The sequence below is a fragment of the Arthrobacter sp. Hb9-2 genome, from assembly GCF_059091165.1.
Map to the genome: position 1 here is coordinate 1 of NZ_JBNHGJ010000030.1, position 56,035 is coordinate 56,035.

At 65.6% G+C, this 56,035-nt stretch carries 50 protein-coding genes and 1 pseudogene (1 of these 51 cut by a window edge); 20 read left to right on the forward strand and 31 right to left on the reverse strand.

Annotated elements, in window-relative coordinates; genetic code table 11:
• The first annotated feature begins 440 nt into the window (after window positions 1–440).
• Window positions 441–926 (forward strand): glutathione peroxidase, encoded by a 486-nt coding sequence (locus AC5RV1_RS15920; protein ID WP_493946253.1) that lies wholly within the window; start codon window positions 441–443, stop codon window positions 924–926.
• A gap of 164 nt (window positions 927–1,090) precedes the next feature.
• Window positions 1,091–2,020, forward strand: a complete 930-nt coding sequence (locus AC5RV1_RS15925; RefSeq protein ID WP_493995230.1) for a phosphodiesterase — start codon at window positions 1,091–1,093, stop codon at window positions 2,018–2,020.
• Window positions 2,021–2,080: 60 nt separating this feature from the next.
• Here the strand turns inward: AC5RV1_RS15925 and AC5RV1_RS15930 are convergent, their stop codons facing one another.
• The gene (locus AC5RV1_RS15930) at window positions 2,081–3,718 is read right to left on the reverse strand and encodes a stealth family protein (protein ID WP_493946255.1); all 1,638 of its coding nucleotides are present in this window, start codon (window positions 3,716–3,718) and stop codon (window positions 2,081–2,083) included.
• A 60-nt stretch (window positions 3,719–3,778) separates the two neighbouring features.
• Entirely contained in the window at window positions 3,779–4,708 is a 930-nt protein-coding gene (locus tag AC5RV1_RS15935) for a hypothetical protein (protein ID WP_493995231.1), read from the reverse strand.
• 161 nt (window positions 4,709–4,869) lie between these two features.
• Here AC5RV1_RS15935 and AC5RV1_RS15940 point away from each other — a divergent pair, with 161 nt between their 5' ends.
• Together AC5RV1_RS15940 and AC5RV1_RS15945 are read left to right on the forward strand one after the other, a co-directional pair.
• The gene (locus AC5RV1_RS15940) at window positions 4,870–5,169 is read left to right on the forward strand and encodes a type II toxin-antitoxin system VapB family antitoxin (protein WP_170850843.1); all 300 of its coding nucleotides are present in this window, start codon (window positions 4,870–4,872) and stop codon (window positions 5,167–5,169) included.
• Complete coding sequence (locus AC5RV1_RS15945; RefSeq protein ID WP_493995232.1) at window positions 5,162–5,836, forward strand: LytR C-terminal domain-containing protein; 675 nt, start codon at window positions 5,162–5,164, stop codon at window positions 5,834–5,836. Before AC5RV1_RS15940 ends, AC5RV1_RS15945 begins: the two co-directional genes overlap by 8 nt.
• 71 nt (window positions 5,837–5,907) lie before the next feature.
• On the opposite strand, the gene AC5RV1_RS15950 is transcribed toward AC5RV1_RS15945, so the two are convergent.
• Both AC5RV1_RS15950 and AC5RV1_RS15955 read right to left on the reverse strand, forming a co-directional pair.
• On the reverse strand, window positions 5,908–6,558 hold the full coding sequence (locus AC5RV1_RS15950) for a TetR/AcrR family transcriptional regulator (RefSeq protein WP_493995233.1): 651 nt from the start codon (window positions 6,556–6,558) through the stop codon (window positions 5,908–5,910).
• A 36-nt stretch (window positions 6,559–6,594) separates the two neighbouring features.
• Complete coding sequence (locus tag AC5RV1_RS15955; protein ID WP_493995234.1) at window positions 6,595–7,296, reverse strand: DsbA family oxidoreductase; 702 nt, start codon at window positions 7,294–7,296, stop codon at window positions 6,595–6,597.
• Between the two features lie 225 nt (window positions 7,297–7,521).
• Between AC5RV1_RS15955 and AC5RV1_RS15960 the strand changes: the two genes are divergently transcribed.
• On the forward strand, window positions 7,522–8,583 hold the full coding sequence (locus tag AC5RV1_RS15960) for a glycosyltransferase family 4 protein (protein ID WP_493995235.1): 1,062 nt from the start codon (window positions 7,522–7,524) through the stop codon (window positions 8,581–8,583).
• 54 nt (window positions 8,584–8,637) lie between these two features.
• Window positions 8,638–10,785, forward strand: coding sequence for an amylo-alpha-1,6-glucosidase (locus AC5RV1_RS15965; RefSeq protein WP_493946261.1), 2,148 nt, complete (start codon window positions 8,638–8,640; stop codon window positions 10,783–10,785).
• A 37-nt stretch (window positions 10,786–10,822) separates the two neighbouring features.
• On the opposite strand, the gene AC5RV1_RS15970 is transcribed toward AC5RV1_RS15965, so the two are convergent.
• The 5 genes from AC5RV1_RS15970 to AC5RV1_RS15990 all read right to left on the reverse strand — a co-directional run bounded on the left by AC5RV1_RS15970 (window position 10,823) and on the right by AC5RV1_RS15990 (window position 15,525).
• Window positions 10,823–11,356: a GNAT family N-acetyltransferase gene (locus tag AC5RV1_RS15970; protein ID WP_493995236.1), complete on the reverse strand. Its 534-nt coding sequence runs from the start codon at window positions 11,354–11,356 to the stop codon at window positions 10,823–10,825.
• A 90-nt stretch (window positions 11,357–11,446) separates the two neighbouring features.
• Window positions 11,447–12,442, reverse strand: a complete 996-nt coding sequence (locus tag AC5RV1_RS15975) for a sugar phosphate isomerase/epimerase family protein (RefSeq protein ID WP_493995237.1) — start codon at window positions 12,440–12,442, stop codon at window positions 11,447–11,449.
• Between the two features lies 1 nt (window position 12,443).
• The gene (locus AC5RV1_RS15980; protein ID WP_493995238.1) at window positions 12,444–13,631 is read right to left on the reverse strand and encodes a Gfo/Idh/MocA family protein; all 1,188 of its coding nucleotides are present in this window, start codon (window positions 13,629–13,631) and stop codon (window positions 12,444–12,446) included.
• On the reverse strand, window positions 13,628–14,773 hold the full coding sequence (locus AC5RV1_RS15985; protein WP_493995239.1) for a Gfo/Idh/MocA family protein: 1,146 nt from the start codon (window positions 14,771–14,773) through the stop codon (window positions 13,628–13,630). Before AC5RV1_RS15985 ends, AC5RV1_RS15980 begins: the two co-directional genes overlap by 4 nt.
• A complete protein-coding gene (locus AC5RV1_RS15990; RefSeq protein ID WP_493995240.1) occupies window positions 14,770–15,525 on the reverse strand; it encodes a sugar phosphate isomerase/epimerase family protein in 756 nt (251 codons plus the stop codon). Before AC5RV1_RS15990 ends, AC5RV1_RS15985 begins: the two co-directional genes overlap by 4 nt.
• 153 nt (window positions 15,526–15,678) lie before the next feature.
• Here AC5RV1_RS15990 and AC5RV1_RS15995 point away from each other — a divergent pair, with 153 nt between their 5' ends.
• Window positions 15,679–16,887, forward strand: coding sequence for an ROK family transcriptional regulator (locus AC5RV1_RS15995; protein WP_493995241.1), 1,209 nt, complete (start codon window positions 15,679–15,681; stop codon window positions 16,885–16,887).
• Between the two features lie 48 nt (window positions 16,888–16,935).
• Here AC5RV1_RS15995 and AC5RV1_RS16000 read toward each other — a convergent pair whose 3' ends face one another.
• The gene (locus AC5RV1_RS16000; protein ID WP_493995242.1) at window positions 16,936–17,895 is read right to left on the reverse strand and encodes a D-2-hydroxyacid dehydrogenase family protein; all 960 of its coding nucleotides are present in this window, start codon (window positions 17,893–17,895) and stop codon (window positions 16,936–16,938) included.
• A gap of 141 nt (window positions 17,896–18,036) precedes the next feature.
• Between AC5RV1_RS16000 and AC5RV1_RS16005 the strand changes: the two genes are divergently transcribed.
• Window positions 18,037–19,233, forward strand: a complete 1,197-nt coding sequence (locus AC5RV1_RS16005) for an MFS transporter (RefSeq protein WP_493946269.1) — start codon at window positions 18,037–18,039, stop codon at window positions 19,231–19,233.
• A 313-nt stretch (window positions 19,234–19,546) separates the two neighbouring features.
• Here AC5RV1_RS16005 and aceB read toward each other — a convergent pair whose 3' ends face one another.
• Together aceB and aceA are read right to left on the reverse strand one after the other, a co-directional pair.
• The gene (gene aceB, locus AC5RV1_RS16010; protein ID WP_493995243.1) at window positions 19,547–21,199 is read right to left on the reverse strand and encodes a malate synthase A; all 1,653 of its coding nucleotides are present in this window, start codon (window positions 21,197–21,199) and stop codon (window positions 19,547–19,549) included.
• 254 nt (window positions 21,200–21,453) lie between these two features.
• Window positions 21,454–22,782: an isocitrate lyase gene (aceA, locus tag AC5RV1_RS16015; RefSeq protein ID WP_493995244.1), complete on the reverse strand. Its 1,329-nt coding sequence runs from the start codon at window positions 22,780–22,782 to the stop codon at window positions 21,454–21,456.
• 148 nt (window positions 22,783–22,930) lie between these two features.
• On the opposite strand from aceA, the gene AC5RV1_RS16020 reads away from it, so the two are divergent.
• A complete protein-coding gene (locus AC5RV1_RS16020) occupies window positions 22,931–24,442 on the forward strand; it encodes a helix-turn-helix domain-containing protein (protein WP_493995245.1) in 1,512 nt (503 codons plus the stop codon).
• 572 nt (window positions 24,443–25,014) lie between these two features.
• Entirely contained in the window at window positions 25,015–26,259 is a 1,245-nt protein-coding gene (locus AC5RV1_RS16025) for a serpin family protein (RefSeq protein WP_493995246.1), read from the forward strand.
• A gap of 6 nt (window positions 26,260–26,265) precedes the next feature.
• On the opposite strand, the gene AC5RV1_RS16030 is transcribed toward AC5RV1_RS16025, so the two are convergent.
• Window positions 26,266–26,550 carry a hypothetical protein gene (locus AC5RV1_RS16030; RefSeq protein ID WP_493995247.1) on the reverse strand — a complete coding sequence of 95 codons (285 nt, stop codon included), beginning with the start codon at window positions 26,548–26,550 and terminating at the stop codon, window positions 26,266–26,268.
• A 99-nt stretch (window positions 26,551–26,649) separates the two neighbouring features.
• Here AC5RV1_RS16030 and AC5RV1_RS16035 point away from each other — a divergent pair, with 99 nt between their 5' ends.
• A complete protein-coding gene (locus tag AC5RV1_RS16035; RefSeq protein ID WP_493995248.1) occupies window positions 26,650–27,252 on the forward strand; it encodes a TetR/AcrR family transcriptional regulator in 603 nt (200 codons plus the stop codon).
• A gap of 17 nt (window positions 27,253–27,269) precedes the next feature.
• Here the strand turns inward: AC5RV1_RS16035 and AC5RV1_RS16040 are convergent, their stop codons facing one another.
• From AC5RV1_RS16040 to AC5RV1_RS16050, 3 genes are all read right to left on the reverse strand, one after another.
• Entirely contained in the window at window positions 27,270–28,127 is an 858-nt protein-coding gene (locus AC5RV1_RS16040) for a hydroxymethylpyrimidine/phosphomethylpyrimidine kinase (protein ID WP_493995249.1), read from the reverse strand.
• A gap of 133 nt (window positions 28,128–28,260) precedes the next feature.
• Window positions 28,261–29,178, reverse strand: coding sequence for a TIGR01777 family oxidoreductase (locus AC5RV1_RS16045; RefSeq protein WP_493995250.1), 918 nt, complete (start codon window positions 29,176–29,178; stop codon window positions 28,261–28,263).
• Between the two features lie 25 nt (window positions 29,179–29,203).
• The gene (locus AC5RV1_RS16050; protein WP_493995251.1) at window positions 29,204–29,857 is read right to left on the reverse strand and encodes a TetR/AcrR family transcriptional regulator; all 654 of its coding nucleotides are present in this window, start codon (window positions 29,855–29,857) and stop codon (window positions 29,204–29,206) included.
• Window positions 29,858–30,032: 175 nt separating this feature from the next.
• Between AC5RV1_RS16050 and AC5RV1_RS16055 the strand changes: the two genes are divergently transcribed.
• Window positions 30,033–30,776: a queuosine precursor transporter gene (locus tag AC5RV1_RS16055; RefSeq protein ID WP_493995252.1), complete on the forward strand. Its 744-nt coding sequence runs from the start codon at window positions 30,033–30,035 to the stop codon at window positions 30,774–30,776.
• Between the two features lie 125 nt (window positions 30,777–30,901).
• Here the strand turns inward: AC5RV1_RS16055 and AC5RV1_RS16060 are convergent, their stop codons facing one another.
• From AC5RV1_RS16060 to AC5RV1_RS16090, 7 genes and pseudogenes are all read right to left on the reverse strand, one after another.
• Window positions 30,902–31,387, reverse strand: coding sequence for a putative endonuclease domain-containing protein (locus tag AC5RV1_RS16060; protein ID WP_493995276.1), 486 nt, complete (start codon window positions 31,385–31,387; stop codon window positions 30,902–30,904).
• A 357-nt stretch (window positions 31,388–31,744) separates the two neighbouring features.
• Window positions 31,745–31,840: pseudogene (locus AC5RV1_RS16065) on the reverse strand (type IV toxin-antitoxin system AbiEi family antitoxin domain-containing protein); the annotation flags it as partial.
• A gap of 148 nt (window positions 31,841–31,988) precedes the next feature.
• On the reverse strand, window positions 31,989–33,326 hold the full coding sequence (gene tgt, locus AC5RV1_RS16070; RefSeq protein ID WP_493995253.1) for a tRNA guanosine(34) transglycosylase Tgt: 1,338 nt from the start codon (window positions 33,324–33,326) through the stop codon (window positions 31,989–31,991).
• A 32-nt stretch (window positions 33,327–33,358) separates the two neighbouring features.
• Complete coding sequence (locus AC5RV1_RS16075) at window positions 33,359–34,084, reverse strand: SRPBCC family protein (protein ID WP_493995254.1); 726 nt, start codon at window positions 34,082–34,084, stop codon at window positions 33,359–33,361.
• Between the two features lie 92 nt (window positions 34,085–34,176).
• Entirely contained in the window at window positions 34,177–35,175 is a 999-nt protein-coding gene (locus AC5RV1_RS16080) for a DUF6707 family protein (RefSeq protein WP_493946282.1), read from the reverse strand.
• 87 nt (window positions 35,176–35,262) lie between these two features.
• Entirely contained in the window at window positions 35,263–35,802 is a 540-nt protein-coding gene (locus AC5RV1_RS16085) for an NUDIX hydrolase family protein (protein ID WP_104043177.1), read from the reverse strand.
• A 9-nt stretch (window positions 35,803–35,811) separates the two neighbouring features.
• A complete protein-coding gene (locus AC5RV1_RS16090) occupies window positions 35,812–36,549 on the reverse strand; it encodes a VOC family protein (protein WP_493946283.1) in 738 nt (245 codons plus the stop codon).
• 105 nt (window positions 36,550–36,654) lie between these two features.
• Between AC5RV1_RS16090 and AC5RV1_RS16095 the strand changes: the two genes are divergently transcribed.
• On the forward strand, window positions 36,655–37,260 hold the full coding sequence (locus AC5RV1_RS16095) for a YdeI/OmpD-associated family protein (protein WP_493995255.1): 606 nt from the start codon (window positions 36,655–36,657) through the stop codon (window positions 37,258–37,260).
• Here AC5RV1_RS16095 and AC5RV1_RS16100 read toward each other — a convergent pair whose 3' ends face one another.
• Entirely contained in the window at window positions 37,261–38,487 is a 1,227-nt protein-coding gene (locus AC5RV1_RS16100) for a glycoside hydrolase family 76 protein (RefSeq protein ID WP_493995256.1), read from the reverse strand. It abuts the gene before it with no gap.
• Between the two features lie 135 nt (window positions 38,488–38,622).
• Between AC5RV1_RS16100 and AC5RV1_RS16105 the strand changes: the two genes are divergently transcribed.
• Together AC5RV1_RS16105 and AC5RV1_RS16110 are read left to right on the forward strand one after the other, a co-directional pair.
• On the forward strand, window positions 38,623–39,456 hold the full coding sequence (locus AC5RV1_RS16105; RefSeq protein ID WP_493995257.1) for an SDR family NAD(P)-dependent oxidoreductase: 834 nt from the start codon (window positions 38,623–38,625) through the stop codon (window positions 39,454–39,456).
• Window positions 39,453–40,676: an acyl-CoA dehydrogenase family protein gene (locus AC5RV1_RS16110; protein WP_493995258.1), complete on the forward strand. Its 1,224-nt coding sequence runs from the start codon at window positions 39,453–39,455 to the stop codon at window positions 40,674–40,676. The genes AC5RV1_RS16105 and AC5RV1_RS16110 overlap by 4 nt, the downstream gene beginning before the upstream one ends.
• Here AC5RV1_RS16110 and AC5RV1_RS16115 read toward each other — a convergent pair.
• Entirely contained in the window at window positions 40,673–41,524 is an 852-nt protein-coding gene (locus tag AC5RV1_RS16115) for a DUF1684 domain-containing protein (protein ID WP_493995259.1), read from the reverse strand. The two genes, AC5RV1_RS16110 and AC5RV1_RS16115, sit on opposite strands and share 4 nt — an antisense overlap.
• A gap of 93 nt (window positions 41,525–41,617) precedes the next feature.
• On the opposite strand from AC5RV1_RS16115, the gene AC5RV1_RS16120 reads away from it, so the two are divergent.
• From AC5RV1_RS16120 to AC5RV1_RS16130, 3 genes are all read left to right on the forward strand, one after another.
• Complete coding sequence (locus AC5RV1_RS16120; RefSeq protein WP_493995260.1) at window positions 41,618–42,166, forward strand: hypothetical protein; 549 nt, start codon at window positions 41,618–41,620, stop codon at window positions 42,164–42,166.
• Between the two features lie 113 nt (window positions 42,167–42,279).
• A complete protein-coding gene (gene ppc / locus AC5RV1_RS16125) occupies window positions 42,280–45,111 on the forward strand; it encodes a phosphoenolpyruvate carboxylase (RefSeq protein WP_493995261.1) in 2,832 nt (943 codons plus the stop codon).
• Window positions 45,112–45,307: 196 nt separating this feature from the next.
• Window positions 45,308–45,613, forward strand: a complete 306-nt coding sequence (locus AC5RV1_RS16130) for a hypothetical protein (protein WP_256246369.1) — start codon at window positions 45,308–45,310, stop codon at window positions 45,611–45,613.
• A 6-nt stretch (window positions 45,614–45,619) separates the two neighbouring features.
• Here the strand turns inward: AC5RV1_RS16130 and AC5RV1_RS16135 are convergent, their stop codons facing one another.
• The 3 genes from AC5RV1_RS16135 to AC5RV1_RS16145 form a co-directional block, all read right to left on the reverse strand.
• On the reverse strand, window positions 45,620–46,240 hold the full coding sequence (locus AC5RV1_RS16135; RefSeq protein ID WP_493946291.1) for a DedA family protein: 621 nt from the start codon (window positions 46,238–46,240) through the stop codon (window positions 45,620–45,622).
• Between the two features lie 74 nt (window positions 46,241–46,314).
• Window positions 46,315–47,283, reverse strand: a complete 969-nt coding sequence (locus AC5RV1_RS16140; protein ID WP_493995274.1) for an RluA family pseudouridine synthase — start codon at window positions 47,281–47,283, stop codon at window positions 46,315–46,317.
• A 95-nt stretch (window positions 47,284–47,378) separates the two neighbouring features.
• Window positions 47,379–47,954, reverse strand: coding sequence for a TetR/AcrR family transcriptional regulator (locus tag AC5RV1_RS16145; protein WP_493995262.1), 576 nt, complete (start codon window positions 47,952–47,954; stop codon window positions 47,379–47,381).
• Window positions 47,955–48,033: 79 nt separating this feature from the next.
• Here AC5RV1_RS16145 and AC5RV1_RS16150 point away from each other — a divergent pair, with 79 nt between their 5' ends.
• The gene (locus AC5RV1_RS16150) at window positions 48,034–48,549 is read left to right on the forward strand and encodes a DUF4188 domain-containing protein (RefSeq protein ID WP_493946293.1); all 516 of its coding nucleotides are present in this window, start codon (window positions 48,034–48,036) and stop codon (window positions 48,547–48,549) included.
• A gap of 31 nt (window positions 48,550–48,580) precedes the next feature.
• On the opposite strand, the gene yczR is transcribed toward AC5RV1_RS16150, so the two are convergent.
• A complete protein-coding gene (yczR, locus tag AC5RV1_RS16155; protein ID WP_493995263.1) occupies window positions 48,581–50,125 on the reverse strand; it encodes a MocR-like transcription factor YczR in 1,545 nt (514 codons plus the stop codon).
• A 61-nt stretch (window positions 50,126–50,186) separates the two neighbouring features.
• Between yczR and yczE the strand changes: the two genes are divergently transcribed.
• Window positions 50,187–50,843, forward strand: a complete 657-nt coding sequence (gene yczE / locus AC5RV1_RS16160) for a membrane protein YczE (RefSeq protein WP_493946295.1) — start codon at window positions 50,187–50,189, stop codon at window positions 50,841–50,843.
• On the opposite strand, the gene AC5RV1_RS16165 is transcribed toward yczE, so the two are convergent.
• The gene (locus AC5RV1_RS16165) at window positions 50,840–51,706 is read right to left on the reverse strand and encodes an Fpg/Nei family DNA glycosylase (RefSeq protein ID WP_493995264.1); all 867 of its coding nucleotides are present in this window, start codon (window positions 51,704–51,706) and stop codon (window positions 50,840–50,842) included. The two genes, yczE and AC5RV1_RS16165, sit on opposite strands and share 4 nt — an antisense overlap.
• Window positions 51,699–56,035: the 3' portion of an Lhr family helicase gene (locus AC5RV1_RS16170; protein WP_493995265.1), read on the reverse strand. The gene runs 802 nt beyond the window's last position; the window shows 4,337 of its 5,139 coding nt (coding positions 803–5,139); its start codon lies off the right edge, out of view — the gene reads right to left on this strand; its stop codon occupies window positions 51,699–51,701. Before AC5RV1_RS16170 ends, AC5RV1_RS16165 begins: the two co-directional genes overlap by 8 nt.

Sequence of the window (56,035 nt, forward strand, 5' to 3'; positions counted from 1 at the left end):
GCCTGCGCCGGCACCTGCACCTGCGCCACCGCCTCCACCGCCATCGCCTGCGCCGGCACCTGCACCTGCGCCACCGCCGGCACCGCCTGCCCCGGCACCTCCGGCACCTGCACCTGCCCCGGCACCTCCGCCACCGGCTGCGCCGGCACCACCGCCGCCACCACCACCTGCGCCACCACCTGTGCCCGCTCCGCCTCCTACTGCGCCGATCACGCAGCCCCCGATCCAGCCTGCCCCGGCACCAAGCCAGGCGCCGGCACCGATCCAACCTGCACCGATTCAGCCTGCGCCGACCGAACCTGCGCCGCCGACCAGCCCGTCCGCGACACCGGAACCGTAAACCCCAACGGGAGTTGCACCAGGAAGTCCCGGCCCGGACCAGTACAGTGGTCTGCTGGCAACGAATTCCACGCATGGACAACTTTCCGAGGACGCAGCCTGTGACCCCCTTGTACCCGATTCCACTGACCCTCAACGACGGTACCGCCACTGATTTCGGCAGATTCAAGGGCAAAGTGGTGATGGTGGTGAACGTTGCCTCCAACTGCGGGTTCACGTCCCAGTACGCGGGCCTGGAAGCACTTTATGAAAAGTTCCGGGACCGCGGGTTTGAGATCCTCGGCGTCCCATGCAACCAGTTCGCCGGGCAGGAGCCCGGCAGTGACAGCGAAATTGCCGAGTTTTGCCAGCGGAACTTCGGAGTGACGTTCCCGCTGACCGCCAAGGCGGACGTCCGCGGCAGGGACCGGCACCCGCTTTACGGGGAGCTCACCAAGTTCAAGAGCGGACTGCTGCCCGGATTGGTGAAGTGGAACTTTGAGAAGTTCCTCGTCAGCCGGGAGGGCGAAGTGGTGAACCGCTTTGCGCCGACAGTGGAGCCCGATTCGGCGGAGGTTATTGACGCCGTCGAGGAAGCCCTCGGCTGAAAAAGGCCGCTTTGACCGAACGTGGCAGCGCAAAAGCGCAGTTCTTCTACCTTTTTCCACATCAGCTACGGCGATTTACCCAAAGTTAGCCAAATGTCTGATTGGATAAACCTTACTGAAGGGTACAAGGGAAACGCCGTTTCCCACCGACCACAGAGGCAGCAATGGAGCACATCGAGGCCGAACACCCCCGGCCACGCCACTTCCTACTCCACCTGAGCGATCCCCACTTGATGGGAGGGCCGGATCCCCTTTACGGCGTCGTTGACAGCGAAGCGCGGCTCATCCAACTCTTTGAAGAGGTAAAGGCGTCGGGGGCGCGGCCGGAGGCTGTGATTTTCACCGGTGACCTTGCAGACAAGGGCGATCCGGAAGCCTACGTGAAGCTCCGGGCCATCGTGGAGCCGGCGTGCCAGGAGCTGGATGCAGAAGTCATCTGGGCGATGGGAAACCACGACAACCGGGCGAACTTCCGGAAGGGCCTGCTGGACCAGCCCGGGAGTGACGCTCCCGTGGACCACAGCTATTTCATTAATGGGCTGCGCGTCATCACCCTGGACACGTCGGTGCCGGGTTTCCACCACGGCGAACTTAGCGACTCCCAGCTGGACTGGCTGGCGCTCGAGCTGGAGACACCGGCTCCGGACGGCACCATCCTTGCGCTGCACCACCCGCCCGTCCCATCCGTCCTCGACCTCTCGGTCCTGGTTGAGCTGCGGGACCAGGCGTCCCTCGCCGCGGTGGTCCGCAACTCGGACGTCCGGACCATCCTGGCAGGCCACCTGCACTATTCCACGACGGCGAGCTTTGCGGGGGTTCCCGTCTCCGTCGCCTCCGCCAGCTGTTACACCCAGGACCTCAATGTTCCTGTTGGCGGCACCAGGGGACAGGACAACGGACAGTCATTCAACCTCGTCCATGTGTACGAGCACACGATCGTACATTCGGTGGTTCCCTTGGGCAGGTCCACGACGGTGGGGGAGTACGTTCCGCCCGACGAGACAGCCCGCCGGCTGGAGGCCGCCGGAGTCCGTATTCCTGAAACCAGCAAGCAGCGGAGCAGCGCCAGGGCGGGCCTGCCCACAGGCCGTTAGGGCGCGCCCCCAAAGCGCTGCAAGGTCCGTGCCGCCGGCACGGACCTTGGTTCCGGCGTCCTACTTTTCCCAGGGCGCCTTGATGGGGAAGTACTTCTCCAGGAAATCGGTCACCAGTTCGGCGCGCTCGTCCGCCTCCACCTCAGGGAAGCTGCCGTCATTCAGGCAGAAGAAGTCCATGTTGCGCTTGGACAACAGCTTGGGCAGGTAGTTGAGCCCGGCCCGCATGGTGGTGTCCACGTACCGGACCTTCGCCGCTGTCTGGGTTACCGCGCGGCCCGTGAGCAGGGCGTAGTAGTGGTAAAAGGAGTTGGTGACGGAAATGTTGTCCGCCGCCCGGAACCGGCTCGCCGCCGTCTTCCGGAATTCCTCCGGGAACTCGCGTTCCATCCTGGCCACAACGCTGCGCCGCAGCGGCGCGGCACTGTGCTCCAAGTGCCGCGTGGTGATCCGCCCGAACCGGTTCCACAGCAATTTGCGGTTGACGCGGGCCGCGTTCTCGAAGCCGCTGCGCTCTGCAGCGTTCTCGCCCAATCCAATCCGGGTTTCCGCCTCGATGAATTTGGTGATGCCGCCCGGCGTGAAAAACAGGTCTGGACTGACCGGCCGGCCGAAGAACATGTCGTCATTGGAGTACAGGAAGTGCTCCGAGAGACCCTCAATGTTGTGGAGCTGGCACTCCACCGCCTGTGAGTTGTGCGTGGGAAGCACTGAGGGGTCCGAGAAGAACTCCTCACTGCGCACGATGGTCACCGACGGATGTTCAGCCAGCCATTCAGGTGCCGCTGAATCTGTGGCAATGAAGATACGGCGGATCCAGGGAGCGAACATGTACACGGACCTGAGCGCGTACTTGAGTTCGTTGACCTGCCGGAAGCGGGCCTCGTGGTCGTCGCCTTCGCCGAGGACAACATCTTTCTGCTGCGCCCGCCGCGCCGCAATGTACTCCGGGGAGCTGCCGTCCACCCAGGAGAACACCAGATCGATATCGAAGCTGATGTCGCTGGCGTGGTCAGCGAACATGTTCTCGATGGTCGGCCAAGTGTGGCCGTAACGCTCGACGGTGCCGCGGACGGCGTCCTGCCGGAGCAGGGTCCTGCGCGTGAGGGAATTCTCGATCGGCAGTGTGATCTCATCAGCCTTGAAGGACCAAAGCTCGATCTGTACACCTGCGGAAGCACCGAACTCGAAGCCGCCGGCCGGTTCCACCCGCGGGCGGTACAGGCGGAAGATGCGCGCCTGCCGATTGTAGGAGAGCTCGCCGTCCGCCACCAGCAGTGAGGTTTTTTTCTTGGCATCCACGGTCATGGAATAGAAAGGCTCGTCCCGGCAGGCCTCCACCAGAGCGGCCCGTAGTTTCTTCCTGTCTTTCCAGTCCAGGGCGATGACGGGCCGGTCATTGTTGCCCCTGACCAGCAGGTACGCCAGGTCCGCGTTAGCCAGCACATTGCGTACGAACAACAGGTCCTCCACCATTGCCTGGTAGGGAGTCCTGTTGTGGTTGATCAGCGCAATGCGTCCCTTGTGCCTGATGACGTCAGGTCGGGGGTTAAGCCGCTGTTCAGCCTCGGCTGAAGTGATCTCCGCGTGAAATTGTTCCTCTACGGATGCCTGGCCGCCGTAGTAGACCTCGTCCTGTACCGGTGCTTCTGTAATGGTCGTCTCCGTGCTCGTCATAGTATGCGTTTCTACCTGCATGATAGCCGCGCGGGGGAAACAGCAGGTTTCAGGCGGGGCTGCCCGGGGTATGGAACCGGGTTAGGCGCCCAGTTCTTCCAGCCAGCTGCGCAGGAAAGCACCGCCGGCGTCGTCGTGGATGACGGTGGCCTCGAGTCCCAGGTCCGCGGCGGTCAGGACAGGGTAAGGCTTGTCCGGAACGCCATCGGCAGGCCGGACATCCACATGCTTTACCGGGTGGTCGTTGTGGTGAAGCCAGTCAGCCATGGCGTAGTCCGTGCGGGAATCTCCCACTGTCCGCCAGGCCTGCGGCGTGATGCCTTGGGCGGCGAGCAGTTCCACTGCCCGGCTGGCGCCGAGATCCTTGCCGAGCCGCACCGACTCAATGTCTGTAGAAATGATGGTGGGGTCCACCCGGTAGTCCACTTCGTCGTCGGAATTGGGGGCATGGTGGTCCAGCCGGACCACCCCCAGCCCGTGGCGGCCCATCAGGTCCACGGCGTCAGCGTCGAAAAGTTTCTGTTCGGCCAGGTAATCCGTATCGACCACGCCAATGTGCTGTTCCACGGACACCATGGCCCGCTTGGTCTCATCGAAGAACATATGCGCCGCGTAGTCCTCCGCCACCAGCCGCCTGACGTCGTCACCATAGGCAGCGGGCACCGCCAGGTCGCGGTCCACGTGGATGGGACCGGGACCTGCTGACGTATAGCTGAACCACACGGCGCCTTTTTCACAGATGGCGTGGATGACGGTACCGGCCGGAATGCCGGCAGCGATCATCGGTTCCATGACCTGCTCACGGATGAAGGCATCGGAGCGGCCGGTGTTGAAAATGACGGGAATGCCGGCAGAGGCCAGGGCAACGAGATCCCGGATGATGTCCTGTTTCACATCGCGCGTAACCGGACTTGCAATTGGCCCATCCACATCCAGCAGCAGCGCGAGGGAAGGCGTGGCCGGGTGGTGTACGCCTGACGTGGAGGCGGCAAGGAACTCGGATGCTGTCATGCCTCCATTCTGTCAGCAGCACCGTTATGTCAGCACCGTGAACTCCCGGTGCCGTCCCGCGTAGACGACCGCGTGTAACACTTGGTCACTGTTTGGCTACAACCTGCCCGACGGCGTGCTGGCTACTTTCGCTGGGACCATCGGGTGCCTAGGGTGGCATGGTGATATTCAAAGCTGTGGGCGAGGGCCGCCCTTACCCTGACCATGGTTACAACACCCCCAAGGAATGGGCGGCGCTGCCCCCGCGTCCGGTCAGGCTGGACGAATTGGTGACCACCAAGCGCACCCTGGACCTGGAGGCGCTCCTGGCCGAGGATTCCACTTTCTTCGGAGACCTTTTTCCGCACGTGGTGCAGTACCAGGGAACCCTTTACCTGGAGGACGGTCTGCACCGCGCCGTCCGGACCGCCCTGCACCAACGCACGGCGATCCATGCCCGTGTACTGGTCATAGATGGCTAGGAAGAAGCAGCAGGACGCCAGCGTCCTCCACGGCCACCACGTTGTTACCGGCCCTGAGTTGCGGGCCGCGTTCGAAGCCGACAGCGGCGCCGATGACACGGTGCGGGTGCGCCGCCGCGTGCTGCATGCGGTGGTGCTTGTGGTCCTCATCGGACTCATCGTGGCCGCGATTATCACCGCGCTGGCCATCATCAACGGGCGCCTGAAGATTCCTGCCGCCGAGCCTGCGCAGGAGACTGTCTCCACCTGCCCCGCGGCGACCTTCGACTACACCCCCAACGACAAGATCAACCTCAACGTCTACAACTCCACGAGCAGGCCGGGCCTGGCGCGGTCAGTGGCGGACGAGTTCCTGGCCCGGAAGTTCGTTGTAGGGGCGGTGTCCAATGTCGAGGCCAGCTACCGCGGCGTCGCCGCCGTGGTGTCCGGGGCTGCCGGCCAGTCAGCTGCGTTCAGCGTCCAGCGCAACCTGCCGGGCTCGGATTACTTCCAGGACGGCAGGACAGATGGCAGCGTGGACGTGATCCTTGCCCAGGACTACGCTGCGCTGGCCCCGCCGGAGCTCGTTGACCAGACGCCAGGCACCCTTAGCTGCCCCCGCGAAAGCCGCCGGATCGCGGACGACGACAAGTCGCCCGTCATCCCCTCGGCGGCACCCGCGCCCTGAGTCGAACCCGCAGATTCGCTATCGGGCCTGGTTTCTAGGCTGGCCTGGCGGGGACTAAAGGTGGCAGGCGCTCAGCTGGCAACGGCGGGAAGCGAGGCAAGGCGGACGGGGCGGCCGGCGCCGTCGAACCTCGCTCCCGCGCCCAGCTGGATGAAGCGCACGGTCCTGGCCACCCTGGCTTCCAGCTCCGCGGGCTCGTCACTGCCCCTGGCCGCGCTGGAGGACAGCGTGCCAAGGATCAGCTGCGCCTGCTGGCCGATGTCCGCCGTCGGCAGGTACCCCTGCTCCATTCCATCGCGCAGGATGCCCTGCAGCAGGACGCTCAGCTCGCCCACATGGTCCGCGAGTTTGGCAAAGGACGACGGCGACAGCACGGCTCCCATCGCCGGCCCGGGCGGCAGGTGGCGGCGGCTGAGGTCCACCACCTGGGCGCGCACGTACAGTGCCAGCCGTTCCACCGGGTTGTCCAGGCGGCCAAGGGCTTCGCGGAGCTCGGACAGGAACTTCTCCGTCTCCTCAAGGGCATAGGAGATGAGGAGCTCTTCGATGTCCGCGTAATAGTTGTAGACGGCGGTCCGGCCCACCCCTGCGTGCCGGGCCACATCCGTCATGGTCAGCCCGGGAAGGCCGTGGGAAAAGAGGAGCTCGCCAAAGGCGGTGAGGATGCGGCGCTGTGTTTCCGCGCGCTGCTCGGCGTTGCTGGCCGCTGAAATCCTGGGCATGTAGACACTTTACCGCGAAGTGTCACCAAACCGCGGTTACGGCTGGACGCAGCCGTCCGGGCCACAGGCTTCGCCGTCGGTGGAGTTCACCAGCACCAGCGGGTTGGCATCCTGCCAGGCCTGCGTCAGCGCTGCAGTGAACGTTTCGACTGGCTGGGCGCCGGAGAGCCCGAACTTGCGGTCTATGACGAAGAAAGGGACTCCGCTGATGCCCAGGGCGCGGCCTTCCTCGAAATCGAGGCGGACGTCGTCGGCGTACTTGTCCGTGGTGAACAGCTCATCCGCTTCATCGGTGCTGATGCCCAGATCGAGGGCGAGCGACGTCAGGTATCCGCGGTTGCCGATGTCCTTGCCGTGCTCGAAATGGTCGCTGAGCAGGCGTTCCTTGGCTTCGTCCTGCTTGCCGTGGGCGGCGGCAAGATGGATCAGGCGGTGTGCGGTGAAGCTGTTCGCCACCACCACCGAATCGAACCGGTAGTGGAGGCCCTCGCCCTTGGCCTGCTGCGTGACGTGGTCAAACATCTGCGAAACCTGCTGCCGGGGCATGCCCTTGCGGCTGCTGAGGTAGTCCAGCTCCGTCCCGTCGTAGTGCTCGGGGAGGGTGGGATCCAGCTGGTAGCTGCGCCACGTCACGTCCACCGCTTCCTTGTGCTGGAAGGCCGCCAGGGCTGCCTCAAAGCGGCGTTTTCCGATGTAGCACCACGGGCACGCGACGTCCGACCAGATCTCAATCTTCATATTGGGGCCAACAGCGGGTTTCCGGCCACCATTCCTGGAATCGGTGTTAGATACCGCACACAAGGTCTTGTCCACGGGGTGATCCTGGGCAATAGTCAGAGTGTGGGTTCCACGGACATCCCCGGGTGTTCGCTGGTTCCCACAACGCCGCGGACCGGAGCAGGTCCTGCGGACAAAATTGCCTGGCCAACTGGGGAGCCCGGCCTGTTCTAGGCGAGGCCAGGAATGCGGATAGGACTGGTTGCTGGACCATGGATTCCGGTTCCACCGTTAACGTACGGTGGCACCGAAAGGGTAGTGGACAGCCTGGCACGGGGGTTCCATGAGGCTGGACATGAGGTACTGCTGGCAGCGTCCCCGGAAAGCAGCTGCCCCGTGCCGAGGGTTCCCGGAATGCGGCCTGCCGAACAGGGTGGTTTGAACTGCACCCTCTCGGAGCTGAGCCATGTGGTCAGGGCCTACGAGGGGCTGCAGGACGCCGACATTATTCATGACCACACGATGGCCGGACCGCTGTACCTGCACCGCCCTGACCGGGTTCCTTTGGTAACAACCATGCATGGACCGCTCACTGCTGAGTCTGCCGACATCTACCGGGCCATTGCACGCAGGGGAGCGGTCATTGCCATCTCAAGGGACCAGACCTCCCATGTCGCGGGCGTTCCAGTGACCAGGGTGATCCATCACGGCATGGACGTCTCCTCCGTGCCGGTAGGATCCGGTGCCGGCGGCTACCTGTGCTTCGTCGGGCGGGCCTGCCCGGACAAGGGCCTGCTGGAAGCCATCATGGTTGCCCGCGAGGCGGGCATGCCTTTGCGGATCGCGGTCAAGATGCGCGAGTCAGAGGAGTTGCGCTACTTCCATGAGGTCATTGAACCCCTGCTGGGACCCAACGAAGACTTTGTGGGGGAAGTCAACGACGAAGCCAAATACAAGCTGATGGGTGAAGCGCTGGCCTTCCTGAACCCCATCCAATGGTCGGAGCCCTTTGGGCTGGTCATGATCGAGGCGCTTGCCACCGGTACCCCGGTGATAGGCACGGCCGTGGGGTCCGCGCCCGAAATCATCGATCATGGCCAGACCGGCTTCTTGGGGCGCACGCAGCAACTGGCAGGCTTTGTACAGGAGGCGGAAGGGCTCAGCCGGGCAGCCTGCCGGAAGGTTGTGGAGGATCGGTTCAGCGAAGAACGCATGGTAAGCGAGCACCTTTGGCTTTTCGAGAGGCTGGTTGCAGGGGAGCCGCCGGCAGGGGTTCCGGATACCGTCAGGTTGCACCAGAATTTTTAAGGGATGGTCTTGGGAACCCGCGAAAAGTCCGCCGCCTAGCGAAGGAGTGCCTTCATGACCGCATGGAACGCCGATACTGAAGCGGGCGCATCCGAATCAGGGTCGGTCACGATCGTGGAAGGGTCCTCGTTCTGCATCTCGTCTGAAACGGGCGACATTAGTGCTGACGCCGGCGCAAATGGGGCATTTTTCCAGGACACCCGCATCATCTCCCGCTGGATCTTGCGGATCAACGGCGCGCTTCGTGAGCCCCTCGTCGCCCAGAAGCCGCAGCCCTTCGGAGCCACCTTTGTTGGCCGGGCAAAGTGGCCGGACGGCAGGTTCGACAGCCCCCTGGTGGTCCGCCAGGCCCGTCACGTCGGTCCAGGCCTGCAGGACGACATCACCCTGGAAAACTTCTCGGCCGAGCCCGTGGACTGCGAGATCGAGCTGCTCCTGGATGCCGACCAGGCCGATCTCTTCGACGTCAAGGGCGGCCGGACAACGCGGGGCGCTGAGGCGACGCGCGAAGTAGTTGACGGCAGCCTCGTGATCGAGGCCGGCCGCCACGGGCAGCGGCGGGGAACCTCAATCAGGGCGGCAGGTGCCGACGTCGGCACCGACGGACTCCGCTTCCACGCTACGGTGCCTGCCAGGGGCAAGTGGGCCACCAGCGTCATTGTGGTGCCACTCGTCAACGGACAGGCACCGGCCGATCCTTTCACCGAGGAGCGGCTTCCACGCCACCGCGAAGGGGTACGCCGGCACCGGGCCTGGGAGGAAAACGTCCCCCAGGTCACAGTGACGGACAGCAACCTGCAGCAGGTGCTTAACCGTAGCCAGAGCGACCTGGGCTCCTTGCGGATCTTCGACGAGCACCATCCCGGCCGGGTGGCGGTGGCAGCTGGGGCGCCGTGGTTTATGGCCCTGTTCGGCCGGGACTCGCTGCTCTCGTCCTACATGAGCCTGTTGGTGAGTCCGAAACTGGCGGCCGGAACGCTGCAGACCCTGGCCGGGCTGCAGGGAACCAAGGTGGATCCGGACTCGGAAGAAGAACCGGGACGAATTCCGCACGAGGTGAGGCTGGGTGTGACTGCCGGGCTGTCGCTGGGAGGCATAGCCTATTACGGCACAGCAGACGCCACCCCGTTGTTCGTGGGCCTCCTGGGCGAGTTGAGCCGCTGGGGCCTCTCTCGCGAGATCATCCACCCGCTGCTTCCGCATGCGGACCGTGCCCTGGACTGGATTGAGAAATACGGTGACCGCGACGGCGACGGATTCGTTGAGTACAAGAGGCCTAATGACCACGGGCTGGTCAACCAGGGCTGGAAGGACTCGTGGGACGGTATCAACTTTGCTGACGGCACCATGGCAGAAGCTCCTATCGCCCTGTGCGAAGTTCAGGCGTACGTCTACTCCGCCTATATCGGCAGGTCGCTGCTTGCGCGCTGGGACGGCGATGTGGCTCTGGAACAGCATTGGGCCGACAAGGCCGCTACCCTCAAGGCTGCCTTCAATGAAAAGTTCTGGCTGCCGGACAAGGGTTATTTCGCGGTGGCGCTGGACAAGGACAAACGGGCAGTGGATGCCTGTACCTCGAACATGGGCCATTGCCTCTGGACGGGCATCGTGGACGAGGACAAGGCACCCTCCGTGGTGGAGCATCTGATGTCGCCCCAAATGTTCTCAGGCTGGGGCATCCGCACCCTCGGGTCGGACATGGGCGCCTACAATCCCGTGAGTTACCACAACGGTTCGGTCTGGCCGCACGACTCTGCGCTGGTGGCCACAGGGCTGATGCGGTACGGATTCGTGGAGGAGGCGCGGCGGGTTGCCTCCGGCCTCATTGACGCCGCCGAACACTTCGACGGACGGCTGCCGGAACTGTTTTGCGGTTTTGACCGCGGCGAGTTCGCAGGACCTGTGCCCTACCCCACCGCGTGCTCACCCCAGGCCTGGGCTGCGGCGGCACCGGTGCAGCTGATGCGCGTGCTGCTCCGCTTCGACCCCGTCTACACCCACGGAGTGGTGCACTTGGCGCCGATCCTCCCCGAGGACATGGGCGATTTCGAGGCTGCGAACGTCCTTATCGACACCTCCCGAATCACTATCAGGGCCCACGGGACCGGCGGCAGCATTGATGGGCTCCCACCGGGCCTGAAGCTCTTATCGGAACCACGTCCGCCCCTGGCCTACCCGCCAAAGGCTCACCAGCACGCCTGAAGGCACAAGCATGCTGGCACCGAGGCTGGTGCAGCCGTCAGGGGACCGGGCGCTCCAGCACGAAGTCATGCTCCACGGTGCTGCCCAGTTGGAACGATTTGGTGCCCACCTTGCGGAATCCGGATTTTTCGTAGAAGCGGACGGCCCTGGCGTTCTGGCTGTTGACACCCAGCCAGACGCCCAGTCCTCCTGCTCGCGCAGCCGCATCCAAGCTGGCGTGCATCAGTTCTGCAGCGGCACCGAGCCCGTGGTGTTCCGGGTGCACATAGCACTTGCTGAGTTCCACCGATGGCAGGATTTCCAGCACTGAAACCACGTCCGGGTCTTCTGCCGGCCGGTTCACCAGCAGGCTGTAGCCGCGCAGGTCGCCGCCGGCATCGATCACCAGGATGGTGACGTCCGGGTCGGCGAGGTACGCCTGGAAGTGCCGTTCGCTGAGCGTGTTGGCAACGTGCGCCGCGATGTCCTGAGGCGACGATGACGGCGGGCACGCCAGCGGAAAGGTGACGGCCGCCAGCACAGCCAGCGCGCCGGCGTCGTCCGTTGTTGCCTTTCGGATGGAAGGTGTCATGCAGGGATTGTACGTGGCCTGCCTTCCGAGTTTCTGTCCAGGTATGCAGGGCTCGAAGCCGCCTGCATACCTGGACAGAAACTTTTCGGGTTACTGCTTGAAGGCGGCGTCGAAGGAGGTGTTCGACGGCGGGAAGTCGAACTTCTTGAGGGCGGCGAGGGCTTCGGGGGCGCCGTGGAGGCGGTCCATGCCGGCGTCCTCCCATTCCACCGAGATGGGTCCGTCGTAGCCGATGGCTGACAGGGCGCGGAAGGACGCTTCCCAGGGGACGTCGCCGCGGCCTGCGGAGACAAAGTCCCAGCCGCGGCGGGGGTCGCCCCAGGCGAGGTGGGAGCCCAGGACGGTGTTGCGGCCGGTTTGGCGGATCTTGGTGTCTTTGCAGTCCACGTGGTAGATCCGGTCTTTGAAGTCCCAGATGAAGGAGACGGGGTCGATGCCCTGCCACATCATGTGCGAGGGGTCCCAGTTCAGCCCGAACGCTTCGCGGTGGTTGATCGCCTCGAGGGTGCGGACGGTGGTCCAGTAGTCGTAGGCGATCTCGGAGGGGTGGACTTCGTGGGCGAAGCGGACGCCGTTTTCGTCGAAGACGTCCAGGATGGGGTTCCAGCGGTCGGCGAAGTCCTGGTAGCCGGCGTCGATGACTTTTTCGGGGACGGGCGGGAACATGGCGACATACTGCCAGATGGCCGAGCCGGTGAACCCGACCACGGTGTCCACGCCCAGTGCCTTGGCGAGCCGGGCGGTGTGTTTCATTTCCTCGGCGGCCCTTTGGCGGACGCCTTCGGGGTCGCCGTCGCCCCAGACCTTGGCGCCGACGATGGCTTCGTGGCGGAAGTCGATGGGGTCATCGCAGACGGCCTGGCCCTTGAGGTGGTTGGAGATGGCCCAGACCTTCAGGTTGTACTTCTCCAGCACGGCGAGCTTGGATTCGACGTAGCCGGGTTCGTCCCAGCGCCAGGCGTCCAGGTGGTCCCCGGAGACCGCGATTTCCAGGCCGTCGTAACCCCAGCCGGAGGCCAGGCGCGCGACTTCCTCGAAGGGGAGGTCGGCCCACTGGCCGGTGAACAGGGTATAGGGGCGGGGCATGTCAGGCTCCTTCGGTGGTGGTTGCGGCAGGCCGGGCGGCGGGAGTGAGCTGGATGGTCGAGCTCTTTGCAGCGGCCGACTCCTCGACGGCAGCAAGGATGCGCTGGACTTCCAGCCCGTCCTCGAATGACGGCGAAGGTTCAGTTCCGCCGTCGATGGCGAGCAGGAAGTCGCGGACTTCGTGGGTGAAGGTGTGCTCCCAGCCGATGATGTGGCCTTGCGGCCACCAGGCGTCCAGGTAGGGGTGCTCGGGTTCGCTCACCAGGATGCGGCGGAAGCCCTGCTCACGGGCAGGCGCAGTGGCGTCAAGGAACCGGAGTTCGTTAAGGTTCTCCAGGTCGAACATGACGGCACCCTTGTCGCCGTAGACCTCCAGCTGCAGGGAATTCTTCCGGCCGGTGGCCACCCGGGAGGCCTCCACTGAGGCGACCACCCCGGAGGCGAGGGTCAGCGTTGCCCAGGCGGCGTCGTCGACCGTTACGTCTTCAAGCCCCTGGGCGCCGGGCCGGCGGCGCACGAAGGTCTGCAGGCGTCCCGAAACCTCCGTGACCTGGTCATCGAGCAGGAAGAGGACCTGGTCGATGGCGTGGGAGGCGATGTCCCCCAGCGCACCGGAGCCTGCGGTGTCCTTCTTCAGCCGCCAGGTCATGGGCGCGGACTCATCGGCGAGCCAGTCCTGCAGGTAGGCCGCGCGGACCTGGCGGACGGTACCGAGCCTGCCTTCCGCGATCAGCTCCTTCGCAAGGGCCAGGGCGGGAACGCGGCGGTAATTGAACCCCACCATTGACTGCGCACCCTTGACCCTGGCTGCCTGGGCTGCGGCGGTGATGGCCTCAGCCTCGGCCAGGGTGTTGGCCAGCGGCTTTTCCAGCAGCACGTGCTTGCCGGCTTCGAGGGCTGCGATGGCAATCTCGGCGTGCATCCAGCCCGGGGCGCAGATGTCCACGATATGGATGTCGTCCCGGTCCAGCACCGAGCGCCAGTCGGTGGCCGTTTCGCTCCACCCGTACTTGGCGGCGGCTTCCGAGACTGCGGCGGCATCCCTGCCAACGAGGATTTTCTGTTCGAAGGCGGGGACGTCGAAGTAACTTGCCACGTTCCGCCACGCGTTCGAATGTGCCTTGCCCATGAAGGCGTAACCGATCATCGCTACGCCCAGCGGGCCCCTGTTGCTTGGTTCCTGCCTCATGCGGAAGCCGCAAGGGTCAGCGTTTCCGGGGCCCAGTCTTCGGGGAGCGCGGGCGACGCGGACGCCGAGCTGGCCACGTCCACGAACGTCCCGGATTCCATGGATTCGTTGATGGAGACCATGGCATCCAGCACGTGGTAGGCCAGTTCGCCTGTGGCCCGGTGCGGGACACCTGCGCGGATCGACCTCCCCATGTCCAGCACCCCCATGCCGCGGCCGTTCGCCGGGCCGGTGGCGGGGATGGTGGTCCAGTCCTCGTCGCCTGCGCGCCACAGCTTGATGTTGCCGTCGAAATAGTTGGGGTCCGGCAGTGAGATGGTGGCCTCGGTGCCGGTGATCTCCACGAAGCCCATCCGCACGCGCGGAGACTCGAACGAGAACACGCTGTGCGAGGAAGCGCCGCTTTCGAACTGTGCCATGGCGGACACGTGGGTGGGGACCTCCACGGTGAACTCTTCGCCGGCTTTGGGTCCCGAACCGATCACGCGGATTTCTTTGGCCTTGGACCCGACGGCGGCCACTTTGCGGATGGAGCCGAAGGCCTGGATCAGGGTGGTGAGGTAGTAGGGACCCATGTCGAACAGGGGGCCGGCGCCGTGCTGGAAAAGGAATGCCGGGTTTGGATGCCATGATTCCGGGCCCGGGGTCTGGAAGGTGGTCATCGCGGTAAGGGGGGTTCCGATATCGCCGCGCCCGATCAGTCGCAGTGCGGTCTGCAGGCCGGCACCGAGGAACGTGTCCGGAGCGCAGCCGAGGCGGATCCCTGCGGCGTCAGCGGTTTTGAGCAGGCCCACGCCGGATTCGCGGTCCAGCGAGAAGGGCTTCTCGGTCCAGACGTGCTTGCCCGCGTTTACGGCGGCCGTGGCAACTTCGACGTGGGCGGCCGGGATGGTCAGGTTGACGATGATTTCGACGTCCGGGTGGTTCAGCGCCTTTTCGACTCCGCCCCACTCGGGGATGCCGTATTCCTTGGCGCGGGCTTCCGCCGCTTCCTCGAACAGGTCCGCGATGACGTGCACCTTGAGGTCCGGGAAAACGGTGAGGTTGTCCAGGTACTGCTTGCTGATGTTCCCGGCGCCGATGACGGCAACGCCTACCGGACCGTGCCCGGTTGCGGCGTTCAGGGGCGATGCGGCGCTCATGCTTCTGCTCCTGCCGTGGCGGTGCCGGACTCCTGCAGGAACTTCAGGCTCTGGGCGATGCCGTCGAAGATGTCGCCGTCGTAGTCATCAAACTCCACCACTCCCGCTTCGAGCGACTTTGCTGCTGCGATGACGTCCAGGACCGCCACCTTGCCCTTGCCCGCCGGAAGCTGGGCCTTGGTGTCTGTGGTCAATGGCCCGTCTTTGATGTGGATGAACTTCACGCGGTTCCCGAGCTTGGTGAGGATGTCCACGGGGTCCTGGCCGCCGACGGCCACCCAGTAGGTGTCTACCTCCAGAACCAGTTCGGGGTCCAGCAGGTCTGCGAAGTACTCCAGGGCGGTCCGGCCCTCGATGATGGACTCAAGCTCCCACTGGTGGTTGTGGTAACCCACCCGAACGCCGTATTCTGCACCCTTTTTGGCTGCCTCGTTCAGCTGGGCGGCCGTCGCCTGGACGTCCTCGGCTGACTGCCAGCGGTCGGCGGGAATAAAAGGATCGATCACTGTGGTGATGCCTAGTTCCTTGGCTGCAGCGAAAATTTCGTCCTGGTCCTGGCTCAGCAGCGGTGCATGGCCGGAAGGCGCGGTGAGGCCATTCTCCTTCAGGGCCGCGCCGAGTTCCTTGGCGGTGGCGACGAAGTTGTAGGGCTCTACCTGGGCGAAGCCGATCTCCGCCACTTTTTTGATGGTGCCGTAAAGATCCTCCTGGATAGCGTTCCGCACGGTATAGAGCTGGAGGGAATAGGACATGGGGTCTCCTGAGTTTCGTACTCGGTTCCGGGCTGCGGGGAGTGGTCTTGGCCACAGCCCCTTGGTCTACTGCAAAGCTAGGGCTACTTTTGCTTTGCGTCAAGCAAAAGTTGACCGCGTGACATACAGAAGTAGCCGTGCTATCTATTTCCTATGACCAAGACAGCAGGCAGCACCGCGGCGTCTGAGCCTGCCACAGCCCAGGGTGGGGCAGGCGACCTGTTCCAGCTCCTCCGCGACGGTAAGGCGCGGACACGGGCCGAACTGGCGCTGACCACCGGTCTGGCGCGCTCCACCGTGGCAGCGCGCATTGACGCACTCATCGCATCAGGACTGGTGGGCCCTGCCGGTGAGGCGAACTCGAGCGGCGGAAGGCCGCCGTCGCGCTTTGCTTTTAACCCCGCGGTGCGCGTGGTGTTGGCGGTGGATGTAGGGGCCACCCACATGATCGTCGCCGTCACGGACCTCAACAGCAACGTCCTCGCCGAACAGCGCCTGGCACAGGATGTGGCGGACGGGCCCGAGGCCGTCCTGGCCCGTGCGGTCAAGGAGGGATTGTCGCTCCTGGCCGCGGCAGGGCGGGATGCGGCTGATCTGGCAGGTGTCGGAATCGGCTTGCCGGGGCCGGTGGAGCACTCCACGGGCCAGCCCGTCAAGCCGCCGATCATGCCGGGCTGGGACGGGTTCGACGTCGTCACCTACGTCCAGCGCTCCCTGCCGGTCCCGGTGCTGGTGGACAACGACGTGAACATCATGGCGTTGGGGGAGCGGACCGCGCACTGGCCCGGGGACGACAATTTCCTGTTCATCAAAGTAGCCACCGGAATCGGCTCCGGGATCATCAGCAGCGGGACCCTGCAGCGCGGTGCCAATGGTACCGCCGGCGACCTGGGCCACGTGCGGGTCCCTCGAGGCGACGACGTGCTCTGCCGCTGCGGCAACTACGGCTGCCTCGAGGCTTTAGCATCCGGTCCGGCGTTGGCCGCGGAGCTGAACCGGCAGGGCGTGCATGCCGCGAAGGGCAGTGACGTCCTGCGGCTTGTGGCCCAGGGAGACCTGCAGGCCATCCAGGTGCTGCGCCAGGCGGGCAGGGACGTGGGCGACGTCCTGGCCACCGTGGTCAATCTGCTCAATCCGTCTGTCGTGGTGATTGGCGGAAGCCTGGGCCAGGCTGGTGAACACCTGATGGCGGGCGTACGCGAGGTGGTTTACCGGCGCTCGCTGCCGCTGGCCACGGCCCACCTTCGGATCGCACTGTCCCTGGCCGGCGACCGGGCTGCCATCCTGGGAGCAAGCCAGATGGTAACGCAGCACGTGTTGGCCCCGGCAGCGATCGAGGCAACCCTTCAGGCAACCGGGTAGCCTGCTGCGTCCCTTTCGGCCGTACCGGAGGACAGGCTGAAATTCGGCTCAGGCGGAAATCACGCGCACGGGTGAGCCAGCGAGCCAGGCCTTCACGTCCTCCAGCGCCCCGCCGTAAAACTGCCGGTAGCTCTCCCGTGTGACGTAGCCCAGGTGCGGGGACAGCACCGTGTTGGGGGCACTGAGGAGCGGGTGGCCTGCGGGCAGGGGTTCGTGGTCGAAGACATCCAGCGCGGCGCCGGCGATCCAGCCTTCGGACAGGGCCCGCACCAGGGCGTCCTGGTCAACCAAAGGACCTCTTGCGGTGTTCACCAGGACGCCGTCGGGCCCCAGCAGCCGCAGCTCCGGTTCGCCCACTATGCCCTCGGAACGGGGAGACAGGCGCAGGTGGAGCGTGGCGACGTCGGAATTTCGAAACAGGTCGGCCTTGGACACTTTCCGCACCCCGGCCTCCGCTGCGTCCTCGTCTGCCAGGTTCTGGCTCCACGCAAGGACCTCCATGCCGAAAGCCTGGCCGTACGCGGCAATCCTGCGGCCTATCTTGCCCAGGCCCACCACGCCCAACGTCTTGCCCGCGAGTTCGAACCCCACCGTGCTCTGCCAGCCGCCGGAGCGGAGCGAAGCGTCCTCGGCGGGGATGTTGCGCGCGATGGCCAGGAGCAGTGCCCACGTCAGTTCCGGGGCGGCGGTGGGCGATCCGGGCGTACCGCACACCGTCATTCCAAGCTCAGCTGCCGCCTCCACGTCGATGGACGCGTTCGCCATGCCCGTGGTCACCAGGAGCTGGAGGGCGGGGAGCTTTTCAAGCACCTCCCGCGGGAAGGCCGTCCGCTCCCGCATTGCAATGATGATGGTGACACCTGCCAAGGCGGACACCAGCGCGTCCTGCGATGCAAACGGTTCCCGGTAGGAGGTGACCGCCACGCCGTCCGCCTCGAGGGAGGACCAATCCGCGAAGCCATGCGCCACGTCCTGGTAGTCGTCAAGGATGGCAAGCCGGTGCTGCATGGTGTGTCCTTCGTCCCGGAGTCTGCGGCTGTGATGTTCATCGTAAGGCAGGACCGGCACGCCGCCACGGGGAACTGCCGTGTTGGTGCCCGTGATAGCAATGGGGGTAATGAAACGTGATCACACCCCTAAGCCCTGCCGGTGAGGGCCCGCTTCCTCGCCAGGATTCCGAACACCTGGATCCTGCTGGCCTGCATCGGGCTGCTGGCGCTGAACCTTCGCGGCCCCTTTGTGGCCGTGGCCCCGGTAGTGGATGTTATGCAGGCGGACCTGGGTTTTTCCCCTGTGGTGCTGGGGCTGCTGACCAGCATCCCGGTGCTGTGCTTCGCGCTCGCAGCACCCCTGGCTTCGCTGGTGGCACGGGGGTATGGCGCCGAGTTCGCGGTGAGCCTCACCATCCTGGGCGTGCTGGCCGGGGTCATCGTCCGTTCGGCAGGTGGCCCGGCACTGGTGCTGGCGGGGACAGTGGTGATTGGCCTTGCCATCACCATCGGCAACATCGCCGCGCCCCTCATCATCCGCCGCGACTTCCCGCCCTTGCGGCAGGGAACGGCCATGGGCGTTTATACAGCCGCGCTGAACGTTGGCTCCTTCCTGACCTCGATGGTCACGGCGCCGCTGGCCGAACTGGCGGGGTGGCGGCTGGCGCTCGCGTCGGTGGGAGTCTTCGCTGTAGCGGCAATGGTGTGCTGGGCGCTCGCCGTCGGACTGCGCAATGCCTTCGTTCCTTCCCCCGCTGATGTCCCGGACGGCCCCAGGGACGGAGCTGGTGCCGGATCGGCATGGACCACGGCGGGGCTGACGGCTGCGTTTGCAGGACAGGCCTTCTCCTACTACGCCGTCACTGCGTGGCTGCCCAGCTACCTCAATGACGAACTCGGCATGTCCGCTGCTGCGGCCGGAGCGGGATCCTCGCTGTTCCAGGTGTTTGCCATTGTGGGCGGCCTCGGCGTGCCGTTCGCCGCCAAGTACTTCAGTACGACGACGGTGGCCGTCACCTTGGGCCTGTTGTGGACCACAGTGCCGGCCGGGCTCCTGCTGGCCCCCGAGCTTTGGTGGCTGTGGTCAGTCTTTGGCGGGGTTGCCCAGGGCGGCGGGATTACGCTGATCTTCATCGCCATCATCAAGCTGGCCCGCGACCAGGTTGCCGCCGGCCGGATGTCCGCCACCGTCCAGGGGCTGGGTTACTGCTTCGGTGCCGTCGCTCCACCACTGGTGGGATACGTGCACGACGTCTCAGGATCCTGGACACCGGCCCTGCTTCTTATTTTGGCGTCGGTGCTGACGTTCTTCCTTGCTGCCACCCTCTCCGTGCGGCGGGTGCCCAAGGGGCGGTAACTCGTAACAGCAGCCCGCCGCCGTCGTGCTTTCCCCCGGCGTTCATCGTGCTTTCCCCTGCCGTGCCCACCCGGCCCCCCGGGACGCTCTCTCACTTAGTGCAGCTTAACGGCCGACGCTCTCTCACTGTCTTCTGGAAAGTGAGAGAGGATCTTTGGATTTGTTGCGTTAGGTGAGAGAGCGTCTGGGTGTCGTGGGGTGGGGAGGCCCGGCACCGGACCTGCTCAGGGGGTGCTCCGTCGCCGGGCCGACCCTCCGGATTTCGGAGGTGCCTGTTGCGGAGGGCGTGCCGGCCCGGCGGACGGAAGTCTGGTTATGCTGCAGCGAGCTCCTCGACCGATGCGCGTTCACGCGCTTCGGTGAGGTAGCGGGCGTAGGCGGGGAGGGTGAGGAAGGACGGGAAGTCCTGGGCCAGGGTGACTTCTTCGAAGATGTCGCGGGCGTCTTCGAAGCGGTCGCCGTCGAAGCGTTCGAGCCTTGCGAATTCCTCGTCGAGGAGCTCTTCGACCAGTTCGTGGGTGATGATTTCGCCGTGGTCGGTGATGGCCCGGGCGTAGATCCACTGCCAAAGCTGGGAGCGGGAGATCTCGGCGGTGGCGGCGTCTTCCATGAGGTTGTGGATGGCCACCGCGCCGTTGCCGCGGAGCCAGGACTCGATGTAGCGGATCCCCACTTCGATGTTGTTCCGGATGCCCTGTTCGGTGATGGTGCCATGCAGTGAGGCAATGTCGATCAGCGCCCGGTCATCAGGGGTGACGTCTTCGCGGGTGCGCTCCAGCTGGTTGGGCTTCTCACCCAGGATGGAGTCGAACACTTCGCGGGCGATGGGCACCAGGTCGGGGTGGGCCACCCAGGAGCCGTCGAAGCCGCCCTCAGCTTCGCGGGTCTTGTCCGCGCGGACCTTTTCGAAGGCGTTGGCGTTCGCTTCGGGGTCTTTGCGGTTGGGAACAGCTGCTGCCATGCCGCCGATGGCCATGGCGCCGCGTTTGTGGCAGGCGCGGACGAGTTGTTCGTTGTAGGCGCGCATGAAGGGGGCGGTCATGGTTACCTGGCTGCGGTCCGGGAGGACGAAGCGGGGGCCGCGGGTGCGGAAGTTCTTGATGATGGAGAAGATGTAGTCCCAGCGGCCGGCGTTCAGCCCGGCGGCGTGGTCGCGCAGTTCGTAGAGGATTTCTTCCATTTCGAAGGCTGCGGTGATGGTTTCGATGAGTACGGTGGCGCGGATGGTGCCCTGCGGGATGCCGAGGAGGTCCTGGGCGAGGATGAAGATGTCGTTCCAGAGCCGGGCTTCGAGGTGGTTTTCGATCTTGGGCAGGTAGAAGTACGGGCCTTTGCCCTGGGCAAGGAGGCGGCGGGCGTTGTGGAAGAAGTACAGGCCGAAGTCCACGATCCCGCCGGCAATGGGCTGGCCGTCGATGAGCATGTGCTTTTCGGGCAGGTGCCAGCCGCGGGGGCGGACCACAATGGTGGGCAGTTCGCCGGCGGGGCGGAGCTTGTATTCCTTGCCCTCGGGGCTGGTGAAGTCGATCCGGCGTTCCAGTGCGTCGGTGAGGTTCAGTTGGCCCTTGATGACGTTGCGCCACGTGGGGGTTGAGGAGTCCTCCATGTCCGCGAGCCAGACCTTGGCGCCGGAGTTCAGGGCGTTGATGGTCATTTTCTTGTCCACCGGGCCGGTGATCTCCACTCGCCGGTCCTCCAGTCCGGGTGCCGGGGGAGCGACCCGCCAGGACGGGTCATTACGGACGTGCTCGGTCTCCCGCAGGAACCGGGGGTCCTGCCCGCCGGCAATCTCAGCCCGCCGGGTCCGCCGCGCCTGCAGAAGTTCCTGGCGCCGCGCCGCCGTCGCCCGATGCAGCTTCGCCACGAACTCCAGTGCGTCCGGAGTAAGGACCTCGTTCTGCCGGCAGATAGGCTGCGCGGTCAAAGTGATCCCGTTGATAGTGAAGTTGTCTGTAAAGCTGTTCATTTCTGTCTCCTTAAAGACGAAAGGGAAGTTCGACGGCGGTACTGCCCAGGTGGGCCTGGAAGGGAAATCCTCCGCGTGCTATTCCCCATCCCCGTCGTAAGACCTCGCAGAGCTCGGTCAACGACGGGGACAGGGCCCCTTTTACGCACGCTTCCGGATTCCCCTTCCTGGCCAGCGACGGTCACGCTTAGATGAGTGCCGCCGTCGTGCCTCTTTGGTGAGCCAAGCGAACTACTCACCTGTGGGGAATGTGGTTAGTGGAACTGGCCCTCTTCGGTCGATCCGACCAATGCGAGGGTGGATGCGTTCGGGTTGAGCGCGGTGGCGATGTCGTCGAAGTAGCCGGTGCCGACTTCGCGCTGGTGCTTGGTTGCGGTGTAGCCGCGGGATTCGGAGGCGAATTCCTTTTCCTGGAGCTCGACGTAGGCGCTCATGCCTTCACGGGCGTAGCCGTGGGCGAGGTCGAACATCGAGTAGTTCAGGGCGTGGAAGCCGGCCAGGGTGATGAACTGGAAGGTGAAGCCCATGGCGCCGAGTTCACGCTGGAACTTGGCGATGGTGGCGTCGTCCAGGTGCTTGCGCCAGTTGAACGACGGCGAGCAGTTGTAGGAGAGCATCTGGTCCGGGAACTCGGCCTTGACGGCTTCGGCGAACTTGCGGGCCAGTTCCAGGTCCGGGGTGCCGGTCTCCATCCAGATCAGGTCCGAGTAGGGGGCGTAGGCCTTGGCGCGGGCGATGCAGGGTTCGATGCCGTTGCGGACCTTGTAGAAGCCCTCGGCGGTGCGCTCCCCGGTGATGAATTCCTGGTCCCGCTCATCGACGTCGGAGGTGATCAGGGTGGCTGCCTCGGCGTCGGTGCGGGCGATAACCACGGTGGGGGTGCCGGCGACGTCAGCGGCCAGGCGGGCGGCGTTCAGGGTCCTCACGTGCTGCTGGGTTGGGATCAGGACCTTGCCGCCAAGGTGGCCGCACTTCTTTTCCGAGGCGAGCTGGTCTTCCCAGTGAACACCGGAGGCGCCGGCCTGGATCATGGATTTCATGAGCTCGTAGGCGTTCAGCGGACCACCGAAGCCGGCCTCGGCATCGGCGACGATCGGCACCAGCCAGTCCTCAACGGTCTGGACGCCCTCGGAGAATTCGATCTGGTCTGCCCGGAGCAGGGCGTTGTTGATGCGGCGAACCACAATGGGGACCGAGTTGGCAGGGTAAAGGGACTGATCCGGGTAGGTGTGGCCGGAGTTGTTGGCGTCAGCGGCCACCTGCCAACCGGAGAGGTAGATTGCACGCAGGCCTGCCTTGACCTGCTGGACTGCCTGGTTGCCGGTCAGGGCGCCCAGCGCGTTGGTGTATTTGCCTTCCTTGTGCTCCTCGGTCAACTGCTCCCACAGCTTCTCGGAGCCGCGGCGGGCCAGGGTGTGTTCTTCGGAGACGCGGCCGCGGAGCCGGACGACGTCGGAAGCTGAGTAGTCCCGGGTCACACCTTCCCAACGGGGGCTGGCGGCCCACTCGAGCTCCAGGGCGGCGGCCTGTGATTCTGTGTCCTGGCCGGACGGCTGCTGGGTGGGCTCAAATGCTGCAGTCATCGTTGATCTCCTTGATTGAGCTCCGGGATCGGTAGGCGGGAACCGCGCCTTTGCGCTTCCCGCCGGCTTCCCGGTGCGTTGTTTCTTTCCGTGATCACTACTTTTCAGCACTTCCAACAGGGTTGGTAGAGAAAAACTGTGGAAAGAAATGCACTTCTTCCCGTATTCTTCAGAAATGTCGCTTACAAGCTGGAACCGGGAAGTTTCCCAGCCGCCGCCAGGGGCGGCGGTTGACCTGGACGTCATTTCACTCGGCCGCCGAGTACGCCACCTCCGCAAACAGGCGGGGCTTACGCTCGAAGGCCTCAGCGCCGCCGTCGGGACAGCGCCCAGCCAGCTGAGCCTGATCGAAAACGGAAAGCGGGAACCAAAACTCGGGCTCCTCCAGCACCTGGCGTCCGCACTGAACGTCAGTATCGACCAGCTGCTGGGAGCCGAACCGCCCAGCCGCCGGGCGGCCCTGGAGATCGAGCTTGAGCGGTATCAGCGCGGGCCCCTCTACGAATCCCTGAATCTGCCGAAAATCCGCATCAGTTCGCGGCTTCCACTCGATGTGCTCGAGGCCCAGGTGGGGCTGCTGCAGGAGCTCGAACGAAAGATGAACGAGCAGGTAGCAACTCCGGAGGAAGCCCGCCGCGCCAACGGTGAACTCCGGGCCATGATGAGGGAGCGGGGGAACTATTTTCCGGAGTACGAAGCCGAAGCACAGAAGGTCCTCAAGGAGGTGGGCTACACCACCGGGCCGCTGAGCCAGCACGTGATCGCGGACATCGCCGAGCACCTCGGTTTCACCCTGCACCATGTGGGCGACCTGCCCCATTCAACCCGCTCCGTCACGGATCTGAAGAACCGCAGAATTTACCTGACCCAGAGCCAGCGGCAGGACCACGATCCGCGCTCGGTGTTGCTGCAGGCCCTGGGCCACTACGTGCTGGGGCACGAAACGCCCAGGAACTACGGTGATTTCCTCGCCCAACGGGTGGCCACCAACTATTTCGCCGCAGCCCTTCTCCTCCCTGAGCAGGCAACTGTGGAATTTTTGCAAAAGGCCAAGGCCGCGAAGGAAATCGCCGTAGAGGATATCCGGGACGCTTTTGCCGTTTCCTATGAGACAGCGGCCCACCGCTTCACGAACCTGGCCACCAAGCATCTGGGCATCACCACGCATTTCCAGAAGACGCACCAGAGCGGGATCATCTACAAGGCCTATGAGAACGACGGCGTGAACTTTCCTCAGGACCATACCGGCGCCATTGAAGGGCAGCCCTCGTGCAAGGCCTGGACGTCACGCGCTGTTTTCGACGTACCGGACAAGTTCAGCGCCTACAGCCAGTACACGGATACGCCGTCCGGTACGTACTGGTGCACGGCGCGCACGGAACGTTCCGCCAGTGGGGAGTTTTCGCTGAGCATCGGGGTGCCGTACCAGCACGTGAAGTGGTTCCGCGGGCGGGAGACGACGGCGCGGGCTGCTTCAAACTGCCCCGATCCCACCTGCTGCAAACGCCCGCCGGAATCGCTGACGTCGGAGTGGGCAGGGAACGCGTGGCCCTCCGCCCGCGCCCACTCCCATCTGCTCGCCGCCATGCCGCCGGGCGCGTTCCCCGGGGTGGACGAAACCGAGGTGTACAGCTTCCTGCAGGCCCACTCGGGAAGCTGAACGCTCCCTCACTTGATGTGGTGTTTTCCTGAACGCTCTCTCACTTGATGTGGTGTTTTCCCGAACGCTCTCTCAGTGCCTGCGGCAGGGTTTTGATCCAATCCGTGATCGGTGAGAGAGCGTTGCCCATTTCTATGCAGGACGTGATGGAGCGTTGACCTTCACCGGTGAAGCTTCCGGTATGCGGAAGCGCCCCGCCCCGCTGTGGGCGGGCAGCGATGGCGGCTGGGGGAACAGAGCGAACCAGGGCAGTACGACGGCGGCAGCCACCCGTCGTCGTACCTCGCCGCACCAGGACGCGCTCTCAGGTTCTGCAGGAAAAGCCCCTACGCTCTCTCACTTTCATCAAGAAGTGAGAGAGCGTAGGGGTTTTCCTGCGTTAAGTGAGAGAGCGTCGTGGTGAGGGGTCCGTGGAAGGTAACCCGGCCGGCACGGGCCGGAGAGACCCTAATGAGTGCAAAGCGTGACCGAATAGGCATCGCCTGATGCCGCCGTCGCTGTTTCACTGGGAGGAGGCGGATTCCCGCCATCGTCTGCCGGGGGAGGCAACAGAGGTGTTTCGTTTTCAGCGGATGATTGCATTGGGTGCCCTGATAGGACTGGCAGCGTGCGCAGCCCCGGCGCCGCCGGGGTTACTCACGGCCGACGGCGTCGAACGGCTGGCCGTGGACCGTGACGAATTCCGCGAGGAAGTGTCCGCCTATCGGGATTCCGCGTTCAGGCTGGGTAATGCTCTCCTGGCCGTAGGGGGAGAAGGCAACGTTGTTGCGTCACCAGGAAGCCTGCTGATTGCCCTGGCCATGTTGCGCGCCGGCGCCTCTGGGGAAGCCGCCGCAGAAATGGACGCGGTACTCGGACTTCCGGAAACGGCGCGGGATGAAGCCATGAACGCTTTGCTCGCCTCCTTGGAGGAGCACGACGGCGATCCGGGGTCCGTTGACGAGGAGAACCCGCCTGCCAAGCCGCTCCTGCACACCGCGAACGGCTTGTTTGTGGACAGGAACGTCTCCACCGGCGAGGACTATCTGGAGACTCTGGCGGAGCACTACGGCACGGGAGTTTATCCCGTGGACTTCCGTGACGAGTCACAAACCAAACCCGCGATGGATGCGTGGGTCAACAGGAACACTGGCGGCAGGATCGAGAAGGCGCCCGCCCGGTACGACACGAGGAACACCTTCAGCCTCCTGAACACCGTCTATTTTGCCGCCGCCTGGGATGTTCCGTTTAATGCCGAGGCCACGTCGGATGCACCGTTTGCCACGGGACAGGGCGGCCGCGTGAGCGTGCCGATGATGCACGGCCAGCAGGACATGGCATTCGCGGAGGGGCCCGGCTGGCAGGCGGTGGACTTGCCTTACGGAGAGGGGTTCGTGATGCGGCTGGTGCTTCCCGCTGAAGGTTCCGACGGCGGTGCCTCACTTGAAGCGGACCGGCTGGCCGAGGTGGCACGAGCGCTGGAAGGAGCCGAGCCCGAGATCGTCCAACTGGCGCTGCCCACCTGGGACCACAAGAGCAGTTTCGACGTGCGGGCCGTTCTAGAACAACTGGGGCTCGGCAAAACCTTGGAAACCACCCGCGACTTCGACGCGATCCAACCGGGCCTGATGGTCACCCAGGCCGCGCAGGACGCGAACATCACAGTCGCGGAAAAGGGGACGGTGGCCGCCGCGGTCACCCAGATCAACGGCATGGTCACCAGTGCCCCGCCCCAGCCCACGAGGTCCATCACCTTCAACCGGCCGTTCCACTACCAGATTGTGCATGTGGAGAGTGGCCTGCCGCTGTTCATGGGAAAGGTTGCGGACCCGCGCTGACTTGCCTTAGCGGCCGGACCTGCCACCGGGACGGCGGCGGCGGATGGCACCGTATGCGGCGAACAGGCGCGGCAGCACAACATACACCGCCGCCGGAACGACCACCAGGGTGAGCGCCAGCGCCCTGAGGACCGGGTGCCAGTTTTCCATCAGCGGTGCGCTTCCCATCATCCCTAGCGCCACCAGCGGAAAGATGGCCAGCCACGTAATGACAGCACGGACGTGGACCGAAGGGGCGGCAGGGGACACGGGGCTGGTCGCGGGCGCCGCGGGGGCGGTAGTGCTATTCACGGGAATCTCCAACTGTCTGGTTGCTTTTGCTGGGATTGACACTAGACCTGGACGAGCAAAACTGCAACCACCTAGTTGGAATTGGCGTAGGATGAGGTCATGGCCTGGGATACCGAACGCACCAAAGCGCTGCTGCTCGCGGCCGCCACGGAAGAATTCAGTGAGAAAGGCCTGGCAGGCGCCCGGGTGGACCGCATTGCGGCGGCGGCGGGCGTGAACAAGGAGCGCATCTACCAGTACTTCGGAAAGAAGGACGACCTTTTCGACGCCGTGCTGGCAGCAGAAATGACGAAGGTGATGACCGAGGTGCCTATCGAGGGGCATGGCGTCGCAGCCGTCGGGGAATACGCCGCCAGGCTCTTCGACCGTCATTCGAGGGACACCGCTCTGGCGCGACTCCTTTTTTGGGAGGGGCTGGAGCGCGGGAGCCAGACAGTGGACCGGGCCACGCGCGCGGACCACTGTGCCGTCAAGGTGGACCAAATGCTCGCAGTGCTGCCCGGGATCGACCGCACGGACGCTGCAGACCTCGTCATCACCATCGTGACGCTGTGCGATGGCTGGCAGGTGCTGCCCCAGATCGACGCACTATTGGCCGGATCGGCTCCTGACCGCATGGACCGCCGTCGGGCCTTTGTTTCGCGGACCGCACGGCTGATGGCTGAAAGCCTCCTTGAAGGAGTTCCGTCGCCTGTGGCTTAGCCCTGGGTAACCAGTAGCTAGCTGGCGCCGCCCTGCCAGAGGGCATCAAAGGGCGCGCCCGAAGCTACGCGGTTCCGGATCCCCGCAGTGACAAACGCTTTTGCTGTGCGGGCAGCCTGCAGCGGCACCGCGCCCTTGGCCAGCTCAGCCGTTACTGCAGCGGCGAGGGAGCACCCGGCGCCGGACACCGCGACGTCCCCGACCTTGGGCGCGCTCAGCACCTCGAGCGTTTCGCCGTCATAGAAAACGTCGACGGCGTCGGGGCCAGCCAGCCGCACGCCACCCTTGGCCAATACTGCTGCTCCGCTGATTTCGTGGATGCGCACAGCCGCGGCCTTCAAGGATTCGACGTCGGTGATCTCCATCCCAGACAGGGACTCGGCTTCAAAGTGGTTCGGCGTCACGAAGGTGGCCAGCGGGAGGATCTGTGCCTTCAGCGCCTGGTCCGTGTCCAATGCGTGCCCGGGCTCCTGGCCCTTGCAGATGAGAACGGGGTCCAGGACCACGTTGCGGAACTGACCCGCATCGAGGGCACCCGCCACGGTGCTGATGGTGGCCGGACTGCCCAGCATGCCGATCTTCACCGTCTCCAGGACTGACGGTGCGCCGGAGTCCCGCCCGTAGGCCGCCGTCGTCGCCTCCAGTTGGTCGGCGATCACCTGCTGGTCAACGGGCACAAAGCGGTGGTTCCAGCTGTCGTTCGGGTTGAAGGACACGATGCAGGTCAGGTTGGCGATGCCAAAGACGCCGAGCTCCTGGAAGGTCTTCAGGTCGGCTTGGGCGCCGGCGCCGCCGGTGGCCTCAGAACCTGCGATCGTCAGGACGACGGCGGGAGCAGCAGCGGGGGAGTGGACATCGGCGGAAACAGAAGTCATGGCACTATCCTGCCATTCGGCGTCGCCCGGCCGCTTTGTATGCCTGAACAGCAGGCGGCGCCGCCGGTGGTCAGGGCTCCAAAGGAAAGGGCCTCGGCCGGAACGGTTCTGCCTCTGTACCGAAGCGGCCGGGTCAGGATGTCCCTTTGGCGATCTGCAGGAGTGCTCTGCCCAGTTCAGGCTGGCTGTAGATGAAACCGGAGTTCAGGAGCTTCTGCGGCTGGACCCAGCGGCTTTTCAGGACCAGTTCGGTCTCCGTTCGGATCAGTATGGCGCCAAGCTTCAGCAGCCAGGCGGGAGTGGGGATGCCGAATCTGGCTCCATAAGCCCGGCGGACCATGCGCATAAGCTCGCGGTTGTCCACCACATCGGGCGACGCCACGTTCACGGGGCCGGCAATGTCCTTGCGGGCATACACAAAGAGCACCGATCGGTAGAGGTCCTCCACGTGGATCCAGCTGAATTTTTGTGTGCCCGGGCCCATCCGGCCTCCCAAACCCAGCCGGGCCAGGTTGGCGACAGGCCGCAGCGCTCCGCCGCCCGGGCCCAGGACGATGGCAATCCGCAGCGGGACCTTCCGTGTCCCGGGTGTCACCGCGGCTTCCAGCTCCGCTTCCCACGCGCGGGCCACATCCACCGAAAATCCCGTGCCCAGTTCGCCGTCCTGTTCGCTCTGGGGTCTATCCGTGGCATGACGGTAGATTGTTCCGGTGCTCGCGTTGAGCCAGGTCGACGGCGGCTGCCGGCAAAGTGCCAAGGCCCGGCCAAGAGCCGCCGTGGTGGAAACGCGGGACTGCAGTATGGCTGCCTTGTTCCGGGCGTTGTAGCGGCAGGAGACCGAGCGCCCGGCGAGGTTCACCAGGAGCTCTGTTCCTTCGAGCACCCTGGCGATAGCGCCGTCGTCGTCTTCCCACGTGGCCGACGGCGAACTCCTGGCGCCCTTGCGGCCAACGGTGCGCACGGTCCAACCGTCCTGCTCAAATCGAGCCCGGAAGTATCTGCCGATGAAGCCGGACGCTCCGGCCAGTACCACCGTTCTGGTGCTGCTCATCTTTCCCCCTGTGTTGTTTCGGTACTTAGCCGCGGATGCTGCGGCTCAAGCTGAGGACGTCGTCCAGGATCTTGCTAACCCCTGGAATCCGCGCCAGTGAGAGCCCCCTTGTGATCAGAGGAACGGCTCCGTCCACCAGCCGCCGTGTCCGCTGCTGCCCTTCCGAAGTGTCGTATACCCAGAAGAGGGTGACGCCCAGGTAGCAAAGCCACAGCAGTTCCGGAAGATCGGCCCTGAGCTTTTTCGGTGCCGGAGGCTTCGCATCCTCCACCGCCCTGCGGAAGATGTCCAAGGAAGCCTCGCGCGCAGCCGTCGAGCCGGCGGCGAAGGGATTTACCGGGGAGGTGGGACGGATGGCCGTCGCTACGAAGTCGGCGCCAAACCGGTGGTAGGGGGCCATGACGTCCAGGCCGGTGTGGAGGGTGGCCTTGAGCCGGCTCGTGAGGTCAGCAGCATCGTCAAGCGCTTCGGCAGCCTTGGCCGCATGCTCCGCCTGGACCTGGAGATACAGCTCATGGACCAGATCGTCCTTTGACGCGAAGTAGTAGTAGGCGTTGCCCACCGATACGCCGGCTTCCGCAGCGATGGCCCGCATGGTGGTCTTCGCGAAGCCGATCTCCCGGAACATCCTTAGGGCGACGTCCGCAACCAGCTGGCGGGTCTGCTCGCTCTTCGTCACCGTTGGGCTCCTGAGGGTTTTGAACGTGTTCAAGAAGTATCGCACGAATTGAACGTGTTCAGATCCAGTTCTCCTTGCGCTGGCGTTGGATGGGACAATTGGGCGGACAGTGCTAATACAGCCGGCGGCCTTCCCAACTTCGGACGCCGAGCGAACCACTTTGAACGGACTCGCCATGCCCTCAGCCTCAGGCCACAACGCCCTGCCCGAAACAACCCCGCCAGGCAGCGCGGCCAGGTTCGCCTCGATCGGTTCCCCCTACTTCGGGATCATGCTGGCGTCCATGGCGGTGGTACTCATCCTGTCCAACATCGGTGCGTCCAAGGGGGTAGCCATCGGGCCGATCATTACGGACGGCGGCTTCTTCCTCTTCCCGCTGGCTTACATTTTGGGCGACGTCATCAGCGAGGTCTACGGCTTTAAAGTGGCCCGCAAGGCCATCTTCACCACCTTTGCGCTGTCCGTCTTCGCGTCCCTCTGCTACTGGGTGATCATTGCCCTGCCCGGCTTCGACGATGAGTTCGGATCGTCCAAGCAGGCCGCCCTGGAAGGCGCCTTGGGCCCGGTGCCGCAGATTGTGCTGGCTTCGCTGCTCGCGTTCCTCGCAGGGCAGACCATCAACTCGTGGATCCTGGTCAAAATGAAGGCCCGCTCCGGCGAGAAGTCCCTGTGGACGCGCCTTATGGGTTCGTCAGGCGCCGGCGAGTTCGTGGACACCCTCATCTTCTGCAGCATTGCAGCGTCAGTTATTGGCATCACCGACTTCGGAACCTTCGTGAACTACGTGGTGGTGGGCTTCGTTTACAAGACCCTGGTGGAGTTCATCTTCGTGCCTGTGACGTTGCTGGTGATTGGTTGGGTCAAGAAGCGCGAGCCGAGCTACGGCGTTCCGGTCGCTGCGGTCAACGGCAGGGCGTAGCGGCCACCGGCCGTCGACTGACCACCAAGGGTTGCGCTCGCCGTCTATTCGGCCGGTTCGACGGTTCCCGGCCGGTTCGATGTCCGCAGCCGTCGAGTGTGCAGGGAACCGTCGAACCGGGGGCGTCATTCGTCCTGCGAACCCTGGGCCAGCGCCCGCAGTACCCGGTACTTGAACTCCGCCTCGTTGAAGAGGTGTTTCCATTCAACCCGGAGGAAGGTCCAGCCTTCTTCCAGGAGGGCCTTTTCCCTTCGTCTCTCCTCATAGAGGACCTCTTGAGTTGGCCGGTATTCGAAGTACTTGGACTTGCCGTCAAACTCAAGAGCCACCTTCCGGGCAGGCCAGGCGAAGTCCAGGCGGTGATGGCCCAAGGTTGTATGCACCACGTACTGCAGCTCCGGCGCCGGGATCTTCAGCCTGTGGATGAGCTCCCGGGTGAGGCTTTCTCCAGCCGACTTTGAACGTGGGTCAGCCAGTTCCAGGGCCTGCCGCAGGGTAACGACTCCGTTGCGGCCTGCCAACTCGGCGTATAGCTGTCGTAGGAGTGGAAGGTCAGCACCCAGCCTGGCAGCGTGGTCTATCAGGATTATTGACTGGCGAAGATTGAACATCAGACAGCAGTCCACCACTGTGCGCTCCAACGTCGTGCAGGGCAAGCCTTCCACAAACGATACGTCCCGGCTGTTGAGCTTCCTCGTATGGGCAATTACATCCCGCCCGTGTGAAATTCCGGACGGGCGGCCCGACTGCGTCAAGTGCACCACCTCGTCGACGTTCCACAAGTGAAGCCGCCGCAAGCTGGCACTCGAGGTGTGGCTGTAAACAAAGCCGCCTGCCGACGTCGTAAGTGTTCCGTGTGCGTGCGCATGCACGAGCTGTCGACGGCGTCCCGACGTTTTCAACCCAGTCCACCAGCTGCCACGCGCGTAACAACCGCGCCGTATACGGACCAGGACTCCTTTGCGGACCAGTGCAGCGATGGCCCGGGAGTTCAGCCCTTGCTCCAGGAGTTCACTGGTCCGCCAGAGATTCGCCGTGGAAGAAAGTGCAGCACGTCCGTTCATGGCTCCAGCATTGCCGCGCCCCACCTCGGACGCCCAGCGCCGGGCAACGCCATGTGGACAAGCCCGGTTCGACGGTTCCCTGCGGACACGGTCACTCGGGACGTCGAGTGCGCAGGGAACCGTCGAACCGGCGGGAGGCAGCCCCCGCTCAGGAGTAGTACTGCCCCAGTGTCTCGGCCTTGAAGTCGAAGAAGGTGCCGGATTCGATGGCCAGCCGGGCGTCGTCCACCATCTTCACCACGAACCGCTCGTTGTGGATGGAGATCAGCGTGGCGGACAGCATTTCCTTAGCCTTGAACAGGTGGTGGATGTATGCCCGCGAATAGTGGGTGCACGTGTAGCAGTCGCAGCCGTCCTGGAGCGGGCCGAAGTCGCGCTTGTACTTGGCGCCGGACAGATTGAAACGCCCGAAAGGTGTGTAGAACGCCGAGTTTCGCGCCACCCGGGTGGGGGAGACGCAGTCGAAGGTATCGGCCCCGTTCTCGATGGCGGTGAAGATGTCATCCGGCTCCGAAATGCCCAGCAGGTGGCGGGGCTTGTCCTCCGGAAGCTCCTCGTTGCACCACCGCACGATGGTTCCCAGGTTCTCCTTCTCCAGCGCCCCGCCAATGCCGAACCCGTCGAACGGCATGGCGCCCAGGTCCCGGCACGCCTTCCGCCGCAGGTCCTCGTACTGCGCGCCCTGGATCACGCCGAACAGCGCCTGGTACGGCTTGCCCACCCGGGACGAGGTCAGGCGGAAGTGCTCCTCGATGCAGCGCAACGCCCACAGCCGGGTGCGCTCCAGCGATTCCTCCTGGTAGCCGCGCGAGTTCTGCAACGTGGTCAGCTCGTCAAAGGCGAACATGATGTCCGCGCCGATCTGGTGCTGGACCTGCATTGAAATTTCGGGGGAGAAGCGGTGCTTGTCGCCGTTCAGGTGCGATTTGAACCAGACGCCGTCGTCGTCGATGTGCGCCAGGCGCTCCTTGCCTGGGGCGACGGCGTCGTCCGGCCCGGAGGCGTCAACGGACTTCATGTCGATGACTTTTTTGAAGCCCGAGCCCAGGCTCATCACCTGGAATCCGCCGGAGTCGGTAAAGGTGGGCCCCGACCAGTTCATGAAGGTGCCAAGGCCGCCTGCTTCGTCGAGGATGTCGGCGCCCGGCTGCAGGTACAGGTGGTAGGCGTTGGCCAGCAAAGCCTGTGCGCCAAGGCTTGACATCGATTCCGGCAGCACGGCCTTCACAGTGGCTTTGGTTCCGACGGCGATAAAAGCCGGAGTCTGGATCTCACCGTGGGGCGTGGTGATGGTCCCGGTGCGTCCCAGGAATTGGCCGCCATTGGAGGCAACTTGGGCGGCCGACGGCGGGCACGTTTCGGCAAGGCGGGTGCCCACCCGGAAGCCGAACTCAGACTGCCGCGCCACGCCAGGGGACGCAGGCCCGGGGCCGGGGTCAGTCGCAGCGGCAGAAGCGGAAGGAGCAGAAGCAGGGTTGGCTGGCACCGTACCAGTGTGCCAGCAATCGCGCGGCTCCCTCAGCTCACCGTTTCGGATGTGGGGTAGTTCTCAGCCCGCCACGAGTCCCAGGAGGTGCGGATCGATTCGAGCCTGGCGGCACCCAGGCCATACGTTGAGGCGATCACCATGGACCCGCCGTCGGGCCGGACGTCCTCAATGGCGAGCTGATCGGCGACCACCAGGAGGCCGTCACCATGGTCCGCGTAGCTGTGGACCGTCAATCCTACCTGATGGTTGGTCCGGTACCAGACCTTTCCGGAGATCTCCTCACCGGTGGCCAGGGTCACCTGGTAGCTGTCGCCACGTGCGGGGAGCTCGGCCAAGCCTAGTTTTTCAATGGCGGAACCCGGTCCGCCCGGTACTTGCAGGAACAGGGTATGGCGCTTGCCGTGCGGGTGGCGTTCCAGGGCGAAGCGGAGCTGCTGCAGGAACATGAGCCAGCCCTGGGTGATGTCCTCGTCCCAGGCCGCCCACTCCGAGTTGTGGTCCACGGCAGCCCGTGTCACGCTCACCAGGGTCCCCTGCGGAACTGGCCTCAGCTCGAAGATATCCCCGCCGTGGACTGTCAGGCTGGTGTGGTCCGGCGATTCCTCCACGTCCGCGGAGAAGTAGATTTCCTTGATCTCGTCATCCAGGTCCTCGGCTTGCCAGCCATGCCATTGGGCGACTTTGGACGGTTCGCGCAGCATTGTCCAAACCTGCGGCGCGTCAGCATTGATCACCACGCTCAGATTGTTAGTCATAGCCCCGAATGTACAACTCCGGCCGGGCGCCGGGTAGGGGCAATTACTTCAGCCAGCCCGCGGCAGTGCCGGGGACGCCCAAGAGGCAGAAGTCAGGAGCGGACAGCCTCGAGTTCGTTGCTGATCCGGCGTTCCAGTTCGCCCAGCCCGATGGTTTCCGAACCCCCGTGGGCCCGGAGGAACAGCAGGGATTCGAGCCGCAGCAGCCGCCATTCCCGCTCTGCATCGTGGTTGGAGTTGTCGATGGACCTGAAGATTTCCTTGTCATACAGGTTGGGCTCGTTGAGCGAGCGCTGCCGGACCTTTGCCGCCATCCTAGCCTTGAACTGGTCGGTCTCCTGGTTTTCCGGGGTACGGATCAGCCGTTCGTAAACCTCCGCCCGCTCCTTTTGGCCGTCCTGCCGGCAGATGTAGCTGGACAAGGCCAGGGACGCTTCCACCGAGGCCCAGCGGCCGGGATTCCCGTCATAGGGCAGGACGTTAAGCAGGTCCGCGACGGCCAGGGAGCCGTCGGCGTCCTTGAGGGTGATAAAGAGTTCGTGGGCGAGGTCGCTGAGGTCCTTGAGGCAGCTGCCGGACTTGAAGTTGACGCCCTTGGCCAGCCGGTCAGCGAGGAGCAGCACCCCCATCGCGTCCGGGTGGGCTTCCGCCGCGGCTTCCACCACCGATTCAGGCGTACCATTCGCAGCGGGGATCAGGGCGAGTTCCTCCTCGCTGGGGCCGCTGGCCGCCGGCGGAACCGGGGGAAGGGGAGGTACGACGACGGCGGGAGCCGCTGGTGCCGCGGCGGGAGTTTCGCCGGGCTGCTCCTGCCCGGCCTCCTCCAAGGGCTTCCCGGCCAGCGGAAGCTGCGTCACGGCGTCGGCCTCTTCGTCGGTTACCGTCACGGTGGTGCCAACGGCGATGCGCAATGTCCCACCGCCGGCCAGGCTGGCACGTACCACGGCGGGGGCGCCGAAATCGTCCGATTCCAGCTCCACCTGATGGATCTCCGCCGTCCGTTCACCGCCGGGCAGGAGGATGTGGTCGCCGGCGGTCAGGAATCCAGCCTGCTGTTCACGATGGTGCCGGGCGGCTGGTGTTTCGGTCATGGGAGTCCTTAAGTTCTCTTGCGGTCCGCCCTACAGTCTACAAAGGAGGGTGCCGAAAGTCGGGGACGCCGGGTGCGGCCGAGGGTGTCAGAACCCCACGCCCGCGAAAGCCAGCGCCTGGCGGATCAGGCCGCCGCGCCCGCCGGTGAACTCCACCTGGACACCGGGACTGAGGACTTCCTCCGGGGTCATCCAGGTGAGTTCAAGGGCGTCCTGGCGGGGCTCGCATTCGCCGGTCACAGGGATCACGTAGGCCAGGGAAACGGCGTGTTGGCGCTCATCGGTGAAGCCGGTCTGGGACGGGGCGGGGAAGTACTCCGCCACCGTGAAGGGGACCGGGCTGATGGGCAGTTGCGGGAACGCCAGCGGGCCGAGGTCCTTCTCCATGTGCCGGAGAAGGGCTGCGCGGATGGTCTCCCGGTAGATGACGCGGCCGGAAACGAGCGACCGGACCATGGTGCCGTCCTCGTCAGCCTGGAGAAGGGTTCCAACCTCATTGACGAAGCCCAGCGGATCCAGCCGGACTGGCACAGCCTCGACGTAAACCATGGGCAGCCGCCCGCGCGCCTCAAAGAGGTCTTCTTCGGAAAGCCAGCCGGGATTCGGGTCAGGTGTGCGCACGTTCATGGTTAAGTTCTACCCCATGGGACGCCGCTCGGAGATCCACACCGTCGCCGGCACATGGGGCGCGGCGGGCCCCGCATCCGGATTGGCCACGTGGAGCGTCCTGCCAAAGGCCTCTTCGGTAATGCCGGGGTGGAAGCCGGCGGCGGCAAGCCGTTCCCGCAACGGTTCCAGGCCGCCGCCGTACTCGAAGCCGAGCCCCGAGCGTGGATTGCCCGACGCCGGGCGCACCAGTAGTACGCCGCCGTTCTTGGCGGTGAAGTCTGCGGTCTCGTCGGCGTCCGGCACCGGGCGGGGGCGGGCGCCGATGTGCCGCAGGGTCTGCGCAGCGGCGGCGGCGTCCTCCGTCAACCAGACGCCGACGACGGCGAGGGCCGGGTCCGCGCCGCCTGCCTGGGCGGTGCCGGGGGCAGCTTTGTCGGCCAGGAAACTGAAACCGTCCGGCCCGGTGATCCTGCAGGCTTCACCATGGTCTGCGGTGATGATTTCCGCGGGGGTGGTTCCTTCATCCTGTGCGGAGAGGTTGGTGCGGCGCGCGAACTCAGCCACATCGCCCACCTCCACTGCAAGCGCTGTGCTTCCGTCCTCTGCTGCTCCTTCCGGTACGCCATGGAGGGCAAGGCGGCCCGAGCCGGCGTCGAAGACCTGCCATCCGGGCGAATTTTCGGTGCAGGCCAGGCCCAGGGCGGTGAGCAACTCCGCCCAAGCGTCGATCCTTGCGGTGAAATGAAGCGGGCGGACGCGGAGCATGGCTTCCCCTTCGCATAGTCAACGGGACTTTGGTGCCATCCTGCCACGTGGTCCGCCCGGTGTCGCCGCACTTGTGCTGGTAGACGGCAGGAGCAGAATAGGGCGATGGCTGTTGAACTTGAGGAACTGCTGGTGCCCGACGCCTCCGCCTGGCGCAGCTGGCTGGAGGAACACCACAGGACCAGCCCGGGCGTCTGGCTGGTCCTGCATAAGAAGGGCGGAAAGGTCACCGAGCTGGACTATGCGGCTGCCCTGGACGAGGCACTCTGCTTCGGCTGGATCGACGGCCAGGCCCGGCGCCGGGACGCGGAAAGTTCCTTCCAGCGCATGACGCCCCGCGGACCCAGAAGCCCGTGGTCGGCAAGGAACGTCACGTATGTGGCCCGCCTGGAGGCCGACGGCCGGATGACTGACGCCGGGTGGGCGGCCGTGAACGCGGCAAAGGAAGATGGCCGGTGGGATAAAGCCTACGAGGGACAGGCAAACGCCGAAGTTCCGGGGGACCTGGCAGCGGCAATAGCCGCGGTTCCCGCCGCCCAAGCCATGTTCGACGTCCTCACCAGGACCAACCGCTTCGCCCTGATCTACCGGACCAACGCGGTCAAGCAGGCAGCCACCCGGGAACGGAAGATCGCCGGGTTCGTGGAGATGCTGGCCCTCGGGGAGGCGCCGTACCCCCAGAAAAAGCGCCCGCCGGGAGTGTCACAGTAATCAGTCGGCGATGGTGATCGAAGCGGCGGCCTCGAACGCCATCCAGGCCTGCAGCTGCGTGGAGAGTTCGACGACGGCGCCGGGCGGGTGGGTGGCGTCCGCGGGGGCGGCGGCGTGCCCCGAAAAGATGTACCGTCCGGGCCGCCCCGTGCTGAGGGCTCCTTCGCTTGGGGCAGCAAGCCGCTTCCCCTCCCACAACGCCCCGGCAGTGTCGAATACCAGCCGGGCTGCTGTAGCCCTGGTCCGCTCGGGAAGCCGGGCATCGACGGCGGCGAGGGCAAGATAACGGCACAGGATCCCGGTGAAAAGACCGCCGTCGCCCGTTCCCTCGCAGCGGAGCGCTGTCCGGCGGGCAGGCGCGGAGACTGTGGCTGCCGGGTCAAGCTGCACCGGAACCGTCAGCAGCCGTGCAACCCCCTCCACCACGTCAGCCGCCCGGGCGAGATTCGCGTCCCCGCCCAGCTCAAGCTGCGCGCCCAGGACCGGGCCCTGGTTGTAGGTGTAGACCGCCCTGTCGATCACCACGTTCCCTTCCGGGTCCATCCGGGCACCGTCCAGGTAAAGGCCCTGGTTCGGGTCAAAGAGGGTGGCGTCCAGCCAGTCCAGCAGCGACTGCGCCTTTGCGCGGTGGCCGGTGCGGGCGTAGTAGAGCGCAATGGGCGCTGTGGCGGGGGTGTTCTTGAAGTCCCGTTTTTTGCTCCAGAAGGCACCCCCGCCCATGTCTTTGGTGCAGGCGGCGTCGAACTGCAGGGTGAGGGATCTGCGGACGCCGGCGTTGCGGCGGCGGCCCGGCTTGCAGGTCTCCTCTGCCAGCTGGTCGAGTCGGAGGACGGCGAGGGCGAGCCAGGCCATGTCGTCGTAGTAGTTGTTCACGAACGTGAAGGCGTTGCGCAACCACATTCCGGTCACCAGCCGGGAAGCGAGGCTGCCGGCACTGGGCTTGCCGGCACCATCGAATCTGGCTGCGGGCGTGGCGCCGGTGCGCAGTTCCCGCCGGCCCGCATCCACCAGGCAGTCGGCATAGTGGGCCTGCCACCAGTAATGCCAGGGATGGAGCAGTGAGCCTTTCAGGCCGTCCCGCCAGGCAGGGGCGGGCCACTTCACCGCGCCGAGGTGCGTGCCGGGCAGGAAGAACAGCTTCCTGCCGAAGAGCGCCGTTACCGACCGTGCGGCCTCGTTGGCCCTGTCCGCCCAGTCAACGGGAAGGGAAGCATCCGCGGAAGTCATGGCTTCAACCCTAGCCGGGCACAGCGGGGTGCCCGCGGAGGGCCGATAGTGCGGACCCGCTGTAATTTCAGTTAACATGCACTAACTAATGCTTCGCGATTTCCTGCCGAAGCAGTCACGCATCAAGGAGGATGTATGGACGCCACAGGCAGCGTTGCGTTGGTAACCGGAGGCGCCTCGGGCTTGGGGGCCGCCACTGCCCGCAGGCTGTTCGACAACGGGGCAACAGTGGTGTTGGTTGACCTTCCGTCCTCGGCGGGCGCAGCCCTCGCGGAGGAACTGAACGCGCTGAACAGCGGGCGAGTCAACGGCCAAGCCGGAAGTCCGGCGGGGAGCCAGCGAAAGTCCGCCGTCTTTGTGCCCGCGGACGTGACGAGCGAAACAGACGTGCAGGCCGCCGTCGATACCGCCAACGCCCTCGGACCGTTGCGGATTGTGGTGAACTGCGCAGGCATCGCCACCCCGGGGAAGGTGCTGGGCCGGGAGGGCGTGCTTCCGCTGGAGGCGTTCAACCGGGTCATCCAGGTCAACCTGGTGGGGACCTTCAACGTGCTGCGCCTGGCGGCAGCGGCAATGGTGGCCACCGAGCCGGCCACCACAAGCCTGGGTGGTCCCGAACGCGGTGTCATCATCAACACCGCGTCGGTGGCTGCTTTTGAGGGACAGATCGGCCAGCCGGCCTACGCTGCTTCCAAGGGCGCGGTGGCGGCCATGACCCTGCCCCTCGCCCGGGAGTTCGCGCGCTCGCTGGTAAGGGTGGTGGCCATCGCTCCGGGAATTTTCGAAACGCCCATGATGGCGGGTTTGCCGCAGGAAGCACAGGATTCCCTGGGCGCCCAGGTGCCGCACCCCTCACGGCTTGGCAAGCCCGAAGAATACGCCAACCTGGTTGCGCACATCGTGGACAATGCCATGCTCAACGGTGAAACCATCCGTCTTGACGGCGCCATCCGGATGGGGCCGAAATGACAAACGCCGCCCGTGAAACCGCTCCAACCATGTCCGGCTTGCCTTCGGCGGACTTCTTCGGCGTCGAATCGCTGCTGAACCAGGCAGAACGGGAGAAGCTGGCCGAACTGCGGGAGTTCCTGGCAACGGAGATCGCCCCCTACGCGGGGGAGTGGTGGAACAAGGCTGAGTTTCCGGCGCACATCCTGCCCAAACTGGCCGCCCTGCAGCTCAGTACCCCGGCGCAGCGCGGTTACAGTCATCTGTTCGCCGGACTGGTGATCGCCGAGATGACGCGCGTGGACACCTCGATCGCCACGTTCTTCCTGGTCCACCACGATCTTTTTGTTGAGTCGCTGTATGCCTTCGGCACCGCGGACCAGAGGCAGCGGCTGCTGGACGACGCCGCCAACCTGCGCATCACCGGGGCTTTCGCCCTCACTGAACCGGACCACGGCTCCGACGTCGCCGGAGGCATGGAGACCCGCGCCCGGAGGATCTCATCCACCACGGGAAAGCCCGACGCCGGCGGGGACACCTGGGTGCTGAACGGCGCCAAGCGGTGGATCGGCAACGGAACGTTCTGCGACTACATGTTGGTCTGGGCCCGGGACGAGGCCGACAGGTCCGTACGGGGCTTCATTGTGGACGCCACCCTGCCAGGGGTCAGCCGGTCCCGGATCGAAAACAAGATAGCCCTGCGGACAGTCCAGAACGCCGACATCGTTTTCGACAACGTCCAGGTGGCGGAGGCGGACCGCTTCGCTGCCATTAACAGCTTCGATGACACCAACGAGCTGCTGCGGGGCTCGCGCATCATGGTCGCCTGGCAGGCCGTGGGCCAGCAGCTGGCAGCGTTCGACGTCGCCCGGCAGTACGCCGTCGAACGCCACCAGTTCGGACGCCCGCTGGCACAGTTCCAGCTGGTCCAGCAGCAGCTGGTGACCATGCTGGGCAACGCGGTGGCGAGCATGGCCATGATGGCGGGACTTGCCCGGCTGCAGGACGAGGGCGCCGCCGACATGCCGCACGTGGCCCTGGCCAAGTCCTACCTCAGTGCCCGGATGCGGGAGACCGTGGCGCTGGGCCGTTCGATCCTGGGTGGGAACGGCATCGTGACCGACTATCGGATGGCGAAGGTTTTCTCGGACGCGGAAGCCATCTACACCTATGAGGGGTCGTTTGAAATCAACACCCTGATCGTGGGCCGTGCCGTCACAGGAGTCTCGGCCATCGTTTAGTCCTGGGTGGGTGAGCTGCCAAAATCACCTGGCGGGTAGGGCTGCATCTCGCCCGCCTCGACACGTATGTCCAGCGAGTTGTTCTTCACGGGCATGGGGCAGGTGCCGTAGGGGGTGAAGGCGCTGGGATAGTTGATGGCGCGGTTGAAATCCAGGACCACGGACCCATCCGGGCGGGGCCGGGACAGGGCGAGCTTCCGCCAGTCATCGGTGGTGTCGCCGTTTGTTTCATCGTGGAAGGTCACGGTCAGGGCGCCGAGCTTTTCCTCCTCCGCCTGCAGCCGGAACTCGTGCCCGCTGCCGGGAAGGCGGAACGCGACGTCGCCCACCGTGCGGTGAATGCCGTCCACCAGAGGGTTGGCCGTGGCGATGGGCACGTCCACGGGCTCGGCGTAGGGCTCGAACGTCCCGGTCACCTCCCAGCGGGGGTCGTACGGGTAAGTGGGAACGCCCTCGAATTCGGTAAAAACGGGCGACCCTGCGTCCCGGGTGCGGATGGCGTACCTGCCTCCGCGCACGGCCAGCTCGACTACAACCTGCGCCCCATCCACGCCGCCGAATTGGACCCACATCAGCGACTCCTCGTCGGCGAGGGCAGCGGAAACGGTGCCATTGACGGGTTTGCCCGACTCCACCAGTGACAGCCCGTCAGCCGGCACTGCGGTGACTGTCGCCGTCGTACCGTCCGTTGACCACAGCCCAGGCGCCAGTTCGACGGCGGCGGGGGAGTCCTCCAGCCACTGGAAGGAGGTGAGGGTCAACCAGCCGTGGCGGGTGGCAAGGGCCTTGTTCCGGTTGTTGCGGAAGCGCTGCCAGCGCTCCACCTTGGCGGCGGGATCGGTGCTCATGGTTCCTTTCGGAGGTCTGCCTGCCCCGGCTACAACCGCGCATGGCAGGCGTTCATTCCGCGGCAGGCCTGTCCGCACTGTTGAATAGGTGGCGTGGATATTTTGGCGGGCGTAAGTAGTGAGTGGCTTAAGTGGTTGACGTGGATTGCTGCACTGGCTTCCGCGGCGGTGGTGCTGCTGTTGCGGCGGCCCCGGCGTCCGGATTTGGCCCTGTTCACCGGCGTCCAGGTATTCATTGCCGCAGGCCTCGCAGCCGGCATCTACGTCCTGAACCATTTGGGCGAAGGCCGCTGGGGCGGTGATGAGGAAGCCAAAATCGATCCGCCGTCGCTCTCGGAAACTCCCATGGTGGGGCAGTTCCTGGAACCGCTGGACGGGACGCTCAGCGGTGTGGCCGACGTGGTCAACGAGTTCGTGGACTTCCGTGCAGCCTTTCCGGTGGCGCTGGACTTTTTTGTTGCGGCCGGCTGGGCCCTTGCTGCCGCCGTTCCGGTGGGGCTGTGCGTCCTGATCGGCAACGCTTTGGAAACCAAACGCCGGAAGGCTGAATTTGCTTCCTCCCAGAAGGAGCTGGCACAGCTGCGGGCGGAGCTTGAGCGCGTGAAACATCATGTCGGTTACCCGGCGGACGACATTATCTGAGACGGGATTGCCCCGAGGCGCCGGACTGCGGGTAGCATCTTTAGCTAGTTACGTGGCTCACAGTATCCAGCGCAGTGTACGAGCCAAGTCCGAACCCTCGAAAGATAGTTTCCATGGCTCACACTGCAGCAAATCCCGAAACCGACCTTGCCTCTGAACTGAGGGCAGACGTCCGGCGCGTCTCCACTCTGCTCGGCGAATCGCTGGTCCGCCAGCACGGACCCGAGCTCCTGGACCTCGTGGAGCAGGTGCGCCTCCTCACGAAGGAATCCAAGGAAGCTGCCCGCGGCGGTGCGGACGCCACCGGGCCCTGGAGCGCGCACGACGTCGTTGCCCAGGTCCGCGAGCTCCTCGGCTCCCTGCCCATCGAGCAGGCCACCGACCTGGTGCGGGCGTTCGCCTTCTACTTCCACCTCGCCAACGCCGCTGAACAGGTCCACCGCGTTAGGGGCCTGCGGACCCGGGAGGAAAAGGACGGCTGGCTCGCTAAGACCGTCAACGAAATCGCCGAACAGGCCGGTTCCGGTGTGCTGCAGGAAGTAGTCAACGGGCTCGATGTCCGCCCCATTTTCACCGCGCACCCCACCGAGGCCTCGCGCCGTTCGGTGCTGGACAAGATCCGCAAGCTCTCCGACGTGTTGGCCCAGCCCACTGCCGAGGGCACTACGGCGCGCCGCCGCCAAGACCGCCAGCTCGCCGAGATTATCGACCAGATGTGGCAGACCGACGAACTTCGCCAGGTCCGGCCCACCCCGGTGGATGAAGCCCGCAACGCCATCTACTATCTGGGCGGCATCCTCACCGATGCCATGCCCGAAATGCTGACCGAACTCGCCGAACTGCTGGGCGAACACGGTGTCAACCTCGCGTCCCAGGACGCCCCGATCCGCTTCGGTTCCTGGATCGGCGGCGACCGCGACGGCAACCCCAATGTCACCGCGGCCGTAACCCGGGAAATCCTGCAGATCCAGAACCAGCACGCCGTCCGGATCAGCATCGGCATGATGGACGAACTGATCTCCATCCTCTCCAACTCCACTGCCCTCGCCGGCGCGGACAAGGAACTGCTCGATTCCATTGAAGCCGACCTGAAGAAGCTGCCCGGACTGGACCGGCGCGTCCTGGAGCTCAACGCCCAGGAGCCCTACCGCCTGAAGCTCACCTGCATCAAGGCCAAGCTCATCAACACCGGCAAGCGGGTAGCTGCAAACTCCAACCACGAGCATGGCCGGGACTACAGCGGAACCGGAGAACTCCTCGCGGACCTCGAACTGTTGGAGCTCTCGCTCCGCAACCACTCGGCGTCGCTGGCCGCCGACGGCGCCCTTGCCCGGGTCCGCCGCGCGGTCGCCTCCTTCGGCCTGCACCTGGCCACCCTGGACATCCGCGAACACGCAGACCACCACCACGACGCCGTGGGCCAGCTCATGGACCGGATCGGCGGGCCCGGGCTGCGGTATGCCGAACTGAGCCGCGGGGAGCGCTTCGAAGTCCTCGGCTCCGAACTCGCGTCGCGCCGGCCGCTGTCCGGCCACCCGATCAAGCTCGACGGCGCCGCTGACGGCACGTACGACGTCTTTCGTGAAATCCGGCGTGCCCTGCGCGCCTACGGCCCGGACGTCATCGAGACGTACATCATCTCCATGACCCGCGGCGCCGACGACGTGCTTGCCGCCGCCGTCCTGGCCCGCGAAGCCGGTTTGGTGAACCTCTTCGGCGAAAAGCCGTACGCAAAGATCGGGTTCGCGCCGCTGCTGGAAACGGTGGAGGAGCTCCGCGCCTCCGCGGAAATCGTGGACCAGCTTCTGTCCGATCCCTCCTACCGCGAGCTCGTGCGCCTCCGCGGGGATGTGCAGGAGGTCATGCTGGGCTATTCGGACTCCAACAAGGAATCCGGCGTGATGACCAGCCAGTGGGAAATCCACAAAACCCAGCGCAAGCTGCGGGACGTCGCCGCCAAGCACGGCGTGCGCGTACGCCTGTTCCATGGCCGCGGCGGGTCGGTCGGCCGCGGCGGCGGACCCACCTACGACGCGATCCTGGCCCAGCCGAACGGCGTCCTGGAAGGCGAAATCAAGTTCACCGAGCAGGGCGAGGTTATCTCGGACAAGTACTCGCTGCCAGAACTGGCCCGCGAAAACCTCGAACTGTCCCTCGCCGCCGTGCTGCAGGGTTCAGCCCTGCACCGGGATCCGCGCACCTCCGCGGACCAGCGCGAACGGTACGGGCACGTGATGGAAACCATTTCCGACGCCGCCTTCGAGCAGTACCGGAAATTGATTGATGACCCTGACCTGCCCGCCTACTTCCTGGCCTCCACGCCCGTGGAACAGCTGGGCTCCCTGAACATCGGTTCCCGCCCGTCCAAGCGCCCGGATTCCGGCGCGGGGCTCGGCGGCCTGCGCGCCATCCCGTGGGTGTTCGGCTGGACCCAGTCCCGGCAGATCGTCCCCGGCTGGTTCGGCGTGGGCTCAGGCCTCAAGGCTGCCCGCGGGGCCGGGAACTCTGCGCAGCTGGTGGAGATGTGGGAGAACTGGCACTTCTTCCGGTCAGTTCTCTCCAACGTCGAGATGACCCTCGCCAAGACGGACCTGGACATCGCCGGGTACTACGTGTCCACCCTGGTGCCCAAGGAGCTGCACCACATCTTCCGGGCCATTCGCGAGGAATATGAGCTGACCGTGGCCGAGGTCCAGAACCTGACGGGCGAGAACCTGCTCCTGGACGCCCAGCCCACGCTCAAACGCTCACTCGAGATTCGTGACCAGTACCTCGACCCCATCAGCTACCTGCAGGTGGAACTGCTCCGCCGTGTCCGCGCGGAAGCTGCCGAGGCCGCTGAGAAAGAAGACGGCATCAGCGGCGCCGAGATTGACGAGCGCCTGCAGCGCGCCATGCTGATCACCGTCAACGGCGTGGCGGCCGGCCTCCGCAACACCGGGTAACCCCCCCAAACGCTCTCTCACGTGATGTGGCGTTTTTCCGGACGCTCTCTCACCATGAACTGAAGCAGCTCATGGTGCGGCGTTCAGCATTGCCTGCGTTAGGTGATGAGGCGTTTGGGCATTGCCTGCGTTAGGCGATGGAGCGTTTGGGGTTTTCCGGCATTAAGTGGGAGAGCGTCTGGGTAGGGTTGGAGGCATGCCATCGTTCCAAACCCGCCTGAAGATCACCGGCCTGCGCCCGGGCAATCCGCCTGAAGCCGTTATGGATGCAGCGGTGGAGGCGCTGGAAACACGCCACCACGTGGAGTCGAACCAGCTGCAGATTGCCGGCGGAGTGCCGCAACTGAACCTGCGATTCCTCGTTGAGGCGACCGAGTACAGCGGTGAGAACCAGCAGGCGCTGGAATCGGCAGCAATGATGCGCGACGCCGTCGAACGCGTTGCGCTGACCGGCTCGCTGATGGTGCTACGCCGCAACAGGGGCCGCTGGGCGCCTGTCTAAAAGGAGCTACGCCAGAGGAGGGTCCGGCTCCTCCACCGGCGATCTGTTGCCGCGGCGCCGGGTCACAATGATCCCGACGACGACGCCGATCACCAGTCCCAGCGCCACGCCGATCAGCGAACTGGCCCAGAAGGGCAGGCCCGTGGCGGAACCGGTGAAGTAGCCCAGGCCGACCAGCCAGCAGGCCCAGAGCAACGCCCCGAGCCCGGCGCACAGGCTGAAGCCGCGGACCGAAACGTTCGCGATCCCGGCAGCGGCGGACGTGGCAAGCCGTCCGCCCGGAATAAACCTGGCCCCGATGATGGTCCCGTATGTGGACGAACGGCCGGCCTTGGCGATGGCGTCGTGGATTCCGGAGTGCACGCGCCGGCCCCATCTCCAGCGGTCAAGGACGTGGCTCAGCCGCTTCCTGAACAGCTGGAACACCACTACGTCGCCCAGCCAGGAGGCCACGGCGGACAGGGCCACCACCAGGAACACGTTGGCCCGGCCGTCAGCGGAAAGCGCTCCGCCGGTGATCACCACCATCTCGGAAGGGACCGGCGGAAAGATGGCGTCGCCAAGCACGATGGGGATGATCCAGAAATAGATCGCCGTCCCCCAGCTGTCAGCGCTGCCGAAGTCCATTGCCACAAAGGTACCCCACTTTGGTTCGGCCAGGCCGGGGAGTCAGGGGTTTATGCGGGCAGCCGGCGTATGCCTCAGGTACGGCTTCGGGCTGCTTCGCTGAGCTGCAGGCGGCTGCGGTACTCCACCGGTTTCCCCGAGATGGGGTCCACGAACCGGATGCCGCGGGCCAGGAGCTGCAGGGGCTTGGTGTAGTCGTCCGGAGCCTTGTCCAGCAACTCCGGGTAGAACGAGTCATTGACAATTCCCAGCCCCAGGGACGCCATGTGCACCCGCAGCTGGTGGGTCTTTCCGGTGTGGGGTTCCAGCCGGTACAGCGCACGACGCACGGGACGGCCGGGTGCCGCAGCGGTGGCGGAAGCACCGCCGTCGAACGTTTCCAGCCGTTCAATCCGCGTTTCGGCGTTGGGCTCGCCGTCTATCACCTCGGCCAGCAGGTAGCTGCGGGACTTGGTCATGCGGTTGCGCACCACCACGGGGAAGTCGACGGCGGGGTACCCTCCGGCAGGCTCTGCGGCGGACACGCACTCGTAGTTTTTTTGAACCTGGCGCTTTTCGAAAAGCACCTGGTACTTGCCGCGGGTGTCCGGGTTTGTCGAGAACAGCAGGACGCCGGCCGTCATGCGGTCGAGCCGGTGCATGGGAATCAGGTCCGGCAGGTCCAGCTGGTTCCGCAGGCGCACCAGGGCCGATTCCTGGATGTAGGTGCCGCCGGGTGTCGTGGGCAGGAAATGGGGCTTGTCCACCACCAGCAGGTGCTCATCCTGGTGCAGGATGCCCAGCTCCACCGGAATGCGGGCTTCTGGCGGCAGCGTCCGGTAGTACCAGATGAACGTATGGTCCTCCAGCGGCGTGGACCGGCTCAGTGGGGTGCCGCCCTCACCAACGATCTCGCCGGCGTCGAACCTGTCCTCGATGCCCTGCGGATCAATATGCCCCCAGCGGTGCATCATGTAGTCCATCGCGGTCTCCCACGGGCCCTCCACCGGAAGGCGCAGGCGGGTGGCGTTGACGCCGTCGCGCACGGGGAGGGGGGATTGCATCACCAAACAATTCTACGGGGTGCGGTTGCTGCCTGAAGCGCTCCTGGGTCCACGCACGTCCGAAGCCCTGTGCTTTTTGCAGCTTGTGGTCCCTGTCAGGCGGCCCAGCCGCGGGCAATGGCGTCAAGGGCTGCGGTGTAGGCGGCTGCCCAGTCGGCGTCCGGCGGGCCGACGTGGGCGAGCTCGAGGCTCACCAGGCCGTGCACCTGGCCCCAGATCGCGAATGCGGCCACCTCAACCGGCGCCGGCAGCAGGACCCCCTCGGATTGCGCGGCGGCGACGGCGCCAAGGAGCGGCTCCATGGCGTCGGCGGCCGCCTCCGGGCTGGGCTGGCAATCAACGTATGCCGCCAGCGCGCCGCCGAACATCAGCCGGTACAGTGCGCGGTGCTCCAGCGCCCAAACCCTGTAGGCGACTCCAAGGTCACGGAGACCACCCGGTGCAGCGGCGACCTGCGAGTCCCGGAACGACCTGAACCCGCCATCCACCACTGCCGTAAGGAGCTGGGACTTCCCGCCGAACAGGGAGTAGACGGCAGTAGTGGAAGTTCCTGCCGCCGATGCCACATCGCGCAGGGTTACCCTCGCGGGCCCGTCCCGGTCCACGAGTTCAGCTGTTACGGCCAGCAGTTCGTGCCTTAGAGAATCGTTGTGCACCACGGGTCTTGCCATGAGGTCCATTGTTTCATAACCTTGTTTTGTAACAACGTTATGAAACGACGTTACGGAAACCAAGACCAAGGAGCTTCCCATGGCACACAGTGTTTTTTCTGGTCGGTACACCGCCGACCCCGGCCGGGAATCAGTCACTGTTTTCCTGATCGGCATGCGGGCAAACCGGTGGTGGAAGGCGGCGACGGTTGCGAAGGTCGCTGCCGCAATGCCGCGCATGCTCAAGCACCTGGCGGGGGACCCGTCGGCGGGAATGCTGGGCTATGAGCAGTGGTTCGGCCGGACCACCATGCTGCTCAGCTACTGGGAGAGTCCGGACCATCTGCGGAAGTTTGCCGCGGACCGGGAGTCCCCGCACCTGGAGCCCTGGCGCCGTTTTATGAAGGAAACTGCCGGAAGCGGAGATGTGGGCGTCTGGCATGAGACCTACCAGGTGCCGGCGGCCGGGATAGAGGTCATCTACAACGGGATGCCCCTGTTTGGGCTGGCCAAGGCCACCGCCCATGTCCCTGTTGGGGCCGGGACCAATACCGCCAGGCAGCGGATGGGCAGGTCCGCCGCACCGTCCGCCGCACCGTCGAGCCCCGCCCGGTAATCCTGACTCCCGCCAGGCAATAGCGACGCCGTCAGGCAATAGCGACGGCGGGCGCGTCCTTGAGGGTCCGGCGGAGCTGGGGGGCGGCGTCCAGCCGGTCCTGCGCCGAGCGCAGGGCAAGCACCGCGGTCTGCAGCTTCTCCGGCGGCAAGGTGAACGGCACCCGGAGGTAGCGTTCGAAGGCTCCGCCAATCCCAAAGCGGGGCCCTGCCGCGAGCCGGATCCCATGTTCGGGTGCGATGACCGTCAGCGCCGTGCTGATGGGCGCAGGCAGTGTGCACCAGACGGACAGGCCGCCGGAGGGGTACGCCGTTTCCCACTCCGGCAGGTATCCGGCCAGCAGTTCCAGCAGGGCGGCACGGCTGTCCCGCAGGGCAGTAAGCCGGGCCGGCAGCGGCTCGTCCAGGGCCCGGACGAGATGCGCACCGGCCAGTTGTTCCATAACAGGTCCGCCCAGGTCCAGGGAGGTCCGTGCAGCCGCGAAACGCTGGATCAGGTCCCCGGAAGCCCGGATCCAGCCGGTGCGGAGACCCGCCCAATGCGACTTGCTGAGCGAGCCGATGGTTACCACTGCCGGACTGAATGCCGCCACCGGAGTGGTCTCGACGCCGTCGAGGTTCAGCTCCCGCAAGGTTTCGTCCACCACCAAAGTTGTTCCCGCGGCAGCCGCCGCCCTGACCAGGAGGCGGCGTTGGAGGTCGGGCATCACTTGTCCGGTGGGATTGTGGAAGTCCGGCACCACGTATGCGAGTTTGGGCCGCTGCTGCATCAGGGCGGCCTGAAGTGCCTGCATGTCCCAGGCTGGAGTAACCCGCATGCCGGCACCGACACCGGCCGCGGCGCTGGAGAATGCCACTGGAGTTGGCCGGCAGCCGGCGGCGCGGATGCCATCAAGGGCGTTCGGGTAGCTGGGGTGCTCCACCAGCACCCTGTCCTGCCGCCCGGCCAGGGCCCGGAGGATGATGGTCAGGGCGTGCTGCGCGCCCGACGTCACCAGGATCTGGTCCGCCGTAGTCGGTGCCCCCGCTGCCGTGTACCGGGCCGCTATTGCCTGGCGCAGGGGGAGCAGGCCGATGGCGTCATAACCGAATCCCGGGAGCAGTGCCGGAAGCTCGGTGAGGGCCGCCGCGAACGCGCGGTGTACCACCACACCGCTCGCGGGAAGGGACGCGTAGGCGAGGTCGATCAGCCCCTCCGGCGCGGCCAGTCCGGGTGCCGCGAGTCCGGGTGCCGCGAGTCCCGGCCCTGCCGGTGCTGGACCAACAGGCATTGGGCCGGTGAGCAGCAAGCCGCCGGCCGGTGTCGTGCGTGGAATCCGGGTCCGGCTCCTGCTGCCTTGGCCGCTGGTCAGGAACCCCTGCTCCCGGAGGAGGCCGTAGGCCGCCGTTACGGTGGTGCGGCTGACGCTCAGGGATTCGGACAGTGCGCGCTCGCTGGGCAGCGCGGTGTCCAGCGCCACCCTGCCGTCCAGGACCAGGAGGCGTACGACGTCGGCCAGCTCGCGGTAGGCGGGCGCCGCGCCAAGGTGCCACGTTCCGAGAAGGCGGGCAAGGGCAGCAGCGCTGAGAGGGGACATAAGGCCAGTATCCCAAACTGGCTATGGAATTCAATGCCAGTGGTCTGCGACAGTGGTTCCCATGATGACCCGCAGACTCCTCCAGCTCTTCCTCGGCCTCGCCATGTACGGCATCTCCCTCGCCCTGTTCATCCGGGCCGGACTGGGCCTGGACCCGTGGGATGTCTTCCACCAGGGCGTCGCCGGGAGGACCGGGCTCAGTATCGGCCTGGTGGTCATCATTGTGAGTTTCCTGGTGTTGCTTCTCTGGATTCCGCTGCGGCAGCGGCCGGGGTTCGGCACATTGTGCAATGCAGTGCTGGTGGGCGTCTTCGCAGACATCGGCCTTGCCCTGATTCCGGCCTTCTCGCACCTGGGCGGGCAGGCCGCCATGCTCGCAGGCGCCGTGCTCCTGAACGGCATTGCATCGGCCGGTTACATCGGTGCCCGGTTTGGACCCGGCGCACGGGATGGCCTGATGACGGGGCTGGCGCGGCGCACCGGATGGTCTGTCAGGTTGTCGCGCACCCTGATTGAAGTGGTGGTCCTGGCGGTCGGCTGGCTCCTGGGCGGTTCGGTGGGAGTGGGCACAGTCGTCTACGCCCTCGCGATTGGGCCCTTGGTCCAGCTGCTGCTCCCGGTGTTTATGGTGCCCGCCGCACTGCCGGCGGAATCGGATTCACAGGGGCGGGACGACGCCGGCTCCGTTACTCCCGAACCACTGGCCAGCAACGGCTAGTGTGACTCCCCAGGACTCCCGGGCAGGGCTCCCTGCGCCAGGAGCGGCTGGCACTGGGGACAGAAGTAGATGTCCCGTTCTTCCTCTCCGTTTAACTTTCCCAGGACGCCCCGCCGGATCGGCGTTCCGCACTTGAGGCAGGGCTGATGCTCCCTGCGGTACACCCAATAACCGGGCCGCCCGGCCATCCTCCCCACCGGCAGGCCTTTGGCGTTGAGGACGGTGACCCGGCGGCCGGGGCCAAGGTTTACTTCGAGCAGCTGCTTGGCGTCGATCATCATGGTCCGCACATCCTCGACGGCGGACACCGGGGATGCCGGATGCACACCGGACAGGAAGCAGGCCTCACAGCGGTAGATGTTGCCGATCCCGGCGAGGTTGCGCTGGTCCAGCAGGGCGACACCGACGGGGACGTCCGGGGCGGCTCGAACCCGCCGCTCCGCTTCGTCCAGGTCCCAGTCCGGCCCCAGGAGGTCAGGGCCAAGGAACCCCACGATGGAGTCCTCGCTGGCCGTGGCCACCACTTCAACGATGCCAAGGGAAAAGCCGACGGCGTCTGCCACGGGCGTGCGCAGCACGCACCGGGCCGTGTATCCGGGCTTACGCCACCTGCCGCCAGGCGGGTAGACCTGCCAGGTGCCCTCCATTTTCAGGTGCGAGTGAATGGTGAGTTTTTTGTCCTCCGGACTTACCACCCGCATGAGCAGGTGCTTGCCCCGGGGCACGACCTCCGTCACCGTCCAGCCGGCCAGGTTCAACGTGGCGAAGCGGGGCACGCGGAAATCGGACGCGATCAGCTTTTGTCCTGCCAAGGCCTGGTGCAGCTGGTTGGCAGCGCGCCAGACCGAATCCCCCTCAGGCACGGATCCTCAGCCCCTTGGGCGTGGAGTAAGCCCCGGCTGAGCTGAGCGCCACTGCAACAGGCGTATCCAGGATCCCGTGGCCGTTCACCTTCTCCATGATCAGCTTGTCGACGGCACCGCGGGTCACCACACTGACCAGTGCGGAGCCGGCAGCGGCGAGGATCGCCTCGTCGTCGCTGAAGGCCAGCAATGTTTTTCCACCCCGTTCCACGTACAGGACCAGCGCCCCGTCTACCAGCACCACCAGTGCACCCGCCTTCCGCCCGGGTCGGTGTCCGGTTCCGGCGTCGTCGTGGAGGGCCGGCCAGGGGAGGGCCGCGCCGTAAGGGTTGGCGGGATCGGTCGCGGCGAGGGCGAGGGCGGCAGGGTCGGCCTTGGCGAGCTGGGTGTCTTCGGAGTACGACCGCAGCCGGTCCACGGTGGCCGGCACGGCGAACTGGGCTGCCCCCAGGTGCTCAATGAAGTAGCCGCGGCGGCAGCGGCCCGCTTCCTCGAGCCGTGCCAGGACTTTGTACATCAACCCGAACCCGCCAAGGATCTGTTCTGCCATCACCGAGCCGCGCGTGACCACGCCGTAGCGGTCCAGTAGGAGTTCTGCTGTGGCCCGGGCGTGAATGGTCGGGTCCAGTTCGGGCTGCGGGAGCGCGGACCAGCGGCCTGCTGCCAGGGGAGGCGTGGCCGGGCCGGCGGATGTTCCGTAGCGGCCACTGCCCATTCCGGCGGAACCCATCAGGCCGGTCCCGTGGGACCGGCCCAGCCGGCTCAGGCGCGGTGCCCGCGCCCTGGGTGCACGGGCAACCTGCCGGTGGGCAGTGTGCCCCCCGGCGATCAGGGCGCGGACGGGGGCGAACGTGTCGCCCGTAATGCGGCCGGCCCACGCCAGGTCCCACAACGCAGTGACAATCTCCTGGTCACTCAGAACCGAGTCCATTCCGCCGGCCACCTCAGTCAGCTGCCGGAAGAAGTAGCCGCCGCCGTTGTTTCGAAGGTGCTCCAGGAGCCGCTGCTGGGCGTCGCCGGGTTCGTAGTCGATGGCCGGGTTCAGGGTCAGCTCTGCGGAGTCGGCCAGGTGCAGGCTGATCCAGCCGTCGTTGCCGGGCAGCGCTCCTGCTCCGGACCACAGCACCTCGCCGGTGGCCATGAGTTCGTCCAGCATGGCCGGCTGGTAGTTGGAGACCCGGGATGCCAGGACCAGGGGCTCCCAGGCGGAGGCCGGAACCGGAACACCGGAGAGCTGGTCGATGGCTGTGACGATGCCGTCCAGCCCGCGCAACCCCGGTTGGCCGCGGCCTGCACCGGGGGTACGGACGTGCTGCCAGGCCGGCAGGAAACGGCCGTACGCAGACGCGTCGACAGGCTCCACTTCAGCCCGCAGTGCTGCTAGCGACCGGCGGCGCAGTTTACGGAGGACCTCGGCATCACACCACTCACTGACTGTGGCGGGATGGAGTGACTCGGCGGGTGCGGGGTTCGCAGCAGAAGGGTTCGCATCAGCAGGCTCGGTAACAGCAGGGGCGGCAGCAGCGGCATCGGTAGCTGCCGGGTCCGCGCCGGCCGGGGGTGCCTCAGGCGGGCCCGAATGGGGCCGGAACTCGCCTTCCACCACCCGCCCATCAGCGGCGAGTCGCTTGAGGGCGGTGCTCACCACTGCCACGCCCAGGCCCAGCCGGGCTGCCGCTTCCGCCGAAGTGAAGGGACCATGGGTGCGGGCATAGCGGGACACGAGATCCCCCAGGGGATCTGCCACTGGTTCAATAAACGCGAGCGGCACTCCCATTGGAAGGGGAACGCCGATGGCATCCCGGAGCCGCGCGGCGTCTTCGACGGCGGCGAAGCGTTCCACGCCGCCGATGTTGACCTTGATGGCGCGGTTGGCCCGCTGCAGGGCGAGCAGGTGGTTGGTGGCGGATTCGGTGGTGGCATGGGCCAGGTCGGCTGCAGGCGCCTGGGCGGCAAGCTCGGCCGCAAGTTCGGCATCTGTTGGTTCCGCATCCGCCGCATCCGCCGTTGCCGCATCCGCCGCCACATATTCCCCGCCAGCAGGTCCGGCGGCTGCAGGCTCCCCGCCTTGGAGCCTGGCGGCAGCCTCCTCCGGCGCCAGGGGACCAAGCAGGCGCAGCAGGTCCGCGACACCTTCCACTCCCCGCGCACGCCGGTCCGGCGCCAGGCGCTGCAGTTCCCGTTCGGTGGACTCGATGACCCTGGCGTCCAGCAGTTCGCGGAGCTCGACGCGCCCCAGCAGCTCGTTGAGGAGGGTGGAATCGAGGGCCAAGGCAGCGGCACGGCGCTCCGCCAGGGGGGAGTCGCCCTCATAAAGGAATTGGGCAACGTACCCGAACAGGAGCGACTTCGCGAACGGCGACGGCTGCGATGTGGTGGTCTCCACGATCCGAAGCTCGCGCCGTTCCACGGATGCAGCGATGTCCTTGAGCGCCGGGAGATCGTAAACGTCCTGCAGGCATTCGCGCACTGTTTCCAGCACGATGGGGAACGTGGGGTACTTCCGGGCAACGTCAAGCAACTGGGCGGACCGCTGCCGCTGCTGCCACAAGGGCTGCCGTTTGCCGGGTGTCTGCCGCGGCAGCAGCAGGGCACGGGCGGCACATTCGCGGAAGCGTGAGGCGAATAGTGCGCTGCCCCCCACTTCTGCAGTGACAATCTGTTCAAGTTCCTCGGGGTCGAACAGGAACAGTTCGGCCCCCGGTGGCTCGTCCTCCATCATGGGCACGCGAAGGACAATCCCGTCATCCGCGGCCATGGCGGAGCCGTCCATGCCGTACCGCTGGTTGAGCCGCTGGCCCACCGCAAGCGCCCAGGGTGCATGCACCGGCATGCCGAAGGGGCTGTGGAGGATCACCCGCCAGTCGCCCAGTTCGTCATGGAACCGCTCCACCACCAGTGTGGTGTCGCTTGGCACCACCTCGGTTGCCTGCTTCTGTTCACTGAGGTACTGGATCAAATTGTTGGCCGCGAAGGCGTCCAGGCCGCTGGCCTGGCAGCGTTCGGTAGCTGGCCCGACGTCGGACGCTGACAGTTCACGCACGAAGGCCCCAAGGGCACGGCCCAAATCCACCGGGCGGCCGAGCGAATCGCCCTTCCAGAAGGGAAGCTTGCCGGGCTGGCCGAAGGCGGGGGAGACCAGCACGCGGTCGTGCGTGATGTCCTCGATCTTCCAGCTGGTGGCGCCGAGGGCAAAGACGTCGCCCACGCGGGATTCGTACACCATCTCCTCGTCCAGCTCGCCGACGCGCCGGCCGCCCTTGGGGGCAGGGGCGGGCTTGCCGTCCGCCGAGGGCGACGCCGATCCCTCGATTTCGGTGCCGATGATGTACACGCCGAAGAGCCCGCGGTCGGGGATGGTTCCGCCGGAGGTGACGGCGAGGCGCTGGGCTCCGGGCCTGCCTTCGATAGTGCCGGCGTTGCGGTCCCAGACAATCCGGGGACGCAGTTCTGCGAATTCGTCGGAAGGGTAGCGGCCGGCCAGCAGGTCCAGGGTTGCCTCGAACGCGGACCGGGGCAGGGACGCGAACGGGGCCGAGCGGCGGACAGTGGCAAACCACTCCTCGACATCAATGCTGCCCAGTGCCGTGGCAGCCACGGTCTGCTGCGCCAGGATGTCCAGGGGGTTGGCCGGAATGCTGAGGCGCTCGATCTTGCCGCCCAGCATGCGTTCCACGGTGATGGCTGTGTGCACGAGGTCTGCCCGGTGCTTTGGGAACAGGACGCCCTGGGAAACTTCGCCCACCTGGTGGCCGGCGCGGCCTACCCGCTGCAGGCCGCTGGCTACCGACGGCGGTGATTCGACCTGCACCACCAGGTCCACGGCGCCCATGTCGATGCCAAGTTCCAGGGATGACGTGGCCACAACGCACCGCAGCCGGCCGGATTTGAGGTCGTCCTCGATCAGTGCCCGCTGGTCCTTGGAGACCGAGCCGTGGTGGGCGCGGGCCAGCACCGGGTCTGCCCCCGCGGAGCTTCCCGCCTGGGCCATCATGTGGGCGGGGGTAGCCGTCGACGCCGGTGCTCCGGCCGTTGCCTCGAATGCCGTGGCGCCCCCCGGCCCAGGATCATCCCAGCCCCCGCCCTCCGCCAGCAGCTGCCGTTCCACGTAAATCTCGTTGAGGCGCGCCGTGAGCCGTTCCGACAAGCGGCGGGAGTTGGCAAAAACGATGGTGGACTGGTTGGCCAGCACCAGGTCAACAATCTTTTCCTCCACGTGCGGCCAGATGGAGGCCTGCGGCTGCAGCCCGGAGGCCGGACCGGAGTCGAACGCTCCGGCGGCGCCCTGGAGGTCGGACATGTCCTCCACCGGCACCGAGACGGTAAGGT

Bases quoted from the DNA above. Each gene is read 5' to 3' on its own strand.
- AC5RV1_RS15925 (WP_493995230.1), top strand. From the start codon at position 1,091: ATGGAGCACATCGAGGCCGAACACCCCCGGCCACGCCACTTCCTACTC.
- AC5RV1_RS15930 (WP_493946255.1), bottom strand. From the start codon at position 3,718: ATGCAGGTAGAAACGCATACTATGACGAGCACGGAGACGACCATTACA.
- AC5RV1_RS15935 (WP_493995231.1), bottom strand. From the start codon at position 4,708: ATGACAGCATCCGAGTTCCTTGCCGCCTCCACGTCAGGCGTACACCAC.
- AC5RV1_RS15945 (WP_493995232.1), top strand. From the start codon at position 5,162: ATGGCTAGGAAGAAGCAGCAGGACGCCAGCGTCCTCCACGGCCACCAC.
- AC5RV1_RS15950 (WP_493995233.1), bottom strand. From the start codon at position 6,558: ATGCCCAGGATTTCAGCGGCCAGCAACGCCGAGCAGCGCGCGGAAACA.
- AC5RV1_RS15955 (WP_493995234.1), bottom strand. From the start codon at position 7,296: ATGAAGATTGAGATCTGGTCGGACGTCGCGTGCCCGTGGTGCTACATC.
- AC5RV1_RS15960 (WP_493995235.1), top strand. From the start codon at position 7,522: ATGCGGATAGGACTGGTTGCTGGACCATGGATTCCGGTTCCACCGTTA.
- AC5RV1_RS15965 (WP_493946261.1), top strand. From the start codon at position 8,638: ATGACCGCATGGAACGCCGATACTGAAGCGGGCGCATCCGAATCAGGG.
- AC5RV1_RS15970 (WP_493995236.1), bottom strand. From the start codon at position 11,356: ATGACACCTTCCATCCGAAAGGCAACAACGGACGACGCCGGCGCGCTG.
- AC5RV1_RS15975 (WP_493995237.1), bottom strand. From the start codon at position 12,442: ATGCCCCGCCCCTATACCCTGTTCACCGGCCAGTGGGCCGACCTCCCC.
- AC5RV1_RS15980 (WP_493995238.1), bottom strand. From the start codon at position 13,631: ATGAGGCAGGAACCAAGCAACAGGGGCCCGCTGGGCGTAGCGATGATC.
- AC5RV1_RS15985 (WP_493995239.1), bottom strand. From the start codon at position 14,773: ATGAGCGCCGCATCGCCCCTGAACGCCGCAACCGGGCACGGTCCGGTA.
- AC5RV1_RS15990 (WP_493995240.1), bottom strand. From the start codon at position 15,525: ATGTCCTATTCCCTCCAGCTCTATACCGTGCGGAACGCTATCCAGGAG.
- AC5RV1_RS15995 (WP_493995241.1), top strand. From the start codon at position 15,679: ATGACCAAGACAGCAGGCAGCACCGCGGCGTCTGAGCCTGCCACAGCC.
- AC5RV1_RS16000 (WP_493995242.1), bottom strand. From the start codon at position 17,895: ATGCAGCACCGGCTTGCCATCCTTGACGACTACCAGGACGTGGCGCAT.
- aceB (WP_493995243.1), bottom strand. From the start codon at position 21,199: ATGAACAGCTTTACAGACAACTTCACTATCAACGGGATCACTTTGACC.
- aceA (WP_493995244.1), bottom strand. From the start codon at position 22,782: ATGACTGCAGCATTTGAGCCCACCCAGCAGCCGTCCGGCCAGGACACA.
- AC5RV1_RS16020 (WP_493995245.1), top strand. From the start codon at position 22,931: ATGCACTTCTTCCCGTATTCTTCAGAAATGTCGCTTACAAGCTGGAAC.
- AC5RV1_RS16025 (WP_493995246.1), top strand. From the start codon at position 25,015: ATGATTGCATTGGGTGCCCTGATAGGACTGGCAGCGTGCGCAGCCCCG.
- AC5RV1_RS16035 (WP_493995248.1), top strand. From the start codon at position 26,650: ATGGCCTGGGATACCGAACGCACCAAAGCGCTGCTGCTCGCGGCCGCC.
- AC5RV1_RS16040 (WP_493995249.1), bottom strand. From the start codon at position 28,127: ATGACTTCTGTTTCCGCCGATGTCCACTCCCCCGCTGCTGCTCCCGCC.
- AC5RV1_RS16045 (WP_493995250.1), bottom strand. From the start codon at position 29,178: ATGAGCAGCACCAGAACGGTGGTACTGGCCGGAGCGTCCGGCTTCATC.
- AC5RV1_RS16055 (WP_493995252.1), top strand. From the start codon at position 30,033: ATGCCCTCAGCCTCAGGCCACAACGCCCTGCCCGAAACAACCCCGCCA.
- AC5RV1_RS16060 (WP_493995276.1), bottom strand. From the start codon at position 31,387: ATGTTCAATCTTCGCCAGTCAATAATCCTGATAGACCACGCTGCCAGG.
- AC5RV1_RS16075 (WP_493995254.1), bottom strand. From the start codon at position 34,084: ATGACTAACAATCTGAGCGTGGTGATCAATGCTGACGCGCCGCAGGTT.
- AC5RV1_RS16080 (WP_493946282.1), bottom strand. From the start codon at position 35,175: ATGACCGAAACACCAGCCGCCCGGCACCATCGTGAACAGCAGGCTGGA.
- AC5RV1_RS16085 (WP_104043177.1), bottom strand. From the start codon at position 35,802: ATGAACGTGCGCACACCTGACCCGAATCCCGGCTGGCTTTCCGAAGAA.
- AC5RV1_RS16090 (WP_493946283.1), bottom strand. From the start codon at position 36,549: ATGCTCCGCGTCCGCCCGCTTCATTTCACCGCAAGGATCGACGCTTGG.
- AC5RV1_RS16095 (WP_493995255.1), top strand. From the start codon at position 36,655: ATGGCTGTTGAACTTGAGGAACTGCTGGTGCCCGACGCCTCCGCCTGG.
- AC5RV1_RS16100 (WP_493995256.1), bottom strand. From the start codon at position 38,487: ATGACTTCCGCGGATGCTTCCCTTCCCGTTGACTGGGCGGACAGGGCC.
- AC5RV1_RS16105 (WP_493995257.1), top strand. From the start codon at position 38,623: ATGGACGCCACAGGCAGCGTTGCGTTGGTAACCGGAGGCGCCTCGGGC.
- AC5RV1_RS16110 (WP_493995258.1), top strand. From the start codon at position 39,453: ATGACAAACGCCGCCCGTGAAACCGCTCCAACCATGTCCGGCTTGCCT.
- AC5RV1_RS16115 (WP_493995259.1), bottom strand. From the start codon at position 41,524: ATGAGCACCGATCCCGCCGCCAAGGTGGAGCGCTGGCAGCGCTTCCGC.
- ppc (WP_493995261.1), top strand. From the start codon at position 42,280: ATGGCTCACACTGCAGCAAATCCCGAAACCGACCTTGCCTCTGAACTG.
- AC5RV1_RS16130 (WP_256246369.1), top strand. From the start codon at position 45,308: ATGCCATCGTTCCAAACCCGCCTGAAGATCACCGGCCTGCGCCCGGGC.
- AC5RV1_RS16135 (WP_493946291.1), bottom strand. From the start codon at position 46,240: ATGGACTTCGGCAGCGCTGACAGCTGGGGGACGGCGATCTATTTCTGG.
- AC5RV1_RS16140 (WP_493995274.1), bottom strand. From the start codon at position 47,283: ATGCAATCCCCCCTCCCCGTGCGCGACGGCGTCAACGCCACCCGCCTG.
- AC5RV1_RS16145 (WP_493995262.1), bottom strand. From the start codon at position 47,954: ATGGCAAGACCCGTGGTGCACAACGATTCTCTAAGGCACGAACTGCTG.
- AC5RV1_RS16150 (WP_493946293.1), top strand. From the start codon at position 48,034: ATGGCACACAGTGTTTTTTCTGGTCGGTACACCGCCGACCCCGGCCGG.
- yczR (WP_493995263.1), bottom strand. From the start codon at position 50,125: ATGTCCCCTCTCAGCGCTGCTGCCCTTGCCCGCCTTCTCGGAACGTGG.
- yczE (WP_493946295.1), top strand. From the start codon at position 50,187: ATGATGACCCGCAGACTCCTCCAGCTCTTCCTCGGCCTCGCCATGTAC.